This window comes from Arsenophonus sp. PmNCSU2021_1 (genome assembly GCF_036919435.1).
GTDB classification, from domain to species: Bacteria; Pseudomonadota; Gammaproteobacteria; order Enterobacterales; family Enterobacteriaceae; genus Arsenophonus; species Arsenophonus nilaparvatae.
Genome location: NZ_JAZHPL010000006.1, coordinates 629600 through 687270 on the forward strand (window position 1 = coordinate 629600; position 57671 = coordinate 687270).

The window sequence follows — 57671 nt, forward strand, 5'->3', positions numbered from 1 at the left end:
GTTTAAATACTTTTCTTAGTCGGGAGATTGCTTTTAGACATAGTAACAGACCAAGAAAAAAGACTAAGCCATAGCTTATTTTTTCTAACCAGAAGCGACTTAGATGTAAGTGTCGGCTAGATAGCTGGAATAAGCCAAGAACAATGGATGTTAAAACAATAGCAATAGAGCCCTGTAATAATGATGCTAATAGCGTTAGGGTAAGGCTTTTTTTTAGTCTTGAAGAGTGGGTGGCAATATAGGTGGTAATAATGATTTTGCCATGCCCTGGTCCCAAGGCATGTAATAAAACCATAAAAAAAGCTAAAGCCAACGAGTAATAATCCTGCTTCAGTTGGTGAGCTCGCCACTCGCATCAGGAGAGAAGAAAGATGTTGATTAAGTTCTCGTTGCCAAGTTACCGCTAGTTGTAAACCAAAATGCCAATATTTGAACAAATAAAATGACAATATGCCAAAAAAAGAACTAAATAATCCGATTACTAGATAGTACTTTTTATTAAGTAAATTGATTGCTGGCTTGCTGGGCATTATTGACATGTTATGTTTACCTTTTGCGCAAATTGTTGGCCGAGACTAAGGTCTTCTTGCGGTCTTTCTGCTTTATCAAGAGAGAGGGCATAATCGATTATCGATGCGCTGGGCTTAGGTGCTATAAGCTGAATTTGGCATTGGATTGAGGTATTAGTTGATGAAATTTTTGCTTTGTTGCTATAGGTCATATCAACATAATAACTTGGGTCATAAGTCATTATGGTTAATGTCTTACCAGTTAGAGTTTCTGGCTTAGCTAATTTTAGAGTAAAAGAGAGCACGGCTTGTTTCCCTTTGCGCGATAGGTGATAGTCTTTTGGGTAAAAGGAAAATTTTATTAATTTATTTTTATAATATAGGGAGGTAAAATAGCGTTGTTTAATAACATTAGCCATTACTTCAGCACTTAATTGTTTCCACACTTCATCACTTTCTTTTGCTTGTTGTGCATCATAGAGTAAATCTGCTGATGGCATGGCATCCATAACCCAAGTCATTTTCATGGCAATGAGATTACCATCTTTTATTTGTAATTCATTTTGCATATCAATAAAACTGTGGGGATGAGCAAAAACGGTTATTGAATAGCATAATGTTAACGCCATTAATAGATTTTGTAGCAAAATTTTCACTATAGCTATTGATTTGTAAGGTTGCATTTGAGTCATCAAATAGGATATTTTGATTAACCGAAAATAGCATATCTATGCTATCAATTTTCTTTGATAATTAAATGTTACTTTGCTATTTAATCGGTTAAAAGGTTTATTACTTATATTTACTCAGATTTTTTGCAATCTTGGCTCATATTTCATTGATAATAAATTTATTGTTATGTAAACCCTCCATTTTTGTTATAAATAGATTAATCAATCGCTTTATTCGATCAATTATTATCGATTGATAGTTTTTGTAAATCATAAATGTTTGTATCGATCGTTTTAAACGATTGGAAGTCATTTGAATTAATAGGTTAAAAATAAAAGAACAAGGAAGAAGCTTAACAATACATGGATGTATTTATAAAACTAAAATTAGTATCTACAAAGTGAAGTGATAGAGATATTTACCTGTTTAGGGCTATTTTTAATTCAAATTGGTGACTACCTAATTAGTCACCTTTGTATAGCTGAAGCTTATTTTGAACAAGTAGCTAATTTAAAAAATTTTTAGTTGTTTGCCGGTACTTCAGATGAATGATGAGTTGATATTTTCCATTCTTTTCCATCCCAGACGTAGGTAAATGTATAACGAGCTGAAACAGTGGATTTATCTTTAAAAGTAAAAGTACCGATATCGATTGCCTTATTACAACCAATACGAATAGTTCGACCATCAATTTTTCCTACAGGCTTTTTGGCTAAAAAGTGTTTGAAATAGTCGGTACGCTCAGCATCCGTTAAACGAACTTGACTTGATATAGTTGGAATAGTACTGCATCAGCGAGATAGTTTGCCGAAACCTTTTTCGCATCGCCACTTTTTAATGAATCATTCCAGCGCTCAAATAAACCAGCAATTTGTTGTTGATCTACCTTTACACATTTGGGAGCTGTCTCTAGAGCGAATGTATAACTAGAAAGTAAAGTTAGTGGAATAATTAAAAAACTCAGTTTTCTCATAAATGTCTCGCTATTAAGTATTATTTTTTTATGATGTTTTAGAATGATTATTATTTCATATGGAAATAATTTTTCCTATATTTAGTAACCTATTTCAGTAATAGCCAGAACCGGTAAAAAAATTAAAATTTCCACTGAAACTTTTTTCATGCTGGTGTTTAAAAATTTCATTTTATAAATCAATTTCATATAGTTAACTGGAATTGTTTTTTGCCGATGTTGATTAAGGCACAATTAAAGATTAGGTTAATCAATAGGATTAGTACAATGGTTACTTTAACTAATAGCGGTTTTTATTGTTAGTCACCCAACGTTTGGGTTATCAATCTTTATTAGTTTAAACCGGTGGAATTCGTGGTTAGTAATCCGTATCTGACAGTTAATAATATAGATGAACTGGAACGAGCGTTTGCTACGCCGTCTATCAATTAACCTAGCCAATGCTTATCACAAACAATAAAGCCAGATGGTTTGAAACTATCTGGCTTTTTTATTAGATTAACTTTTGATTAGAGTTTGATGATAGCAATAATAGCAATCACACTAATAATGGCAGCCGCACCATAAAAAATCCATTTACCGGCTGGAATCGCTATTTTTAGATCATGCATGCCATGATGAAGTCGATGCAGTCCACACCAGATAGGTAAAATGATCATTAATAGCAAAAAAATACGGCCAATAAAGCTTTGGCAAAATGTCAGAATGCGTTCATAACTTAACATTTCTGGTGCTAAACCTAGAGGAATAAAAATTGCTAGCAAAAGAATAATAACCGGAGAGATAATTGCACTCCACATACCACCAGCACCAAATAATCCCCAAAAAATAGGTTCATCAGAACGTTTAGGAGGTTGATTCATCATTGTTCTCCTTAAATTATATTAGCGCTATAGCTAAGATAATGATTGTTGCTAGAAAAGTAATACCCCAAAGTAATTTTATAATGCTTTCTTGGGCTATTTTTTTATTTTTTATCACGATATTAACAGCTTTAGGCGCCAGTTCGAACCAGGTTTTTGTATGGAATAAAGTTGCTATTAAAGTGAAAATATTAATTAATAAAACGATTGGATTATGCAGAAAGGTAACATAATTAAACCAGCTTTCAGGCCCTGCTGTTAACGAAAATAGGCCATAAAGCACGACTAAACTAAACCAAATTTGAGGGATGGCGGTTGCTTCCCGAATAACATAAAAACGATAAAATCCAATCTGTTGCCACCAATTTGATGACATTTCGCGTACATAAGGCTTACGTTTTGTCGTCATTTTTTTCTTCCTTATCTTGGTTTCAACATAGCAATAATAAAATCTTCTACGCTTGCGGCTTTTCCTTGCTGAATAGCAGCGGCAGGATCGACATGTTTAGGACATACTTCAGAGCAGTAACCGACAAATGTACAGCTCCATACACCATTATCGCTATTTAATAATGGCATGCGCTCTTTTTTGCCTTTATCGCGGCTATCAAGGTTATAACGTTCTGCCAGTGTGATTGCAGCAGGGCCAATAAATTCTGGATTAAGGCCAAATTGAGGGCAAGCTGCATAACACAGGCCACAATTAATACAGCCAGAGAATTGATGATATTTAGCCATTTGACTAGGGGTTTGTTTATTGGGACCATCACTAACTTTACGATTATTACCAATAATATAGGGTTTAATAGCTTCAAGACTCTCAATAAAATGGGTCATATCTACCACTAAATCTCTTTCGATAGGAAAATTGCCTAATGCTTCTACTTTTAAGCCATCGGTATAGTCCCGTAAAAAAGTCTTGCAGGCTAATTTAGGCATCTGGTTAACCATCATACCGCAAGAGCCACATATTGCCATACGACAAGACCAACGGTATGAGAGCTCAGGTGCTAAGTGGTTTTTAACATAACCGAGAGCATCTAGTAAATAGGTCTGTTCATCATAAGGTACTTCATAAGTAACAGAATAGGGGACATCGTCAGTTTCAGGATTATAGCGCATGATCTCCATTTTCAGTTTTTTCATCTTAGCCATTCACCTGCTCCTTCTTTGCTCGCTCTTGTGCTGTTGCTTCACCACCATAAACTCGCTTAGCTGGCGCTAATTTGGTAATTTTCACATCGCGATAAGCAATATTTGGGGCGCCTTGTGAGTTATAATAGGCAAGAGAATGTTTTAGAAACACGAGTTTCGCAATCTCCAAAAAAGAAGTATAAATTTAAAAACAAGAAAAAATCAGGGTGTTCATATTTTGTCGGGTTATCCATGTATTAAAGATATCTATAAAACATTCTTACAAGTAAGCAGTTTAAGATACTCTGGTTTAGCGTTATCAGAAGTAAGCCCATCGCCTTTATCTCATGACACTGTTAGCCGATGGCTAAAAAGTAGATGTTTTAGACCTAAAGACCTATGGCGATTAGTTGAACCTTCTATAGACAAAAAAAGCCCTTGCGTACTAATTGCCGATGATACATTGATTGCCAAAACACGTAGTAAAAAAATAGAGATGGTCCATTATCAATATTCAGGTAATGAACATGAGGTTATTGCTGGCATAGGTTTAGTTAATTTGCTTTGGCATGATCTGACGAAGGTTGAATCAATTCCTATCAATTATCGTATTTAACCTGAGTTCGGGATAAGCATTATCAATTATACTTGAAGATACGTACCTGCAACAGGTATCTTTGGTTTAGATGGCATTAAACAATATGCAACCAGTCCGCCTAATAAATTCACTACAAAGTTAGCCGGAGAGCGATGTCGCGTATGCTCTATTTGACAAAGATTTTTTAACTCATCAAATACCGTTTCAATGACAGAACGATGACGCAAGATGGCTTTGTCGAAACAAGTCTGTTTAATAGGCTTCATTTTCTTCTTGATATTCGTTATAAGGCTAATTCCCATCGTTTTGAGTTGCTGTTTCAGTGAAGCCGATAAATACCCTTTATCTGCGTACAAACAACCAGAAAGATCCTTTGTCAGCTCAGGCAATGGTTTCCGATCATCGGTGTTTCCTGGTGTGAGTCGAAAACTGAGTATTTCCCCCAAATGATTGATAATTACATGAAGCTTGAAACCAAAGAACCAACCTGTTGAATTTTTTCCCCGTTCAGCTATCCCATTGAAGACTTTATGTCTGCGGATCCGTAAGTTATCACACACCGCTATCGGAGTAGAATCGGCAACCGATAGCCCCGTGCATTTTCCCTTAATTGACTCAAACAGTGCCGTTAACGCTAAGGCACTACGCGGAAGTAACTCTACACAGCGTGAATAGGATGGCAAGTTAGGAAATTCCTTCCGGAGATATAAGCGGACATAATAGAGATAAAATACCTTGAATTGCCTGAATCGGAGTTGATGAAACAACACAACCAGTGTCATCATTTCCGCCAACGAAAGCTGAGTAGACCGTCTACGACGCTTAGTACCGTTAGTCAGCAAATATTCATGCATTTTTGGCTCGAAGTCTTTGCAAAAATCATCCATCAGGCAATAAAGTTCAGTAAGATTTTCCATAATTGTTTAACAATGCTCTACTCTTTAACCAGACTGTTAGAGTATTTTAACAAAACAGGCTCATTCAACTATTTGAATATCAAGACTTTCTCTTTATTTCTTATCCCGAACTCAGGTTATTTATAATAAAGATTCTGATGGAAAAACAAAAAACACGCACTTTTCCGAAATGCTCACTCTTGCTAAAAAAAGAGGGATCATGCCAGAAGCCGTAGTGATGGATGCTTGGTATTCTAGCCTGGATAACCTGAAATCAATTCGCTCTCATGGTTGGATCTGGGTAACCAGGCTGAGGAAAAATAGGATTGTTAACCATAACAAACAACTGAACAAGTTAGACATCTCAGAAGAAGGAACGTCAATACACTTGCGAGGATATGGTTGGGTAACCGTTTTCAAATTTACAGCCAAAAACGGCCGTATTGATTACATAGTAACAAACAAAGAGAATCCCACCCGTCAATACCTCAAATCTATCATGGATGCCCGTTGGTCTGTTGAAGTTTATCATCGAGAAGTTAAACAAAACTGTGGTATTGAACGCTGTCAGGCTCGCACGAGCCGAGCGCAAAGAAATCATATTTTTCTCGCTATTTCTGCGTGGTTTGAACAACATAAACGTCGTATATCTGAAAAAATAACCCTTTATCAACAAAATTGGGACGTAATCAAAAGTGCTATTACTGAGCAAATCCGTGTTTTATTAGCTTACCCAAATTAGTTTTGTGCGAAACTCGTGAGAAAATTAACATCATCACGGACAGTACAACCCTCATCCAGACGCTGATGAGCACCACGCGATTCTTTGCGATAGAAAGCAGAATGAGCCATACATTCCGCTACATCTAGACTAAAGCCTAATTCGATAGTGTAGAGCAGTTGAGTATTAAAGACGCTGCTATGGTCTGAATTTCAATATGTCACGAGTTTCGCACCAATAAAAAAACGCGCTATTTTTAAGTTTAATTCAGCATGATATATAAATAGACAAAACCTTATAAATTAAATACAAATTATTGTAATTTAATAAAATTTATGTGTTTTAGTAACTTGCAGATTAACCATTGCTTTTAAGCCATTTCTAGAACTTTATATGCCTGTGCGAAACTCGTGTATGTTTAAAGCGTTCTTTAAGTTGAGCTAGTTTATCCATGGTTTTTTGCATTAATTCAGGTGTACGATAGATGCCACAACCTTCCTCCATTGCTATCCCCATTTCATCACGGATGTTAGCCCAATTCTCTTTACCTTTTTGGTTGATCAGTTTGGTTAAATTGGTTTCAACTTCACGCGCTTTTAATTCAATGGCGTTATTATTGGCTGGAGAGACTTCAGTGGCATATTTAGCCGCTTCAATGCCAGCTAATCGCCCAAAAACGACTAATTCTGCTAAAGAGTTAGAACCCAGGCGGTTTGCACCATGTAAGCCAACTGACGAACATTCGCCTACAGCAAACAGACCTTTAATTGATGTTTCACATTTCTGATCCGTTTCAATTCCCCCCATTGTATAATATGCGGTTGGGCGAACAGGGATAGGATCAGTAACGGGATCGACGCCGACATAAGCTTTGGCTAATTCACAAATAAAGGGTAGGCGTTCATGTAGTTTCTCAGCGCCCAAATGGCGTAAGTCAAGATGCACGACATCACCGCGTGATGACTTTATTGTGCGACCTGCACGCCACTCATGCCAAAAAGCTTGAGAAACCTTGTCTCGAGGGCCTAATTCCATATATTTATTTTCTGGTTTACCTAGAGGGGTTTCAGGCCCTAAACCATAATCTTGTAGATAACGATAGCCATCTTTGTTGATGAGGATCCCGCCTTCACCTCTACAACCTTCAGTCATAAGTATTCCAGAACCTGGCAAGCCAGTCGGATGGTATTGGACAAATTCCATATCACGTAATGGAATGCCATGCCGTAATGCAATACCCATACCGTCACCGGTAACAATTCCGCCGTTAGTATTATAAAGGTAAACACGGCCGGCTCCACCGGTGGCCATAATAACGGCTTTTGCGTTAATTTGAATATGAGTGCCCTCCATCATATGGATAGCGACTAGGCTATGTACTCTTCCTTCATCAACCAGAATGTCTAACACAAAATGTTCATCAAATCGCTGGATTTGTGGGTATTTGAGAGAGGTTTGAAATAGAGTATGCAACATATGGAAGCCTGTTTTATCAGCAGCAAACCAAGTGCGCTCGATTTTCATTCCTCCAAAGCGACGGACATTCACTGTACCATCTTTTTTACGACTCCATGGGCATCCCCATAATTCCAGTTGTGTCATTTCGGTTGGACAATGTTTCACAAAATATTCAACCACATCTTGTTCACATAACCAATCTCTCCCTGAAACCGTATCATTAAAGTGATAATCATAGGTATCATGGGATTGAGCAATTGCAGCTGCGCCACCTGCTGCAGGGACAGTATGACTGCGCATGGGATAGACTTTTGAAACCAAAGCAATTTTTAGATTGGGATTAGCTTCAGTAGCAGCAATTGCTGCCCTCAAACCAGCTCCACCAGCGCCTATTATGACTAAATCAGCATTAAAGGTTTGTACACTATGCTTCTCCATTACTAATTGAAAATAAACTTCATGTTGTTATGGCATTGTTATTTAATTATGATTAATAACACGAGTTTCGCACCAATAAAAAAACGCTCTATTTTTAAGTTTAATTCAGCATAATATGTAAATAGATAAAACCTTATAAATTAAATATAACTTATTGTAAATTAAGTGAATTTATGCATTTCAGTAACTTGCAGATTAATCATTACTTTTAAGCCATTTCTAGAATTTTATAAGCCTGTGCGAAACTCGTGAATAATTAACAATAAATTATTATTTAGCAATTTATAACAAATTGTTACCGACAGAGATTTGATTCAGGTACAAGTTTTCTAGGATTTTGCTTATAAAAAGTGAGAGTTAATAGACTTGTTTAAAAATTAGCTATTTTTGATCATAAAATGGGTATAATTAAGTTTATATGTTATCTTATTGACTTAGTGGATTTTGGGTTGGTTTTTATTTTTATTGTATTGATAATGATTTTTAAATAAATCTCAAACAATTACCAGCAGCAAATTTTTGTTGCCAATTTAATAAATAATATGATTTTTATTTAATAAAAATAGCGTAATTATATGCTTATTTATTGATATATAACATTATTTTATTTTGGTGTTTTTTTATATCAATAAAAATATATTCATTGATAATATTTTTATGAGCAATAAGGTAATTTTAGTCATATTTATAATAATTTTATAAGAATAAAAATATTATAAATAAATGCAATTTTAATAAATAAAAATTTACATTAATCCATTAAAATGATTATTTTTATTAATTTTATAGCTGAAAATAACTTCCAAATGTTTTTAACATATTGATATTATTTGAATTTATTTTTTATGGTTTGATGATTTTGAGTTGAAATATTTTCTTTATTCAGCTAAATTGGAGATCATATAGAAAGTAGTTATATCAACTTATAACTAACGTTAATTATTTATTTCAACTAATTAATATTTTCAAGTTCTCTTACTATTTAACTAAGGGTTAGTTTATTTTTGTTAAAAAACAGAGTGATGAGATTAACGATATGAAAAATTTGTTTATTTGTTTATTTGTTTACAGGCGAGTAAACTAGCGCGCTTTATTCTTTTTTGGAGTTTTTACAATGAGTGAGATAGTGAATTGGCAACCGAGCGCGTCTATCAATAACTTACTGAAAAGAGCCAAAATTATTGCTGAAATCAGACGTTTTTTCATCGATCGAGGAGTAGTGGAAGTAGAGACGCCTATATTAAGCAAATTCACGGTAACAGATATTCATCTCTCACCGTTTGAAACCCAATTTGTTGCTCCGGTAATTGCTGACAGCACCAAATTGTATATGATAACCAGTCCTGAATATCATATGAAACGCTTGCTAGCGGCCGGCAGTGGGCCTATATATCAGATGATTAAAGCTTTTCGTAATGAAGAAGAGGGACGTTATCATAATCCAGAATTTACTATGCTTGAATGGTATCGGCCTCATTATGACATGTACCGACTTATTGATGAAGTAGATGATTTGTTGCAACAAATTTTGGACTGCCAACCCACTGAGCGGATATCATATCAACAGGCCTTTCAGCGTTATCTAAACATTGATCCATTAGCACTGGAGTCAGAAAAAAAACAATTACGTGATGCAGCAGTGAAGTTGGGTTTAAATAATGCCGAAACAGAAGAAGACAAAGATGTGTTATTACAATTTTTGTTTACTATGGGAGTTGAACCAAATTTAGGTAAAGATAAGCCTACCGTTATCTATCATTTTCCTGCTTCACAGGCAGCATTAGCTGAAATTAGTAAAGAAGACCACCGAGTTGCTGAGCGCTTTGAAGTTTATTTTAAGGGTATTGAGTTGGCCAATGGTTTTCGTGAGTTGACTGATGCACAAGAACAGCGAGAACGTTTTGAGCATGATAATCAGATGCGCGAAAAAATGGGTTTACCAGAACAGCCTATTGATGAATGTCTGCTTGCTGCGCTAGATAAAGTCATACCTGATTGTTCAGGTGTTGCTTTAGGTATTGATCGCTTAGTCATGTTGGCGCTGAATGCAGAAAAAATCAGTGATGTTATCTCTTTTTCTATAGAGCGAGCTTAATTATCAGTAAACTAATAGTAATCAGCGGTAAATTATTACCGCTGAATTTATTGCTGGCTATTATTGATGTTGATGCTGTTTTTGCAAGAATTTTACCCCGAGATCAGGGAAATCGGTAAAGGCACCATCGACGTTAGCTTTGTTATAAATAATATCAAACAGCTGTTGACCGTTTTTCACGTAATTTGGTAGCTTATCAATCCGAATGGTATAAGGATGAACGACTAACTTATTTTTGTGCGCATCTTTAACCATAGCAGTAAGTTTTATTTTACCAGGTTTGGAGCTTTCATTAATAAGCATGTGGTAATCTGGGCCAATGCTATCAGCATACTTAGCGACTTCTTTCATTGCTCCCGGCTTAAACATCCAATCATAGCTATAATTTGTCCATGTACCGTTAGGCTGCTCTTCATAAGTTTCATGCCAGTCCGTGTAAGCAATTAATTGAACCAGTTTTAAATCCATGCCTAATTTAGGTAAAAGTTCATTTTTAATGCGTTTTAATTCATTAGCATCAAAGCACTGAAGATACACATTGTCGCTTTTCTTGCTGTAGCCATATTGCTTCAGAACTTCTAACACTCTGGTCGAAATATCCTTTCCTTCTTGTTTGTGAAACCAAGGTGCTTTAATTTCCGGGTAAATGCCGATATTTTTACCAGTAGATTTATTCAAACCTTGGACAAATTCAATTTCTTCTTGAAAAGTATGAATATGGAAGCTGGATTTTCCCATCGGGAAACGATTAGGATAGGTTTGAACTTTTTTACCATCTTTAATTTCAAAGGCTTCAGTAAATTTGAGTGATCGAATTTCGGGTAAGGTAAAATCAATGGCATAAAAGCGACCATCTTTGCGAGCACGACCAGGGAAGCGATCCGCAACGTCTGTAACGCTATCTAGGTAATGATCATGTAATACAATCAGTTCATTATCTTTTGTCATTACCAGATCTTGTTCAAGGAAATCGGCACCTTGCGCATAAGCCATTGCTTTGGCGGGTAATGTATGTTCTGGTAGATAACCACTTGCCCCGCGGTGAGCAATAACCACTTTTGCGTTAGATTGAGCCATTGCTGACATTGACATAACTAATAACATACTAGCAACCAAGCTATTTAATTTTATATTCATTAGTATAATTCTCTTTATTATGAGCGGGGAAATCAGTGATAAAATGAGTTCCCCTTTTTGCCAAGCTTATTAATTAAAGATAACTGATTTATGACATAAATTAGCTATGTTGTTCTGCCATTTCGCGTTTATGCTTGCTTTCACTCAGCATCACGATAAATAATAAAATAACAGAAAGTAAACTACCGCCAATCATTACCATAAAGCCGCCATTCCAGCCAAAATAGTCAACGGTATAACCCACGATAGCACTTGCTGCTACCGAGCCACCAAGGTAGCCAAATAAACCGGTAAAACCAGCAGCAGTACCTGCGGCTTTTTTGGGTGCTAATTCAAGCGCATGTAAACCGATCAACATAACAGGGCCATAAATTAAGAAGCCAATAATTAGCATGCAAGCCATATCAATATGAGGATTACCTGGCGGATTGAGCCAGAAGGCAACAGTTGCAATGGTGACTAATGCCATGAAAAATACGCCGGTGGCGCCACGGTTTCCTTTGAAAACTTTATCTGACATCCAACCGCAAAGTAGCGTGCCTGGAATACCTGCATATTCATATAAGAAATAAGCCCATGAGGATTTATCCATAGCAAAGTGTTTAACTTCACGTAAGTAAGTTGGTGACCAATCGAGTACACCATAACGTAATAAGTATACGAAAACGTTAGCAAAAGCGATCATCCAAAGTAGCTTATTAGGCAAAATATATTGCATAAAAATCTGCTTTGCAGTCAGCTCTTTTTCGTCTTTATCAGTATAATCAGGTGGGTAGTCATTTTTATATTCTTCAATCGGTGGTAAACCACAAGATTGTGGCGTATCACGCATTAAAGCAAAGGCAATCATAGCAACAAAAATGGCAGCAAAAGCGGGCATATATAGTGCTGCTTTCCAGTCGTGGAACCATGCCATGCCTAATATAAATAACAACGGCGGGATGCCACCACCAACATTATGCGCGCAGTTCCAAATTGAAACGATACCACCCCGTTCTTTTTGTGACCACCAGTGAACCATTGTTCGGCCACAAGGAGGCCATCCCATACCTTGAAACCAACCGCATAGGAAGAGCAGCACAAACATAATCATAATGCTTGAGGTAGCCCAAGGCACAAAGCCCATAATTAGCATTACTGAGGCGGATAAAATTAGCCCGGCAGGTAAAAATACTCTCGGATTTGAACGATCAGAGACTGAGCCCATGATAAATTTTGAGATACCATATGCAATTGAGATTCCTGATAAAGCAAAACCAAGTTCACCTTTAGAAAACCCCTGCTCAATTAAATAGGGCATCGCTAATGCAAAATTCTTTCTAACGAGATAGTAAGCGGCATAACCCAAAAAGATACCGAAGAAAATTTGCCACCGTAGGCGACGATAAAGCGGATCAATTTGATCTGCCGGAACTCTTTTATTATGTGGTGCTGGCTTAAAAATACTTAACATAATTCTCCTCCGATAGCATTTAAATTTTTGCTATCAAGTAATAAGCAATTGCTAAAACGAAAATGTGAGACGTTATTATTAGGTCTTCTTTCTTAATCGCGTGCTAAGATAACTCATGTTAATGCATATGTCTGCATACGAATGCGAAAATGTTATAAATTTGTGAGTAAACAGACAAAATATATATCGGCGATAGAAATAATTTTTTAATTATTTAAGTATAATTGTGAGCTTTGTCATAAATTTGTTAGTTCTGTTACAAAAAGTCACCATGAATGCTCGTTTTTGTTTCTTAATAAAGATTATTGATTAAGAGTGGCTTATATTGTGTTCGATGACTACTTATTAAGTCGCTATCAGACATTGGATTAAGGTCAACAATTCACCTATAACCGAATTATTACTGGGCATTCTGTTGGTTACAAGGTATTCCACTGAGTGGATATCGCCACTTTCCACTCAATAGATAGTTTTGTCGCTAAACAGATATTCAATTAGGCAAATTTTGTCTTGATTCAACTTAATTATTATCTGCAGCTAGATAACCATTCTTTTGGTGTTGGCCTTGGAAAAAGTAACTTAGAATGAAGTTCAACATCAATCCATAAGCAGGGAGGAAAAATAACATACAAATAAATAACTTAAAGCTATAATCGACTAAAGCAATTTCTACCCAATTGGCCGCCATAAAAGGATCAGTGCTGTGATAAAATGCAATGAAAAAGAAAGCAATCGTATCCAGTAGATTACCGAAAAACATTGCCGCAGTCGGTGCAATCCACCAACGACAATAATTACGTAATTTATTGAACACGAAAATATCCATAATCTGACCTAAAGCGTAAGCCATAAAGCTTGCTAGCGCAATACGGGCAACAAATAGATTAAATTCATTTAGTGTGATAAACCCTTGCCATTGTCCTTGGTAAAAAAGCGCCGAAAGAATGTAGGAGACAGAAAGAGCCGGCAGCATAGTTGCAGCAATAATCCGTCGAGCGAGAGGAGCACCATAAATACGTACAGTTAGATCCGTTGTCAAAAAAATAAAAGGGAAAGTGAATGCTCCCCATGTGGTATGAAAGCTAAAAATGGTAATTGGCAGTTGTACCAGATAATTACTGGAGGTAATAATCAATATATGAAAAAAGGAAAGCCAAATGAGTGCTTTGATACGCTGTTGTGGCGTCAATTCGAACATATTATACCTTTTTGGTTAAATGGGGTGAGGGAACCCATGATAATTTAATTTACTCGGTGCATCATACGCCTGAGATAAGATAAAAGCAAAATGAATAATAAAGTTTTCTTATCTATTTTATTTAATAAATGGCGGGTGAATTTATTTAATTTGTAATATAATTCCAACCTATTGAATAGGCTTTAAAACTAAATACCAATGCCAGATATTTTTACTAACCCTAACCGAACCCTTGATACACAAGGATTACGTTGTCCTCAGCCAATGATGATGATAAGAAAAATGGTTCGTCAGATGGTTGAAGGTGAAACGTTATTAATTATTGCGGATGATCCGGCTACAATCCGTGATATTCCTGCTTTTTGCCGTTTTATGGAACATCAATTGCTTGCTGAAGAGATTCAGCAACCTCCCTACCGTTATTTGATCCGCAAGAAAGTTAATTAATACTAAAAGCGAAACGGTGTTAAACAAAAAGTATATTGAAAAAAGAGAGATTATTGAATCATGTCTCTCTTTTTTCAAATATATAAATAATATTTAACAAAGTGTTTATTCTGGCTGGCGATCCTTCAATAAACGGAGCGCATTTGCGGTCACTAATGCAGTGGCACCGGAATCTGCTAAAATAGCCATCCATAAGCCGGTTATGCCTAATAAACTGGTCACCAGGAAGATAGCTTTTAGTCCTAAAGCGATAGTAATGTTTTGACGAATATTGGCTCTGGTTGCTCGTGATAACATAATGATCTCGGCTAATCCAGTTAGCCGGTTATGAGTCAATGCCGCATCAGCGGTTTCAAGAGCGACATCCGTTCCATTACCCATGGCGATGCCAACATTTGCGGCCTTCATTGCGGGAGCATCATTAATACCATCGCCAACCATCAGTGTATGGTTGGTTTTACTGAGTGCTATAATGGCATTGACTTTGTCTTCAGGTAACAGCCCTGCCCGATAATCTAAACCAACTTTTTGCGCAATTGATTCAGCTGCCAGTGGGTTATCACCCGTTAACATGACGGTTTTAATACCCAGTTTTTGCAGTTTATTAACCGCATCAATGGCATCTGAGCGTAATGTATCTTGCATAGCAATAATGCCAAGTAACTTGTTATCGACTAGTACCACAACAACAGTTTTACCTTGATTTTCAAGTGTTTTTACAGTTTGCTGCCATTGTATGGTTAATATATCGTCAGAGATTTTATTCGGTGCTGACACCAGAATATATTTATCTGCCAAATAACCTTCCACCCCAATACCAGCCAATGCTTTATGATTCTGGGCGGGTTCAACATTTATTTCTAGCGCTTGAGCCTTAGCCAAAATCGCTTTTGCTAAAGGATGGTGTGATCCGCTTTCGACTGAAGCGGTAAATTGCAATAGTTTTTCCTCGGTCACTGTTTCAGCGGTTATGATGTCAGTAACTTGTGGTTTCCCTTCGGTAAGCGTACCTGTTTTATCCAAGGTAACTTGGGTGACAGAACTTAATTGCTCTAAGGCTGCGCCACCTTTAATCAAGGCTCCTCGACGGGTTGCTGCTGCCAGAGCAGAAGTAATTGCCGCTGGAGTAGAGATCACTAAAGCGCAAGGACAGCCTATTAACAGCAAGGTTAGACCACGATAGATCCATATGTCCCATGATTGAGCAAAAAATAGTGGTGGAATAATAATAACCAATGTTGCGACTAACATAATAAGGGGCGTGTAAATTTGGCTAAAACGATCAATAAATCGTTCAATTGGGGCGCGGCGCTCTTCAGCTTCTTCAATTAATATCATTATGCGATCGATCGCATTTTGCCCTTGTTCAGATATTACTTTCATTTGTATAGCGCGATCGATAGAAAGTGCGCCAGCTGATACTTTTTCCCCCGTTTTTCGTTCAATAGGCATTGATTCACCGGTTAATGCACTTTCATCAAAACTGGCAAATTCATTCACTAATTCAGCATCAGTGGGTAAACGGCCACCAGGAAGGATTTCGATGATGTCGCCTGGTTGCAGTGTCGAGACAGGGATAGTGGTTTTTACACCATTTTTAATGAGTACCGCTTGTTCAGGAATAAGTGCCATTAAACTACTGATGCCTCGGCGTGCGCGTCCAGCGGCATATGACTCTAATCTTTCTCCTATCATAAACAACAACAGTACCATCGCGGCTTCTTCGCTGGCATTAATGAATAATGCACCTATTGCCGCAACACTCATCAATGTTTCTATTGCAAAAAAGGTACCTGAGCGTATCAGTTGTATTGCTCTAACTGTAATCGGGTAGAGTCCATATAATGTTGTTAAAATAAAAGCAATTTGTCCTACTTTTACATCAATGAAGGAAATTCCCCAACTGATTAACATAAAAAATATTAAAATAATGATAGGTTTAGATTCACTAAATGGATTATTTTGCTTCTTTTTTGTGGCTGATTCGGCGGCATTGAGGTTATATAATTTGAAGCCCGCTTGTTGCACAGCTTTGATTACATCATCACGAACATCATCATCAGCATTGACAATTAATTTTTCGGTTGTAAACAGTACCTTTACTTGTTTGACATGCTTTACCTTGCTAACGGCTATTTCAATTTTACGCGCGCAGCTTGCGCAGTCCATACCGCTTACAATCCAATGAAAGCGGTGGTTTCCTCTTGAAATGACGGCATTACTTTCCTCGGGCATAAGTGAATGTTCACTTACGCAATTATATTGATTGGTATCACTGCATGCCTGCTGATCAATAAGTTTAGTGTTACTCTTCGCAGGATGATGTTCATCATCAGCGCTATTTTTTGCTGATAGCGATACGGTTTTTTTGCTATGTTTGTGACCACTAACTTTCTTTTTATCGCTGCTGTGGCTATTGGTTGTGCAACATTTTGCAGTATGCTTATGTTGTTGATGGGTATGCGCACACATAGTATCCCCTTTTTAATTCACTCACTTAAAATTTCGTTTCTGTGATTTACTTTACACTTTAGAGTTAACTCTAAAGTCAAACATAAAAGAGGGGATTTTTTGACAAAAAATGCTATTTAGCTGAAAAATGGTTATCAATCCAACTTATAAGTAAAGCGAACGTACAATGAAAAATTGACCAATAAAATAGCAAGCGGTAATTGTTGCTTTAGAAGCTTTAAATGGGTAACGAAAGTTGGCGATAAGCCAAATACTGTTGGCAATAAAAAGTAAAAATGCACCTATCATAATGGAAAAATTATGTTCTCTTGCTAGACCGAAATATTGTTCACCCGCTATCCAAGCCATAATGAATGACATTGTTAGTAGAAAAATGGCCGGTGCGCGTAGTGAACCAAGAGGTGCCCAGATTATAATTAATACCATGACACTAAGGATTAGTAGGATAGTCAGTAATGGCAAGTAGAAAGTGAAATTCATCTGCATAGCAAAACTGATGGTATAAAGTAGGTAGCTTAGAGACAACAAGAAAATAGTCGGCAATAAACGTTCCTTGGAAAGCATTTGCCAGCTGTCAGCAATTAGCATCACCAACAGACCCGCCATGATCAGATAGCCGGCAGCATCAGTAAAATCGGCACTCCAGGCCCAAAACACTAACAATAATAGCGTAACTGGGCGAAACAGCCAGCATTGCCATTGTGGACCGCGATAGGCAGCATCAATATAAAGCCAACCAGAAAATAACACAGCAAGAAATGGCCAACTGATCATGGTTTCCCCACTAACTAAAAAGGTTAATTAGAAATTATTGATCCTATTAGAGGATAGACAATAATAGTTACTAAATATATGAATAATGAAAGCTTGGAAAATATTGTGAATAAATCGGTTATATTCGTTATTACTATTATTATCATTATTATGTTAGCGACGAAACGTTTTTTTGATCAACGTCGACAAGATGTCATTAATGATAATTCTCCGATTATCAGTTATCAAGTTGAGGTCATTGATAAGAAAGATTATCCCTATCCTAACATGCGTTCTCGTCAACGAGAGGTTGTTACTCCGGAAACTTTTCGTTATGAAATTTATTTTCAGCGGCTATCGGCTAGTGAGGTAATAAAGATTTTCCTAAAAAAGGAGAAGGAATATAATGCGATTAAAAAAGGGGATAGAGGTACGCTTTATATGCAGGGAACAAGGTTTGTTCGCTTTCAAAGCAAAGCCAATGCAAAATAGCTAAATTTATCAGCCAATAATGCATTGCCTTTGTAATTACTTGCGATTTTTTTTATAGTTACACGAGTTTCGCACCAATAAAAAAACGCTCTATTTTTAAGTTTAATTCAGCATAATATATAAATAGAAAAAATCTCATAAATTAAAAATAACTTATTGTAATTTAAGTAAATTTATACGTCTTAGCAAGTTACAGATTAATTATTGTTCTGAAGCCATTTCTAGAATTTTATATGCCCGTGCGAAACTCGTGAGTTAGTCAGTTTTTTGTCTTTTCTGCCAGGCTAAAAGTTCAAAAACGTCAAATAGAAAGATTTTTATTTGCAGCCAACGAGGATGTTTTTCTGTTTTTGCAAAAGCGGCGTGTAAAAAAATGGCTTGCATGGCATGCATGAAAATCATAAATATCATTGCTACATCTATAAAATATTTTAATGGTTTTGGAAATGGATGGATTAAATTAAACATCATGAATCCCCAAACAAAAACCATTAATAATTTTCCAGCATTTATTAACATGATATTTTCCAACTAATTATTGATTACGAATATAAAGACAGTAAGCGACTTGCCCAGTAACTTTTTTACGATGAAGCTGCCAATTTTTAGGTAACGAGGCTAAATTAGCTTCTGCTTCTGCCTCAACATAGATCCAACAATTTTCGCTTAACCAACCATTTTGTTCTAGTAGCAACGCTGTTTGTTGCAATAGATCTTTACGAAAAGGCGGATCAAGAAAAATGACATCATAGGCTGTGCCGTTCTGTGCCAGATAGTTCAATGTATTGCTATTAATCACTTGTACATTTTTTGCCTCTAATTTAGCTAGATTGGCCACAAGTTGTGTTGCGACGGAGCGCTCTAATTCAATTAGGGTAGCTGAAGCGGCATAGCGAGAAAGTGCTTCAATAGCTAAAGCGCCACTACCAGCAAAACAATCAAGGCAGCGAGCCTCCTGAATAACAGGCATTAACCAATTAAATAAAGTTTCTCTGATCCTATCTGTTGTGGGGCGTAAGCCCTCACTATCAAAGACAGGTAGTTTACGACCTCGCCATTTACCACCAATAATACGAATTTGGCCACGTGATGCAGATTGTATTTTTCTTGCCATAATTTACATAGTTTAGTCATTACAGTTTGTTAATATAGATGATAATAATACCAATGTTTATCGACAGCATGTACAACATGAAAATTATCGCTAATTTAACATGAAATGGGTGTCAGATATGTGTTGCAATCAAATCAAGTGATACACTGCCATCCTATTTTTATTATTTACATTGGTAACACCATATTTTTACCGCTAGGAGTGTAATGGCAGATGGCTAAAAAGAGAAAAAAAAGTTTTTTTCCCTGGCTAGGGTTAGGATCTGAAAATGAAGTGCAAAAAAGAGAGACAGAGCAACAATCCGAACCGAAAGTAGAAGACAGTTCTGAAGGGGTGACGGATGTAATAGCAACATCACAGCAGTCTGCAAAAGTAGAAAAGGTGCAACCTCAAGTAGCGGAAGAAAAAAACGATCAATGCCAAACAGCAGACATGAAAGCCGCAAAAATTGTTACACCTAGTCAGCAGATAACTACTTTGCAAGACATAGATGAACAGAAAAAAGTACCGCCGATACAACAGCCAAAAAAACCGGCAAAAGAGAATTTCTTTGCACGGTTAAGACAAGGTTTATTAAAAACGCGGCAGAATATGGGAGTCGGTTTTGTTAGTTTTTTTCGTGGTAAAAAAATTGATGATGAGCTATTTGATGAGTTAGAAGAACAACTTTTAGTTGCTGATGTGGGGCTAGAAACAACACGAAAGATTATAGATAGCCTAACTACCCATGCTAATCGTAAAGAGTTGAATGATGCTGCGATGCTTTATAGCAAATTACGCGAAGAGATGGCCAATATCTTATTTGATGTTGATAAGCCATTGGTTATAGAAAATAAGCTACCTTATGTAATATTGATGGTTGGGGTTAATGGGGTCGGTAAAACCACAACAATTGGTAAGTTAGCCCGCCAATATCAGGCAGAAGGTAAATCAGTAATGCTAGCGGCTGGCGATACATTTAGGGCAGCAGCGGTTGAACAATTACAAGTTTGGGGAGAGCGTAACAATATCCCGGTTGTTGCTCAGCATACTGGCGCAGATCCTGCTTCAGTGATATTTGATGCCATTCAGTCGGCGAAAGCGAAGGGAGTCGACATATTGATTGCTGATACTGCCGGACGATTGCAAAACAAAGCGCATTTGATGGAAGAGTTGAAAAAAATTGTCCGAGTTATGCAAAAACTTGATCAACAAGTGCCTCATGAAGTGATGCTAACATTAGATGCAAGTACTGGTCAAAATGCAATTAATCAGGCTAAAATTTTTCATGAGGCAGTGGGGTTAACTGGCATTATTTTAACTAAACTTGATGGTACAGCTAAAGGTGGCGTGATTTTTGCTATTGCCGATCAGTTTAAGATCCCGATTCGCTATATAGGGATTGGTGAAGGCATTGATGATCTCCGGCCATTTGTAGCTAATGATTTCATCGAGGCGCTTTTTGTCCGAGAGGATTAATATCAATGATTCGCTTTGAACATGTTAGTAAAGCTTATCGTGGTGGCAAGCAAGCACTTCAGGGCGTTGATTTTCATCTTCATCCTGGAGAAATGGCATTTCTTACTGGCCATTCGGGGGCGGGGAAAAGTACCTTATTAAAGTTAATATGTGGTATTGAACGCCCCAGTACTGGCCATATTTGGTTTGGTGGTCATCACATTAGTCGCTTAAAAAAACGGGAAGTCCCTTTTTTACGTCGGCAGATAGGTATGATCTTTCAAGATCATCATTTGTTGTTTGATAGAAACGTATATGACAATGTCTCTATGCCGCTGATTATTGCCGGTGCCAGCTCTGAGGATATTCGTCGTCGGGTTTCTGCTGCTTTAGATAAGGTGGGTTTACTTAATAGAGCGAAAAGTTATCCAATTCAATTATCAGGTGGTGAACAGCAGCGGGTAGGTATAGCTCGCGCAATTGTTAATAAGCCTAGTGTATTGCTAGCAGATGAGCCAACGGGTAATTTGGATGATGAATTATCTGAAGGTATTATGCGATTGTTTGAAGAATTCAATCGAGTTGGGGTAACAGTTTTGGTAGCCACTCATGATCTTGAGCTTATTGAGCGTCGTCATTATTCTATTTTGACATTAAGCGAGGGAAGAATGGTAGGAGGTCAGAATGGCTAAAAAACCTATCCATAAAATAGCCAAAGCCAAGGCATTGAAAGGAGGGTGGCGAGAGCAATGGCGCTATGCTTGGTTAAATACATTAGCTGATATGTTACGCCAGCCTTTAGCCACGCTTTTAACGGTGGCTGTTATTGCTATCTCGATAACGCTGCCCAGTCTTTGTTATATTGTTTGGAAAAATGTTTCACAAGCCGCGCAACAATGGTATCCCGCACCTCAATTAACCATTTATTTGGATAAATCATTAGATGAAAAAGGCGCTGAACAGACAGTCGCTGGACTTAAGCAATTAGATGGTGTTAAGAGTGTTAATTACCTGTCGCGCGAAGAAGCCATGATTGAGTTTCGCAATTGGTCAGGATTCGGCACAGCGTTAGATCTGTTGGAAGAAAACCCTTTACCAGCAGTAGCCATTATCACGCCTAAAATTGATTTTCAAAATTCACAATCATTGATAAACCTGCGTAATAAAGTAGGTCAATTAGCTGGAATTGAAGATGTTCGCATGGATGATAGTTGGTTTACCCGTTTAGCAGCATTAACTGGGCTGATTGGACAAATTGCCATGGTGATTGGTATTTTAATGGTTATGGCGGTATTTTTGGTGATAGGCAATAGTATAAGACTAAATATTTTTGCCCGTAGGGATACGATTAATGTCATGAAGTTGATTGGGGCGACAGATGGTTTTATTATGCGTCCTTTTTTAAATAGTGGTATTATACTGGGATTCTTTGGTGCTTTACTCTCATTAATACTTTCTGCATTATTGGTATGGCAACTGACCGGTATCGTTACACAGGTAGCGGGTGTATTTGGTACTACATTTCATATTCAAGGTTTTTTATGGGATGAGGTGCTATTAGTTATACTGATTGCCGCAATGATTGGCTGGTTAGCGGCCTGGTTGGCTACAGCTCAACACTTAAGACGTTTCACGCCAGAATGATCATTATCAGCAGGAAAAGTGACACGGGTGATCAATATTGAACTTTTATGCTGACATTTTGTCGAAGTTAAAAGTTCAATGTAATTAAATCAAGGCAATTTTCTTCGATACTAAGCAGTGGTAAACTACTCGATATCAGATTAATCGCTGAGCAATGGAATCTGCTCAAATATAAATTTTTTATTTAGAACTAACTCTTAGTTTGTTGAATTCAAAGAGGATATCAATGACCAAAGATATGCAATCATTAGCATTAATTCCACAAGGTAGCATTGAAGCTTATGTGCGATCAGCTAATGCTTATCCGATGCTAACCGCAGAGGAAGAACAAGAATATGCAAAACGGCTGCATTATCATGGTGATTTAAATGCGGCTAAACAGCTTATACTCTCTCATTTACGTTTTGTTATTCATATCGCGCGTAATTATTCAGGTTATGGATTGCCACAAGCGGATCTGATCCAAGAAGGTAATATCGGTCTAATGAAAGCTGTGCGTCGTTTTAATCCTGAAGTTGGCGTACGTTTAGTTTCATTTGCTGTTCATTGGATAAAAGCTGAAATTCATGAATATGTATTGCGTAATTGGCGGATAGTTAAAGTTGCCACCACTAAAGCTCAACGTAAGCTTTTTTTCAATTTGCGTAAGAATAAGAAACGTATCGGCTGGTTTAATCAAAATGAAGTCGATATGGTTGCCAAGGAGCTAGGTGTAACCAGCAAGGATGTTCGTGAGATGGAATCGCGAATGGCTGCACAAGACATGGCATTCGACATGAATGACGATGATGATAATGGTGAAAATACCACTATTGCCCCGGTTTTATATCTACAGGATAAATCTTCTGATTTTGCCGATAGCATTGAGGAAGATAATTGGGAAAACCATGCTACTGATAAATTAACGCAGGCATTATCCACCTTAGATGAGCGCAGCCAGGATATTATTCGTGCGCGTTGGCTTGATGAAGAAAGCAAGACTACTTTACAGGATTTAGCCGATAAATATAGTGTATCGGCTGAACGTGTTCGTCAATTAGAAAAAAAGGCCATGAAAAAACTTCGGTTAGTAATGGAAGCTTAAAATAAGCCACATCGCGTGATGTAAAAATCTAGCTGAAACTTTTGTTATGTAGCCAATTTAAAGTTTGGCAATTAACTATATGAAAAGTTGTTGAAAGATAGAAAGGTAATAGTAAATTTATTTTGATTGTTACCTGTTAAAATAAAAAGGCATTTACCTGTGAGGTAAGCGCCTTTTTACATGTATCTAGTAGCTTGTCTATTACTTCCCTACAATATTACCTAATATTTTATCTGTCAGTGACATTTTGCGTGTGTTTATATTTAATATACACCTATCCTATTCTGATAGACTCGATCGTTAATTTTTATTCTGCATCAATTGTAATATACGACCAAAGCTAACCGAACGGGTACCAATTTTTTGCATTCCATCTTCGGGAAGATAACTAAATTTTACGTAGAGTAAATCACCACTGGATTTTTCTTTACTTTTAAACGAATTGGTAACACGATAAAGTTCTTTAAGATCCGCAGGAATACCAGCTGCGTCCGTAATAACTGTTCCGGTAGGTACAAATTTAAGCACCTGCTCAAGTGTTTTAACTAAAAAATCCTGTATCGGAAAGAGTCCATTAAAACGTTTATGTGGTACGTACTTTGTGATGCCCATATATATTTCAGGGGTTTCCTGTAGATGGTTTTCGATACCGCGGGTTTGATTTTTTCCCAAATATTCGAAAATCTCCACTGGTGATCCGATGAGTACTAGCGGCTTAACGCCTGCACCTTTTTCTGAAAAAAGAAACTCGTTATTGCTATTTTTAACTGCTTTTTGCAAGGTTCCTCGATCCTGAATAACGGAGAAAAATTTTCCTTCTTTAACAACCGGTGCTGGTTCACGCCACATATTTATATCATTGGCTTGTGCACCACCGGCAATCACTGTAGCAGCCAGCATCATTACAGCAGTCATTTTATCTTTCATAAAAAACGTCCTTGTTGTTTACCGCAGCCTCTGTATAACAATACTATCACCAATACAAACAGAATATAAACAGCAATGTTGACTGCAAAATAATTAAATATCAGGATAAAATTTTACACCAGAATGATGAATTCGTTACGGAGGCTATGCTGTCATGATTTACTGACAAGTGGAAAAGAAATCATAAATTTTAAAAAACACCAAAAATTGCAATCATTTAGGATTTTTTTCATTATCATCGAGAATCAATAATTTTATTTTTCACGAGTTTCGCACCAATAAAAAAACGCTCTATTTTTAAGTTTAATTCAGCATAATATATAAATAGAAAAAATCTCATAAATTAAAAATAACTTATTGTAATTTAAGTAAATTTATACGTCTTAGCAAGTTACAGATTAATTATTGTTCTGAAGCCATTTCTAGAATTTTATATGCCGGTGCGAAACTCGTGTTTTTGTTTAATTCAATTTGAGTTCTTGTTTGATCCAATATTAACCTGATAGCACGCTAGTTTCTTGAAAATGGTGCTGGTAAAATGTTATCAATATGTTAAGGAATCTTGCGTATGCAGAGATGGAACAGTTATTTAAAAATCGATGTTGACGAAAAACCACATTAATAGTCATGTAGTTGAAAATAGCTTTCGATAAATTTTTTGGCATAACGGAAACGATTATGGATCGTTGAATCAACATTACCCATTGCCGCATTATATATTTATGTAGTTAACTATTTACTCCCATATGAAACAAAATTACGCTTTAATATCATTGTGTCACCGATCATGCAAAACTGATCCACTAACGATCATCTAAAACTGATCCACTTGGTATTATTCGTACATTTTTGTACGGGTAATTTATGTTAACCAAGGAGATATTTGTGGATATTCATGTTCGCTTTACACAAGGACAAAGCCTTCGAAAAATTGCCCGTGAATTAGGCATTTCCCGTAACACCGTAAAACATCATTTACAACAACAGGCAATGCCAACTTATGCTAAAAGAAGTCAACAACCGAGTAAACTGGCACCCTTTAAACCTTATTTGCTTCAGCGAATTGAATTGGCTAAACCTGATTGGATCCCTGCAACAGTGTTATTTGATGAGGTAGCTGAAAGAGGTTATCAAGGCGGTATTGCTCAGTTACGCCGATTTGTTTGTCAATTTAAACCAAGCATTGTTCCCGAAGCTGTCGTCCGTTTTGAAACACAGCCAGGTCAACAAATGCAAATCGACTTCACCAGCATCCGGCGAGGTAAAAAATCCCTAAAAGCGTTTGTTGCAACACTAGGCTATTCGCGTGCTAGTTATGTAAAGTTCTTTGATAATGAACGAGCAGGATCGTGGCAACAAGGTTTAAGAGAAGCTTTCGACTATTTTGGTGGTGTACCACAGGAAGTATTGTGTGATAACGCAAAATCCCTCATCATCGAACGGGATGCTTATGCAGAAGGTGAACATAAATTGCATGTCGAAATGCTTCAAATGTCGAAAGATTACGGTTTTAAATTGAAGGCTTGCAAGCCCTACAGGGCAAAAACGAAAGGGAAAGTAGAGCGCTTTAACCACTATTTAAAAAACAGTTTTATCGTGCCATTAAATACCGACCTTCGTGCTCATAATCTTGAACTAGATATCGAGATAGCCAACGCAAAAGTGGGTCCATGGTTACAACGCGTTGCCCATCAGCGGATTCATGGAACAACGTTAGAAAAGCCAGCAGACAGATTAGCTAAGGAAGTTAAGTATCTTCTTCCCTTACCAGCAAGGGTTTGCCAATCTATCCCGCAGACTAATACGCTTAATATTCGTATCGTACCGCCCCTTGAATCTGTCAATTTGCAACACTCAATCAGCGTATATGAAGCATTGCTGGGAGGTGAACATGTTATTGCATGAACAAATTGAACACCTGTGTGAGTCATTGAAATTAAATTCTGTTCCCAGTCATTGGTCATCACTTGCAGAACAATGCATTGCCCAAGACAAAAGCTACGGAGAGTTTTTACTGTCCCTATTAAAATGTGAGCAACAACAACGAGATGAACGAACTCGTAATCTCTTGAGTCGGATGGCAGGATTCCCAGTACACAAAGAACTTAATACGTTCGATTTTAAGTTTGCAACGAGTGTTCCTAAACAACAAATACAGGAATTAAGCGCATTAACATTTATTGAACGTAATGAAAATGTCGTATTGCTTGGCCCAAGTGGTGTAGGTAAAACGCATTTAGCTATTGGATTAGGATTAAAAGCAGTACAGGCTAGGAAGAAAACTCGCTTTACAACAGCGGCTGAACTGATGTTGCAACTCTCAACTGCCAAACGACAAAATAAGCTCAAACAATATCTATCACGTTCGGTGATGGTCCCGAAGTTGTTGATCATAGATGAGATTGGATACTTGCCGTTTGGGCGAGAGGAAGCAACCCTATTTTTTAATGTGATTGCCAAGCGTTATGAGCATGGTAGTGTCATATTGACGAGTAACTTATCATTTGGGCAATGGCCTGGTACTTTTGCTGATGACGCAACATTAACCGCCGCTATGCTTGATCGTTTACTTCATCATTCGCATGTACTGCAATTAAGCGGTGAAAGCTATCGATTGAAAGATAAGCGGCGATCAGGAGCAATAACCGAGTAAAACAGTGGATCAATTTTGATTGATCGTATTTAGATAAAAAGTGGATCAGTTTTCGGTGATCGTTGACAATTGTACCTGGATGAATATTCAAGCTGGGATTATTTAATAAATTATTTTCAGTTAATGCTGGATATTCTCTTTGAATGGTTTTTAGGAGGTTGGTATTAATCTGGCTAATACCTAAATCAAAGAGGTTATCTGGATAATGAATGGTTATAGTGAAGATGGAATGCACATGGCTCTGATATTAGCAAATTTATGCTAAATTCGGTAGAACTTCAAACTGAGCTGTTAGATTTGATTGCCTGTGTCAGTAGCAATCGATTCGGAGAGCTGATTTCAACGTTGAGTAATTGGATTTTGCCGGTTTTCATTTAGAGCTGCCATTAGCTACCGCCTCATCATGTTTTCGTCTTATCTTCTATTTATATATTTGTTCAGTGAGTAGGGTATAAGTAATAACAAAAAAGCACTTATATAAAATATAAAAGTGCTTTTTTAATTAGTATGTTAACCACTTATGGCTAGTTCATACCATATTTTTTCAATTTCTTACGTAGAGTTCCACGGTTGATGCTTAACATTAACGCAGCACGGGTCTGATTTCCACGGGTATATTGCATTACCATATCTAATAATGGTTTTTCCACCTCAGCCAATACTAATTCATATAAGTCATTAACATCCTGGTTATTAAGTTGGGCAAAATAGTTTTTCAGTGCTTGTTTAACTGAATCACGTAGTGGCTTTTGAGTTATTTGATCTTGTGAATTTACAGTAGCAACGGTTAGTACGTCAGAATTTCCGCGTTGTTCGAACATAGTTCTGTCAGCTCTTTTCTTTGATTTACGCAAAATTTTTCGAAATATGCCTCCAACACTTCCAGCTGTTCGCTGGCATCCTCTATGGTGTTGAATGTGCGCCGAAACTGGTCATCAGGTGCATGTTCTCTTAAGTACCAAGAGACATGCTTGCGTGCGATGCGGATTCCTTTGCTTAGACCGTAAAAGTCATGCAGCTCCTTAACATGCGCTTGCATTAAGCACTGCACCTCAGCAATAGGCATAGGTGGCAGTAACTCACCTGTTTCCAGGTAATGCTGGATTTCCCGAAAGATCCAGGGTCTTCCCTGAGCAGCTCTACCAATCATTAAGGCATCAGCCCCAGTGTAGTCAAGCACTGCTCTGGCTTTAAGCGGGTCAGTAATATCGCCATTAGCGATAATAGGAATAGTAACATTTTGCTTAGCTGCTCGAATGCTGTCATATTCAGCTACACCATTAAATAAGCAAGAACGAGTTCTGCCATGAATAGTTACAGCTTGAATACCACAATTTTCGGCCAGTTGAGCTATTTTTATACAGTTCCGTTCTTCAGGTGACCAACCAGTGCGAACCTTTAATGTAACAGGAACATCAACCGCATTCACAACAGCTAATAGAATTTTCTCAATCAGCTCTGGATAGCGCAATAATGCTGAACCTGCTAACTTACGGTTCACTTTCTTGGCAGGGCAACCCATATTGATATCAGATGATCTGAGCACCATTTGCAACATTAATTCGTGCAGCTGCTGCCATTTCATCGGGATCACTACCTGCAATTTGCACAGAACGAATGCCTAATTCATCACTATGGATCATTCTCAATCTGGATTTGTCTGTTTTCCAAACCTGAGGATTGGAAGAAAGCATTTCCGACACTGTCATATCAGCACCCATTGAGTAACACAGTGACCGAAAAGGCCTATCGGTGATACCCGCCATTGGTGCTGCAATGAGACAGTTTTTTATCTGATATTGACCAATATACATAGGCGATAAAAGAACACCATCCTGTGACTGCAAGGGCGCGTATATTACTCATTTTTTACGAGATATGAAAGGACAAACTTTGAGCAAATTGATATTTCTTTGAAAAATTTTATATTGATTTTTTTTGATTACAAATAATATTCATAAAAATCAATATAATGAAAATTTCTGATTTGTTTTCAAATTTTGTTATTCTTTATCGTAAATTCCTTGTTAGGTTAGATTATCTCTGTTGATTGTATAAAAATCAACCTTGATCACTATTTTTATGATGGTTATTGGAAAGATATTATTTTGTATAAACAATAAAAGTAATTAGTTTGATAATTTTGTGATTTTTTATAGCAGCAGATTTTTAGCAAAATTTTTATTGTCGGGTTAGCGCATTAGCATGCGCTAACCTCGCTTATGGCTAATCCGCTTTTTTTATTCCGGTTATTCGGCACCATCCTTCTTTTTCTATTATCGGCTCAATATTAAATTGTTGTTGGTAAGCGGTTATAACTGCTTCCGCCTGACTGGCTAATATTCCAGACAGTCCAAAGTAAGCCATTTGGATTAGTTAATCCACCGATTGCACCAGCTAATTCGCGTAAGGGGCCAGCTAAGATATTAGCAATAACAATATCCGCTTTTAGATCTTCAGGCTGATCTTTCGCCAAATACAGAACTAATTTATCGGCGACTCTATTTTGTTCGGCGTTGTTATGGCTAGCTTGGATGGCTTGAGGATCGATATCAATACCAATCGCTTTTTTGGCGCCTAGTTTAAACGCGGCAATGGCCAATATGCCTGAGCCACAACCAAAATCGATAACTATCTTATCTTTCAAATTTAAGCCATCTAACCACTCTAAACAGAGTGATGTAGTAGGATGGGTGCCGGTACCAAACGCTAAACCAGGATCCAAAATGACATTAACCGCATTGTGATCAGGCGTATCACGCCAGCTAGGGCAAATCCATAGTTTATGTCCAAAACGCATAGGATGGAAATTATCCATCCATTCACGTTCCCAATCTTTGTCTTCTATTTGTTCAATTTTATGAACAAAATTTTTACCCAATAAGGAGTAATTTTCAAGTTGGCTAATAACCTGCTCCATATCGCTTTCAGCATCAAATAGACCAATAACATCCGTATCTCCCCAAAGGCGAGTTTCACCCGGTAAGGGTTCAAAAACAGGGTTGTCGTAGCTATCCTGAAAGGTGACAGAAACCGCTCCGGTTTTCGTTAATATATCACTTAAGGCTTCTGCCTGCTCGGCGGTCGAATTCAGACGTATTTGTATCCAAGGCATAAATATTATCTTGAAATCGTAGGTTATTAGCTCGTTTTTATCGATGTAGATAATGATTTTTTCTCACCAACAACATTACCGATTAAAAAAGCAATCAAACTCAATAATAGAGCGGGTACGATGGGGTGAAAATTTAAAAATTTAACATCAAAGGCGGTCAATAATGTGTAAGAAAGGGCTCCGAGGATCATTGAACTTAATGCACCAAAACGGTTTGCTCTTTGCCAATATAGTCCGAGTGTTAATGGCCAAAGAAAAACCGCTTGTAATCCACCAAAAGCCAGTAAATTTAACCAAATAATCATTTGTGGTGGATGCCAGGCGGCTAATAGTAATAAAGCACCCAGAATGAGGGTAGAAGCACTTGAGATCCAGGTTAATTTTTTCTCTTTTTTTATCTCCTCTGGTGCAATATTTAAATATAGATCTTTTATAATAGTTGCTGAAGATTGGAGTAATTGTGAATTAATTGTTGACATAATGGCAGCCATTGGGGCGGCTAAGAAAATTCCTGCGGCGAATGGAGGTAAAACCGTGATCATTAATGTTGGGATGACCTGATCTGGGATCGTTAAATCCGGTAAAATAGCTCGACCTAATGCACCTGCTAAATGCATTCCCAACATTAAAATAGCCATCACAATGGTACCGATGATGATCCCTCGGTGCATCGCTTGGCTATTTTTATAAGAAATGCAGCGGACAGCAGTGTGTGGTAAGCCAATAACGCCAAAACAAACTAATATCCAGAAGGAAAACATAAAGGGCATACTAAAGATGTTATCGGCACCTTGTGGTGTGATTAGTTTTGGATCAATCGTTTTTAGTGTCTCTGTTGCCGCCGCCAGACTGCCTGCCTTGTGAATAGTCGCAACCAGCAGAATAATGGTTCCTACTAACATAACAAAGCCTTGTAAGGTGTCATTAAGGACACTGGCTCTAAAACCACCAAACGCAGTATAAAGCGCAATAGTGATGCCAAATATTAATAATCCTATTTCATAGGGGATATTTGCCGCAGTTTCAAGTAGACGAGCTCCGCCGATAAATTGAACTGTCATAGCACCAAAGAAAGCGATGAGTAAACTAATGCTAGCAATCCATACCAGTAAACGGCTTTGAAAACGAGCATACAGCATGTCATTAAGTGTCACCGCATTATAGCGACGAGCCAAAATGGCAAACTTTTTACCTAGTACACCAAGCGACAACCAAATAGTCGGAACTTGAATTAAGGCAAGTAGCACCCAGCCAAGGCCATATTTATAGGCTGCTCCAGGACCACCTATGAAAGAGCTAGCACTGATGTAGGTAGCAGTGATGGTCATTGCCAAAACAACCCCACCCATAGAGCGATTACCTAGAAAATATTCATGTAAAAATTCGCCTTTTTGACGTCGATGATAAGCATAAATAGACAGTAAACAAACCAATAATAAATAACCAATAAGTGGTAATAGAATTTCAATTTGCATCTTTATCTTCCAATGACATTTGTTTAAAAATGAATTTAACCATTAAGACACAAAGTAAAATAAAAATCAGAGGTAAATATAAACATGAAAGTTCAAACCATAATGGCATCCCTGTTATTCCCATTTCCTCACCGGGGAGGTAGGCAGTCATAATCCAACTACATAAATAAGCAACAGTAAGAAAAACTGACCAACGAGCTTCTTTGTTGGATTGAAGAAAACGTTTGTCCATTGGTTCTCCTGGTAGTAAAAATTTAATCTGAGGGTTTGTATATTACACGAGTTTCGCACAGGCATATAAAGTTCTAGAAATGGCTTAAAAGCAATGGTTAATCTGCAAGTTACTAAAACACATAAATTTTATTAAATTACAATAATTTGTATTTAATTTATAAGGTTTTGTCTATTTATATCACGAGTTTCGCACAGGCATATAAAGTTCTAGAAATGGCTTAAAAGCAATGGTTAATCTGCAAGTTACTAAAACACATAAATTTTATTAAATTACAATAATTTGTATTTAATTTATAAGGTTTTGTCTATTTATATATCATGCTGAATTAAACTTAAAAATAGCGCGTTTTTTTATTGGTGCGAAACTCGTGTATTAGTTAAAGATTATCTTCAGAAAAAGTATCAAAAATTAGGGTACATTCCGTACCCTATTGTGATGAAAGGTGAATAGAAAAGTTTATTCCTGTGAAGCGAGTTTTTTTTCCAGGTAATGGATATTGGTACCACCTTTGAAAAAATTGCTGTCATCCATAATTTTTTGTTGTAATTCTATGTTAGTTTTAATGCCATCAATAATTAATTCAGATAAGGCATTTTTCATCCGAAGGATAGCAATTTCCCGGGTTTCACCATATGTGATCAGCTTACCAATCATAGAGTCATAGTAGGGTGGAACGGTGTAACCTGCATAAATGTGTGATTCCCAACGTATACCAAAACCACCAGGAATATGGAGGCGAGTAATTTTACCCGGACTTGGCAAGAAGGTATTTGCATCTTCTGCATTAATTCGGCACTCTATTGCATGCCCATGAATTTTAACATCTTTTTGTTTGATAGATAGGGGCAAGCCAGAAGCGATCCTTAACTGTTCTTTAATCAGATCAACCCCAGTGATCATTTCCGTCACAGGATGCTCAACTTGAATACGCGTATTCATTTCAATAAAGTAGAATTCGCCATTTTCATAAAGGAATTCAAAAGTACCGGCACCGCGATAATCGATATCAAGACAAGCTTTTGCACAGCGCTCACCAATGCTTTTACGCATATCAACTTTTATACCTGGTGCAGGCGCTTCTTCAACCACTTTTTGATGGCGACGTTGCATTGAGCAATCACGTTCGGCTAAATAAATCGCATTGCCTTGACCGTCAGCAAGTACTTGAATCTCAATATGGCGTGGATTTTCCAGGAACTTCTCCATATAAATCATACTATTATTAAAGGCAGCTTTGGCTTCAGCGCGAGTTAGGGTAATGGCTTGTTCTAGCTCATTTTCGTTACGAACAACGCGCATACCGCGGCCACCACCGCCACCAGATGCTTTAATAATAACTGGGTAGCCAATTCGATTAGCAATTGTTTTATTGGTTTTTATCTCATTTCCTAAAGGCCCGTCTGAGCCAGGAACACAAGGAACACCGGCTTTTTTCATCGCCTCAATGGCAGAAACTTTATCACCCATGAGTCGAATAGTTTCTGGTTTGGGACCAATGAATATAAAACCAGAACGTTCCACTTTTTCGGCAAAGTCGGCATTTTCAGATAGAAAACCATAACCAGGGTGAATGGCTTCTGCAGCAGTAATTTCTGCTGCCGAGATGATTGCTGGAATATTAAGATAACTTTCAGCTGAAGCGGCAGGCCCGATACAGACAGTTTCATCAGCAAGTAATACATGTTTTAAGTCACGATCGGCGGCAGAATGCACGGCGACGGTTTTTATTTTTAGTTCTTTACAGGCACGTAAAATGCGTAAAGCAATTTCGCCACGGTTGGCGATAACAATTTTTTTAAGCATAGGATGCCTCGTTATTCGATGATAACCAATGGCTCGTCAAATTCAACCGCTTCTCCATTTTCCAGCAGAATTGCTTTAACTACACCTGCTTTGTCTGCTTCGATCTGATTCATCATTTTCATCGCTTCGACAATACATAGAGGATCCCCTAGCTTAACCGTTTGGCCGACTTCAACAAATGGTTTTGCTTCTGGACTTGGCGCTCGATAGAAGGTACCTACCATTGGCGAGCGAACAGTATAACCACTGATCTCTGCTTTTTTCTCATTTGTTGTTTCAGGTAAAATTTGAGAAGGTGCAATGGCGTTTGCTAAAGCCGGTTGATGCGTGGTTGGCGCTGCCATATACTGTTGTAAATTCGGTAAATTCTGCACGATTGTACGGCTAATACGCACTGATTCTTCACCTTCCGAAATTTCTAGTTCAGAAATGCCAGATTCTTCAACAAGCTCAATCAATTTTTTAATTTTACGAATATCCATAAATTAATTCCGTATTTTTATTCTTTACATTTATTAGGTTGGGATTCATCAATGGTTGCTAATTCTTCAATATTTAATAAGAATTTAACCGCAGCTTCTAATGCAAAAATATAACCATCAGCACGGAAACCACAGATGACACCGTTTGCAATATCGGAGAGATAGGAGTGATGCCTGAATGGCTCACGTGCATAAATATTAGTAAGGTGGATCTCATAAAAAGGAATAGCAACGCTTAATATTGCATCGCGTAAAGCCACACTAGTATGCGTTAATGCTGCCGGATTAATCAATATAAAGTCGATTTTTCCTTGAGCTTGATGGATTTCATTAATAAGCTCATGTTCCGCATTAGATTGAAAATGACTTAATTTAACTCCTAATTGTTTTGCTTTTTGGTTCGTTTGGTTAACAATATCCTGAAGTGTAAGAGCACCATAGAATAGTGGTTCTCTCGTCCCCAGCATATTTAAATTTGGGCCATTTAGCAGCAAAATGTGGTAATCTTTTGCCATTTTGCGGGTATCTCCGACTGATAATTAGACAACATAACTTGATGCTAATAGTTTGTCATCTTTTTCTCATAATGAAAACGTTTATTTTGACGACAGAGAGCGATATTACAAACATTTCATAGCAATTAGCAGCAAAATTTTAGTCTAATCAGCAAGGTTGGCTCGAAAAATTTAACGTATTTTTACCAGTGTCCGGCCAGTGATTTGGTTATTGATTAATTTATCGGCATAATCAATCACTTTTTCTAACGGGATCTCTGTGGTTGTTAATTGATAAAAACTATCGGGTAATAAATTGGCTAACCGTTGCCATATCTGTGGGCGTTTGATCGTTGGAACCATCACCGAGTCTATCCCTTGTAGTCGTACATTACGCAGAATAAAAGGCATCACTGTTGTCGATAACATAATATCAGCGGCCAGACCACATGCTGCTATTGTACCTGAATAGCACATTTGTGAAATAACGGTTGCTAATATATTGCCGCCAACGGTATCAATAGCTCCTGCCCAACGTTGCTTTTCTAAAGGGTGAGGTATGGTAGTAAACTCTTTACGTAGCAGCACTTGTTTAGCGCCAAGTGCTTTTAAGTAATCGATATTACTCTCCCGACCAGTTACTGCTGTGACGGAATAACCAAGTTTATCCAGCAGTTGAATTGCGGTACTACCTACACCACCACTGGCTCCTGTCACAACAATGTTGCCTTTATCAATGGTTACGCCGTTTTCTTCCAACGCCATTATACAGAGCATAGCGGTAAAACCAGCGGTGCCGATTATCATCGCTTGTCGCATAGTCATTTTGTCAGGAATAGCTGTTAACCATTTGGCTGGTACCCGCGCTTGTTCTGCTAATCCCGCCCAATGGTTTTCACCAACACCCCAACCGGTCAGTAAAACTTGTTGGCCGACTTGAAATTTTGCATCTGTTGAAGACTTAATGATACCAGCAAAATCGATGCCTAGTACCATCGGGAATTGGCGGATAATTTTTCCTTTACCAGTAATAGCTAAAGCATCTTTGTAGTTTAGTGTAGACCAATAAATATCTACGGTAACGTCATCAGAGGGTAAAAGTGTGTCATCGATCGATTTTATACTGGCTTTTAATGCTTGATTTTCTTGTTCTAATAGCAAGGCTTGCATAATTTGTGGCCTTTATGTTTGTATAAGGATGCTGCAGTATAAAGTTATTTTCGTTATTTCGGCGGGCATAAAGTCTCAATAATAAATAAATTGTAAATATGTTTTTTTACTAGCGTCAATAGGGGGTTATCAGGCAGAATACTAGTTTATTTTAGTAGTAAAAAAAATTTTTTTTCTATGAATAATAACGTGCAGAATTAATACTTACATTTAAATTATTTTTTATTGCTACTTTAATAACGTATTAACATGGCAGGCTTTTATACTTTAATATAATATTAAAAAGCGAATTGACCTTGCTTTGAAGCATATGTCAACTAATAATTATGTAGCGTCATATAAACTTAATACAGCGGTATATTTTAATCTAAAATAGTTAATTTTCTTGTTAGAAAGTTTTATATTAAATGAATTAAGTGATTTTTATGAGGGTATTGTTTACTTTATACTGTAATTGATTATAGAGAATAAGTAGTAGTGGTTTTTTGTATTGTAAAAAAATTAGCCACTTTTTATTGAAGCGATTTAATTAACTCCTTGTCGTCGCTTCATGTGGTTGGTAAAGTAGACGGATTTTCATTCGTTTCCAGCTTGCAGGATTATCCTTTCGTTATGTTTAAAAAAATTCGTGGCATGTTTTCCAACGACTTGTCTATTGATTTGGGTACCGCCAATACTCTCATCTATGTCAAAGGACAAGGTATTGTGTTAGACGAACCGTCAGTTGTCGCTATTCGTCAAGATCGCGCAGGCTCACCTAAGAGCGTTGCTGCTGTAGGTCATGAAGCAAAACAGATGCTAGGCCGGACGCCAGGTAATATCGCGGCTATTCGTCCAATGAAAGATGGCGTGATTGCTGATTTTTATGTTACTGAAAAAATGTTACAGTATTTTATCAAACAAGTTCATAGCAATAGCTTTATGCGTCCAAGTCCACGCGTCTTAGTTTGTGTACCTGTTGATGCGACCCAGGTAGAACGTCGTGCAATCCGAGAGTCGGCGCTTAGTGCTGGCGCTCGTGAGGTTTTCTTAATTGAAGAACCCATGTCGGCTGCAATTGGTGCTGGTTTGCCTGTTTCCGAAGCAACGGGTTCAATGGTGGTTGATATTGGTGGTGGAACGACAGAAGTTGCTGTTATTTCATTAAATGGTGTTGTTTATTCGTCATCGGTACGTATCGGCGGTGACCGGTTTGATGAAGCGATCATTAATTATGTTCGTCGCAATTATGGTTCATTAATCGGTGAAGCTACTGCTGAGCGGATTAAACATGAAATCGGTTCGGCCTATCCTACAGATCAAGTTTACGAAATTGAAGTGCGCGGGCGTAATTTGGCTGAAGGCGTACCACGTGGTTTTACACTTAATTCTAATGAGATACTTGAGGCATTACAGGAGCCTTTAACCGGTATTGTTAGTGCCGTTATGTTGGCCTTGGAACAATGTCCACCAGAATTAGCTTCTGATATCTCTGAACGAGGTATGGTGTTAACTGGTGGTGGCGCGTTGTTGCGTAATTTGGATCGTCTATTAATGGAAGAAACAGGCATTCCCGTTATTGTTGCTGAAGATCCGCTAACTTGTGTTGCACGTGGTGGTGGTAAGGCATTGGAAATGATCGACATGCATGGTGGTGATCTGTTTAGTGATGACTAGACGTTAACCAATAGAAGGAGGAACTTAAGGATGGCGCTCCTCCTTACTTTATGTATAGCGATGTTAATGTTTAACGTTTATTTATTTTTTATCAAAATAACTCATGAAGCCGATCTTTAGTCGAGGGCCATCCCTACAATTACGTATTATTATTGCGATCGTTGTTGCAATCGTGCTGGTTGCTTTTGATCGTCAATTTGATACTTTTAATAAAATACGTAGTTATTTAGATACGGCTGTTAGCCCTTTTTATTTTTTGGCAAATGGTCCGCGAGAACTGCTTGATAATATTTCAGATGCATTGGCGAGAAGAGATCAACTTCTTTTTGAAAATAAAGCATTGAAGAAAGAGATTTTATTAAAAAAAGCAGATAATTTATTACTTGGGCGACTTAAACAGGAAAACGCTAGATTACGTGAGCTATTGGGTTCACCTCTACGTCAGGATGAACACATGATGGTTACTCAAGTGCTTTCAGGTGCTAATACACCTTATCGAGATCAAATTGTGATTGATAAAGGTTTACATGATGGTGTTTATGAAGGCCAGCCTGTTATTAGTGATAAAGGTGTTGTTGGACAGGTTATCGCAGTGAGCCAGTTTAATAGTCGTGTTTTACTGGTTTGCGACACAACGCATGCATTACCTATACAAGTATTACGTAATGATATTCGGGTTATTGCAGTGGGTACAGGATGTAGTGATGATCTTCAACTTGAACCTTTACCAGATAATATTGATATACGTATTGGTGATGTAATAGTTACTTCTGGTTTAGGCGGGCGTTTTCCTGAAGGTTACCCAGTTGCGACTGTTTCTTCCGTAAGACATGATACCCAGCGCGCTTATACGATTATCCATGCTCGGCCTACCGCAGATTTACAAAGACTACGCTATCTTTTATTGCTATGGGGAAACTCTAGCGATCCTTCTCATCCTTTACCTCCATCAGAAGTATATCGCGCAGCAAATGAACGTTTAATGAAGATTCTGCCCCAGGTGTTTCCTGGCCCAAACGAGCTTCAAGGGCCACAGCTACCGTCAACAGAAATGAAAAAAAATGTCGAGCAACCTCCTTTGGTCGCTCAGTAGGAATTGCTACCGTGAAATCAAGGCAACTAAAGGAAACTAAAGGAAACATAAAATGGATCAATACCGTGGAAATGGGCGGTGGATCATTTGGCTGTCCTTTTTAATTGCAATAATCCTAGAGCAAGTGCCCTGGCCTGAGCAGTTTATTTATTATCGCCCCACATGGTTAGCATTAATTTTAATTTATTGGGTTATGGCTTTGCCGCATCGAGTTAGTGTAGGCACAGGATTTTTTTTGGGGATCTTTATGGATCTGATCCAAGGTTCAGCTCTTGGTGTACATGCATTAGCTTATAGTATGATTTGTTATTTGGTATCGTATAAACATCAGCTTCTTCGTAATATGGCACTGTGGCAACAATCCCTTGTTATTGCTGGATTATCAGTGGTTATGAATTTTACGATCTTCTGGGCGGAGTTTCTTTCCTCTCTAGTATTATTTCATCCCGAAGTATTCTGGAATTGTTTGATTAATGCCATCTTGTGGCCTTGGATGTTTTTATTATTGCGCAAAGTTCGACGTCAGTTTTTAGTTCGTTAAAAATGGGCAGCCAAGTGTCTATTTTTTCTATGGTAAATAGAATTTATTTCGCGTCAGCTTCGCCAAGAAGGCGTAAGTTAATTGAGCAGCTAGGATGGTTATTTGACATTATTCTCCCTGATATATCTGAATTATGTTACGAAGGAGAGACAGCCTGTGAGTATGTTATTCGCTTAGCATGTGAAAAATCTCAGGCGGGTGTTGATATGGCAGAAAAACCCTACCCAGTGTTAGGTGCGGATACTATTGTCGTAAGTGACGGAAATATTTTGGGTAAGCCTAAAGATGAAAACCATGCTGCGCATATATTAAGACAACTTTCAGGTAAAACACACCAGGTGATGACTGCAATCGTGTTCTCAGATAAGCGAAATACATTGTATGATTTAATTGTCACCAAAGTGACATTGCGGCAATTAACAAATAAAGAAATCGATCAATATATCTTGTCGGGTGAGCCGATGGACAAGGCAGGAGCTTATGCTATCCAGGGTAAAGGTGGCTGTTTTGTTAAGCGGATTGTCGGAAGTTATCACGTTGTAGTAGGGTTACCGTTAGTTGAAACAGATGAATTATTGACTAAGTTTCTGGCGTTAAATAATAGGAATGAGAGCTATGGTAGCTGAACTATTAGTCAATGTAACCCCCTCTGAAACACGGGTGGCTTATATTGATGGTGGCGTGTTACAAGAAATTCATATTGAGCGTGAAGCTAAAAGAGGCATTGTAGGTAATATTTACAAAGGTCGTGTGAGTCGAGTTTTGCCCGGTATGCAGGCGGCCTTTGTTGATATTGGCTTGGAAAAGTCCGCTTTTCTTCATGCCTCAGATATTATGCCTCATACCGAATACATTGCCGGCGACGAACAAAAAAACTTTCATGTACGTGATATCGGCGAATTGGTTCGGCAAGGGCAAGATATTATGGTACAGGTGGTTAAAGATCCGCTAGGAACAAAAGGTGCTCGTTTAACAACGGATATCACATTACCATCCCGTTATCTGGTTTTTATGCCGGGCGCTTCTCATGTCGGCGTTTCCCAACGCATTGAAGGTGAAGAAGAACGAGAACGTTTGAAAAATATTGTTGAGCTATTTTGTGATGAGCATGGTGGCTTCATTATTCGTACTGCGGCAGAAGGGATCGGTGATGATGAACTGGCTCAAGATGCCGCTTTCTTGAAGCGTTTATGGGCTAAAATTGTTGAGCGTAAAAAACGTCATAAGTCCCGTATGCAGATTTATGGTGAACTGGCTTTGGCACATCGTATCATTCGTGATTTTGCCGGTGCTTCATTAGATCGGATCCGTGTTGATTCAAACCTGACTTTTATTTCATTAAAAGATTTTATTGATGAATATGTGCCTGAAATGACAGTAAAACTTGAACTGTATCAAGGACCATTACCAATATTAGATCTGTATGATGTTGAGAAAGAGATCCAACGTGCTTTAGAACGTAAAGTTGAATTAAAATCAGGTGGTTACCTAATTATTGATCAAACTGAAGCAATGACCACTATTGATATTAATACTGGTGCTTTTGTTGGTCACCGTAATCTGGAAGAGACCATTTTTAATACCAATATTGAAGCGTCACAAGCTATAGCGAGGCAGTTAAGGTTACGCAACCTAGGCGGTATTATTATTATCGATTTTATTGATATGCTTGATCCTGAGCATCGTCGTCGTGTTTTGGCATCGTTGGAACAATCATTATTAAAAGATCGGGTTAAAACCACCATTAATGGTTTTTCTCAACTAGGATTGGTCGAGATGACACGCAAAAGAACACGTGAGAGCCTTGAACATGTTCTATGTGATGAATGCCCGACTTGCCAGGGTAGAGGAACAGTAAAATCGGTAGAAACAGTCTGTTATGAAATTTTACGTGAAATTGTTCGTATAAATCGTACTATCGATGCCAATCGTTTCTTAGTCTATGCTTCAGCGGCAGTTGTTGAAGCATTAAATGGTGATGAATCTCATATATTGGCCGAAGTAGAAATTTTTGTTGGCAAATCTGTCAAAGTCCAAATTGAGTCACTGTATAGTCAGGAACAGTTTGATGTCGTTATGATGTAGTTATGATAGTGGTTAGATTGCCATTGTAGTAACTTCTTTTGGAAGGAGAGATGGGTGAAACGACTACCTAAGGTATTGGTAGCCATAAGCGCAATAATAGTACTTATTATGGCATTGGCCATTATTGGACTACGTCTTTTTCTTCCACAAATTAATGAATATCGCAATCAACTTGAAGGACAGCTGCAATCATTAACAGGAATACCGTTTAAAATTGGTCATATTGAAGGTGAATGGGTCTCTTTTGGACCAGTATTAACGTTTTCTGATGTCAGTGTCAGCAAGAAAAAAGTGAATATTCAGGTAAAGAAAATAAAATTTTCACTTGATATATGGCGTTCACTCTTTTCTTTACATCTCCGTTTTCGGGATATTATTTTCTATCAATTAAATGCAGATTGTTATAAACCACTTGAATTTGTCAGTGAAGGCGATTTTAGTCATTTTGATTTAGATGCTTTAGATGAATTGTTTTTACAGCAATTTGATTATTTTACCTTAAAAGAAAGCCGTATCACTTTTCTGACGCCGTCGGCAGAAAAAAAGACCTTAAAGATCCCTGAACTGACCTGGTTAAATCAAAATGAATATCATCGAGCACAAGGATTTATCAGCCTTGATAATTTTGAACAGCAGCAAGATCAGGATGCCATTCAAATTAAACTCAATCTTCGTAATAAAAATGGCGTGATTAATAGCGGCACGGTTTACTTACAGGCAAATAATGTAAATTTGCGCCCTTGGTTAAGTCGTTGGTTACGTGATAGTACTGGATTACAGAATGCAGTATTTAGTCTTTCTAGCTGGATTACTATCAAAGATAGTCATATCGAAGGTGGGCAATTACAGTTGCATCAAGGACAGGCAAATTGGCAGGTTGATGGACAAGAGCATCAGCTGGCTGTTGATGATTTATTGCTGACCCTGCATCGTCAAGAGAATGGTTGGTTATTTAATATTCCACAGCTACAACATTTAAAAACTGATCAACAACAATGGCTTGAAGGTCAAATTTCTCTACTCTATTTACCACAATCAAAAGCAGATGAAAATCATTGGCGTATACGGATTAATAATATTCAATTAGAGCGATTAAGAACTATTATCCCTATTTTCTCTTTTTTCACGCCTGAATTTATTAGTGATTGGCAAAAACGTCAGCCAAAAGGTCAACTCGTCGCACTGGCATTGGATATTACGCCGGGTAAGCCAGAGAAAGCACTAATTGATGCCACCTGGCAAGATATTAGCTGGATACGCTGGAAAGATTTACCTTCAGTTAGCCATTTTAGTGGTTCATTGCGAGGTAGTCAGCAAAGTGGAAGATTCTTATTTAACTTAAATAATAGTTTTATCGAATATGCACCAATGTTTAAAGTGCCATTGGAAATTTCTGCCGGACAGGGAACCATTTTTTGGTCGGAAGAAGGCCAATCACGCCAGATTTGGAGTGAGGATCTGATGCTGCAAGCAAAATCGCTATCGACAACCGGCGATTTTCGTTATCAGACAGCAAAAGATCAGCCACCTATATTAAGTATTTTGGCTGGCGCAAAATTGACCGATGCGGGTGATGCATGGCGTTATTTTCCCACCACGTTAATGGGTAAAGATTTATCTGATTATCTGACGAAAGCAATTATTAGCGGTTATGTTGATGCCGCCACGATAGTTTTTCACGGTGATCCGGCTAATTTTCCTTTTAAAAAGAATAATGGACAATTTCAAGTTGTTGTACCGCTACGAGATGCGACTTTTAAGTATCAACCTGATTGGCCGACAATTTTTGATTTGGATATCGATCTTAATTTTGAACGTAATGGACTTTGGATGTCGGCGCCTAGTGTAAAATTAGGTGATGCTAAAGCAGTAGATCTTAGCGCAGATATTGCCGATTATAGTCAATCTAAATTATTAATAAAATCTCATATTACCGGTGATGGAAAAGCGATCCGTAATTATTTTATCCATAGCCCGATGGAAGGTTCGATTGGCGAGGCATTAGATGCAGTGAAAATAGGCGGTAACGTTAGTGGCAAATTGATGCTTGATATTCCGTTAGAGAGAAATAGTGGTAGTGTGATTGCTAGTGGTCAAGTTGATCTTAAGAATAATGATGTCGATATCACAGCTATTGATAGTCAGCTGGAACAGCTAACGGGGCGTTTTTATTTTCGTAATGGTGATTTGAAAAGTGAAAAGTTGCAAGCTGAATGGTTTGGCCAACCGATAAATTTAACATTTAATACTATTAATGAACGACAGAATTACCAGATCAATGTAAATGTTGGCGGTAATTGGCAAGCTAAAAAAATCGCTATTTTACCTAAATCGATTACGCGTCAATTGGCAGGTAGCACAGCCTGGCAAGGACAGGTTAATATTCAATTGCCCAATCAACTAAAGCAAAATCCAACCTTATCCATTGCTCTGAATAGCAAATTAGATAAGCTTACTAGCAAATTTCCTGCTTTGGATAGCAAGCAAATAAGGCAATTAGGTGATATGCAAATTCGTGCTAGTGGTGATACCCGGCAATTACAAATTTATGGTGATGTTGGTAAGCAAGTTAGCTTTAATAGCCAATGGCAATTTACTGAAAAGCAAGTTCGTTTGCTAAAAGTAGCCATTCAGCCTTACACAGCTAAAGGTGTTGTTCTGCCCGACAGTCCATTAGTTATGATCAACTTACCTGAAATCAATGATCCGAAATGGCTTTCATTGTTGACTTCATTTTCTTCATTAAATTTAGCACCGCAAAGTTATGGTAAATCATTTGTAATACCCGATATCGCTATTGTTAACTTGCTAAAGATCACTTTTGCTAAACAGCAATGGAATAATATGGCATTTACCATTAATAAAACCGCTGAATTAACGACAATTGTTATAGATAGCGATAATTTGAAGGGTAGTTTAAGTATTCCGAAGCAGGGTGATTGGCAAGCTAAGATTAACTATCTTTATTTTAATCCAGAAACTTCATTCCAACAGCAGAATTATGTGGCAATAAATAACCTTGCGCAAAGATATGATATTTCAGCTTGGCCAAATATGAATATTTATTGCTCAGAATGTTGGCTTGCAGGCTATAAACTAGGTGAACTAAAAGCACAAGTCATACGCAATAGACAAACCCTCATTTTAAAAGAAGGATCGTTAATAAATAGCTCCACTGATTTGAAAATCTCTGTTATATGGCATGCAGATCAGCAAAACAGTACAACGATAAAAGGGATATTAAAAGGTAATCGATTTGATGATTTGGCTGCTTATTATGGCATACTAGTGCCGATTAAACAGTCACCTTTTAAAATTGATTTTGATTTAAATTGGGCCGCAGTACCATGGCAACCTGATGTTGCTAGTTTGAACGGTAATCTGAGTTTTAAATTAGCTAAGGGAGCAATTGCTCAGATGGGTGGTGGTGGAGCCGGTCAGTTGTTGCGTTTTATCAGTTTTGACGCACTTTTACGTAAATTGCAATTGGATTTTAGTGATACCTTTAGTGATGACTTTGCGTTTGATGCCATTCGGGGTAACGCCAATATAAAAAATGGCATCTTGAATACTGATAATTTTTATATTGATGGTTTAATGGCTGATATTACAATACATGGCAAAATTAATTTAGTTCGTCGTGATATGAATTTAGAAGCTATTATTACCCCTGAAATTTCAACCACGGTAAGTGTTGCAACGGCATTTGCCGTTAATCCACTTGCGGGTGCGGCAGTGTTTGCTGCAACTAGAGTATTGGGCCCATTATGGAGTAAAATATCGGTTATTCGTTATCGAATTACCGGTAGTCTGGAACAACCAAAAATTGATGAAACTTTACGTCAATTGAAGGAGAATCAACGGGATGACAAGTGACAATATTGCACTATTACAATTGTGTAGTGGTAAAAATACTAAACATAACCTTGCTCAGATAGAGCAGCAGATTAAACAATTGCCAAATAGTGTGAAATTGGTTTTAACACCGGAAAATGCACTGTTGTTTAGTGATAATATCAGTTACCGTAATTTTGCTGAATCACAGGGAGAAGGTCCTTTACAAGGTGCAATTGCTGAAATGGCTCGTCATTATCAAGTATGGATATTGGTGGGCTCTATGCCATTAATCAGCCGCGAAGATCCTGAGCTTATCACGAGTAGTAGTCTGTTATTTGATGATAGCGCTGCAATTCGTGCTCGCTATGACAAAATTCACATGTTTGATGTGAATATAATTGATGATGAACAAGGTATTTATAACGAATCGTCAATTTATCAACGTGGTGAACATATTACAGTAGTTGATACGCCAGTTGGCCGTTTAGGAATGACGATTTGTTATGATTTACGTTTTCCCTGCCTGTTTCAGGCATTAAGAAAGCAAGGGGCGGATCTCATTGCTGTGCCGGCTGCTTTTACACGTTTAACTGGTGAAGCTCACTGGGAACCACTGTTAAAAGCCCGCGCGATTGAAAATCAATGTATTATTTTGGCGCCGGCACAAATAGGCGTGCATGGTCAACGTCGTACTTGGGGTCACTCAATGGTGATTGATAGCTGGGGCAATATTTTGCAAGAAAATGCAGATGCAGTCAGTGCATTAACGCTTAATATTGATAAAGCTAAAGAAAGCCTGATTGGTGTCCGTGAACAGATGAAAGTCGTAAAGCATAATCGCTTCCGTACTAGTTTGATGCCATTAATTGGACACAAAACGAAATAGAAAGAGTAAATAAATATGAGTTTAACCTCTGTTAGTGAATATTTGCTGACATCAAACGATCTTAATCATCAACATCTGCAAGATGTTTTACAATCACTTGCCGAGCGATATTTAGATTATGCCGATCTCTATTTTCAATCGAGTTGTCATGAAGCATGGGGATTGGAAGACGGAATTATTAAAAGAGGATCCTTCAATATTGATCAGGGTGTAGGTATTCGCGCTATTCGTGATGATAAAACCGGATTTGCTTATGCCGATCAGATAACTTTACAGGCACTACAGCAAAGTGCTAATGCGGCTCGAAGCATTGTAAATCAGGCTGGGAAGGGCAAAGCATGTCTAATTAGTAAGGTTAATTTTAAACATTTATATTCTGCGATTGATCCTATACAAACAATGAGCCCGGAAGAGAAAATCGCATTGTTGCAGCGTGTTGATCAAGTTGCCCGAGCCGAAGATCCTCGTGTGCAAGAGGTCGATGTAACGCTATCTGGTGTTTATGAACATGTTCTGGTCGTAGCAACAGATGGCACGTTAGCGGCTGATATTCGTCCATTAGTACGCTTATCTGTCAGTGTGTTAGTGGAACATGACGGCAAGCGTGAGCGTGCTGGTAGTGGTGGTGGTGGGCGCTATGGTTACCAATATTTTCTTGAAACAGAGCAAGGTGAAGTTCGGGCGGAATATTATGCTCGAGAGGCTGTCCGCATAGCATTGGTTAATCTTACCGCAATTGCTGCACCGGCAGGCACAATGCCTGTGGTACTCGGTGCTGGTTGGCCAGGTGTTTTACTACACGAGGCAGTCGGCCACGGTCTTGAAGGTGATTTTAATCGGCGTGGCACATCTATTTTTAGTGGAAAAGTAGGTCAACAAGTTGCTTCACCACTTTGTACCGTGGTTGATGATGCCACTCTAGTCGGTCGTAGAGGATCTTTAGCCATCGATGATGAAGGTGTACCGGGACAATATAATGTCTTGATTGAAAATGGTATTTTAAAAGGTTATATGCAAGACAAAATGAATGCTCGTTTGATGGGGGTTGTGCCAACCGGTAATGGTCGGCGTGAATCTTATGCGCATTTGCCGATGCCTCGTATGACAAATACTTATATGTTAGCCGGACAATCAACCCCAGCAGAGATAATAGCCAGTGTTGATCGTGGTATTTATGCACCTAATTTTGCTGGTGGGCAAGTTGATATTACTTCGGGCAAATTTGTTTTTTCGACTGCGGAAGCCTATTTGATCGAAAAAGGGAAAATCACAAAGCCGATAAAAGGAGCAACATTAATTGGCTCCGGGCGAGAAGCAATGCAGCAGATTTCAATGGTTGGTAATGATCTCAAACTTGATAGCGGGATTGGTGTTTGCGGCAAAGAAGGGCAAAGTGTTCCTGTTGGTGTCGGCCAACCCACATTAAAGCTCGATAGTATGACGGTTGGTGGAACAGCATAATAAATTTTTGGATGATTGGATGAATAAAAAAATTGTTATCTTGCTAATATTAGCCATATTAATAGGGGCAGGCGTTTACTTTAAATGGCATAGTCGGCAGCAGGCAGACATAATAGGGCAAACAGTAGCGCCCACGGCTGTCCATAATATTGACAAGTTAACCGCACAGCAAAATGTGGTTAATTATCTAAGGCAATACCATCGATTACCAGACTTTTATATTACAAAAAGAAAAGCACGACAAAGTGGTTGGGATCCAAGGGCCGGTAATTTATGTCAAGTTATGCCGGGTAAAGCGATTGGTGACGATAGATACAACAACAGAGAAAAATTGCTACCTGCTGCTCCAGATCGCCAATGGTATGAAGCCGATATTAATTATCACTGTGGTCATCGAGCTAGTGATAGATTGCTTTATTCATCAGATGGATTGATTTATGTGACGTTAGATCATTATAAAACCTTTTCAAGAGTGAATTAAATGATGCATTGTGTTGAATTTGATTTTCGTGAAATAGACAATCTGAATGACTTTTATCAAAAAGCGATATTGGTTTTTGAATTACCAAAATGGTTTGGCCAAAATTTGGATGCACTTTGGGATATGTTGACTGGTGGAATTGCTTTACCGGTAGAGGTTATTTTTTCTCATATAAATGAATATCAGTTAACAGAATTTGCTGAGCTGATAACGGTTTTTAGAGAAGCTGAACAAACATTGGGAGGGCAATTCATATTTCATTGCCGAGCCTCCCAATCTAATCCAGCTTAGGCACTTTCAGATAGTGTTTTTAGGTATTGAAAGAGTTGGCGATAGGCTTTAGCCGGTTTATTTGCCTCTCTTTCTTTTTTACAGTTACGAATTAAGGTCCGTAGCTGTTGACGATCAGCTAAGGGAAATAAACGTATTACATCTTCAATTGCATTATCGCCATTCTCTAATAATTGATTACGTAAAGCTTCAAGTTTATGTAATATGGCAATTTGTTGATTGTGCCGATTTTTTAGCTTATCCAACGCGTCATAAATAGGTTGAGGATCTTGCGCTCTGAGTAATTTACCAATAAATTGTAGCTGGCGTCGTCGCCCTTCACGCTTAATTTTTTGCGCTAATTCAACAGCTGCTAGTAGTTCATCATTAAGGGGGATACGTTCTAGTTCATGTTTAATAAGTTCAACTAGTTCTGCTCCCAGCTTTTTTAGCGCTTCGGCATCACGCTTGATTTCGCTTTTGCTGACCCAGATGATTTCATCCTTATCGATATTATCGGCGTTATCATCGAACCAGTTATCGGGCTGTTTTGCCATCGCGGTTTTCCTCTTAGCAAGACGTCGGATTATTTTATTTCAGAATAATCTGTCGTCTGGTATGTTAACATCTTATCTCTATTGTAACTGGGAAAATAGATTTAATGCTACAGAGGATTTATTTTCTGCTGAAGATAGGTATTGGTTGAGTTGATTTTATTTTCTATTTTTGGATGATATCAATGAGTTTGACGGAACAGGTTTTATTACAACGTAAACAATTAGAAGAAACAGTTGCATATGCATTATCAATCGCCAAAAAGAGTTGTGATGCAGCTGAAGTGGCTATTAATAAATCAACAGGTATCAGTGTAAGTACACGTTTTGGTGAAACTGAAAATATTGAATTTAATAGTGATGGTGCTCTTGGCATCACGGTTTATCATAAACAACGTAAAGGTAGTGTATCGTCCACTAATTTACATCCAGCAGCGATTAAGCGTACTGTGCAAGCCGCTATTGATATTGCACAGTATACTTCGGAAGATCCTTTTGCTGGTTTAGCAGACGCTGACCTTTTGGCTTATCAATCACCTGATTTAAAACTCTTTTATCCCTTTGATATTGATGCTGAAAAAGCGATCCAATTGGCAGGTCAAGCGGAGATGTCGGCTTTAAATGCGGATAAAAGAATTAAAAATACTGAAGGTGGAAGTTTTAATAGTCATTATGGCATTAGAGTGTTTGGTAATACTCACGGAATGTTACAGAGCTATTGCTCCAGTCGGCACTCAATGTCAAGTTGTGTGATTGCTCAGGAGAATGATGGAATGGAGCGCGATTATGCTTATTCCATTGCCCGTCGATTAGAGGATTTGCAATCACCTCAATGGGTTGGACAGGAGGCTGCTCGCCGAACTGTCGCCAGGCTTTCACCGCGTAAATTATCAACTATGAAGACACCGGTCATTTTTGCTGCTGAGGTAGCAACCGGTTTATTTGGTCACCTGGTTGGTGCGATTAGTGGTACAAGTATTTATCGTAGATCCTCTTTTTTATTAGACAGCCTCGGTAAGCAAATTTTTCCTTCTTGGTTAACCATTCAGGAGAAGCCACATCTGATTAGCGGACTAGCGTCATCTCCCTTTGATAGTGAAGGTGTGAACACTAGTCAACGTAATATTATTGAGCAAGGGATATTACAAACTTGGTTATTGACCAGTTATTCAGCACGTAAGCTTGGCTTGCAGAGTACTGGTCATGCTGGTGGTATTTATAACTGGCATATTGCCGGCCAGGGGTTAGATTTTGCTGCTTTATTGCGAGAAATGGGGACGGGGTTAGTTGTTACTGAATTGATGGGGCAGGGAGTTAGCTCGGTAACGGGGGATTATTCTCGGGGAGCAGCCGGTTTTTGGGTTGAAAACGGCGTAATACAATATCCTGTCAGTGAAATTACTATTGCTGGCAATCTAAAACAGATGTGGGCTAATATCGTAACAATAGGCAACGATATTGAAACTCGCAGTAATATTCAATGTGGTTCGGTATTATTACCAGAAATGCATGTTGCTGGTCAGTAAATTTTGCTAATAATTGCTGTCGTTGAATGAGAAGATTTGGCCGGATTGAACGGTTAAAATGATAGGCATTTACAGCAAGAGCAGAAATTACCAGATGACGGAGAAGTTATCGATGGGGTTGATGCCAACTCAGTAGCACACGAGTTTCGCACAAAACTAATTTGGGTAAGCTAATAAAACACGGATTTGCTCAGTAATAGCACTTTTGATTACGTCCCAATTTTGTTGATAAAGGGTTATTTTTTCAGATATACGACGTTTATGTTGTTCAAACCACGCAGAAATAGCGAGAAAAATATGATTTCTTTGCGCTCGGCTCGTGCGAGCCTGACAGCGTTCAATACCACAGTTTTGTTTAACTTCTCGATGATAAACTTCAACAGACCAACGGGCATCCATGATAAATTTGACGTATTGACGGGTGGGATTCTCTTTGTTTGTTACTATGTAATCAATACGGCCGTTTTTGGCTGTAAATTTGAAAACGGTTACCCAACCATATCCTCGCAAGTGTATTGACGTTCCTTCTTCTGAGATGTCTAACTTGTTCAGTTGTTTGTTATGGTTAACAATCCTATTTTTCCTCAGCGTGGTTACCCAGATCCAACCATGAGAGCGAATTGATTTCAGGTTATCCAGGCTAGAATACCAAGCATCCATCACTACGGCTTCTGGCATGATCCCTCTTTTTTTAGCAAGAGTGAGCATTTCGGAAAAGTGCGTGTTTTTTATTTTTCCATCAGAATCTTTATCATAAATACGATAATTGATAGGAATTGATTCAACCTTCGTCAGATCATGCCAAAGCAAATTAACTAAACCTATGCCAGCAATAACCTCATGTTCATTACCTGAATATTGATAATGGACCATCTCTATTTTTTTACTACGTGTTTTGGCAATCAATGTATCATCGGCAATTAGTACGCAAGGGCTTTTTTTGTCTATAGAAGGTTCAACTAATCGCCATAGGTCTTTAGGTCTAAAACATCTACTTTTTAGCCATCGGCTAACAGTGTCATGAGATAAAGGCGATGGGCTTACTTCTGATAACGCTAAACCAGAGTATCTTAAACTGCTTACTTGTAAGAATGTTTTATAGATATCTTTAATACATGGATAACCCGACAAAATATGAACACCCTGATTTTTTCTTGTTTTTAAATTTATACTTCTTTTTTGGAGATTGCGAAACTCGTGTAGCATTTTAGTGTGGCAGAATGACTTTTACTCAATTTGCCACAGTATATTAAATGACATTGAAAGAATAATAGTGTTAGCAGATATCGCGTAATTTTGAGGTAGTTGATAGCGGTGAAAAGTGGCTGTCTAATAACGTTGATTTAATTAAACTTTTTGAAAGAGACTGGTTAATCGTCTTCAAGTTTATGATGAAAAAGTTGAATAATTGCTGCTAGTGCCTGCTCTTCATCTGGACCGGTTACTTCAATATCGATATAACTACCTTGTTCTGAGTCTAACATTAACATCGCTATAACACTATCTGCTTGAGCTTCTATATTATGGCAATTGCGCAATAGCACCGAAGATTCAAATTGTTGGATTAGTTCACAGAGCATCATTGCTGGCCTGGCATGCATACCCTGTTGATTTTTTATAATAATGCGGTGATAGACAGTCATGACTTTCTCTTTTCTAACGTCCGATGACGCGACTGAACATTTTTGCCTCTAGAACGAAAGTAATCAGCCAGTTGTTCGGCAACATAAACTGAACGGTGTTTACCTCCGGTACAACCGATAGCAATCGTCAAATAGCTACGGTTATTAGATTCTAACATGGGTAACCATAATTCAAGATAACTACGTGTTTGATAGATAAAGTTATGCACTTCTGTGTGTCGGTCAAGAAAGGCAGCAACAGGACGATCGAGACCTGTCATAGGACGTAATTTAGGATCCCAATGTGGGTTAGGTAAAAAACGGACATCAAACACATAATCTGCATCGATCGGAATACCATGTTTAAAGCCAAAGGATTCGAAAACCATGGTCAATTCACGTTCCCGTTTACCTAATAAGCGTGCTCTAAGCATTTCAGCCAGTTCATGTACTGACATTTCAGAGGTGTCGATAACTAAATCTGCGCGTGAGCGGAGTGGCTCTAATAGATCATTTTCTTCATCAATAGCATTTTCTAATGATAAATTTTTATTGGAGAGTGGATGTAAACGGCGTGTATCACTATATCTTCTGATCAGCGTATTACGATCTGCATCAAGAAAAAGTAATTGTGGGGAAAAACTAGCCGGTAGATTTTTTAACGCATTCTCGAAAATTGTTGGGTTGTCTGGCATATTACGAACATCGATACTCACGGCCGCAGAAGTTTGTCGTTCAGCAAGTGAATTTGCTAATTCTGGCAGTAAAATAACGGGCAGATTGTCAACACAATAAAAACCCATATCCTCCAGTGCCCGTAGAGCAACTGATTTACCTGAACCAGAACGGCCACTGACTATCATCAGCACCATGAGTCATACCCCTTAAGTTTCTTCACAATGAAAATCATTATTTGGCTTAGATTTTTAGAAACCAGTTATTCAGTAATGATTTTATAGAGTTCATCATTACTTTGCGCAGCGCGTAAACGACGACATAGGTTCTTATCAGCTAACCGTTTGGCAATTAAAGAGAGAGTATGTAAATGTGTTTTACATTGCTCTGAAGGAACTAATAATGCAAAAAGTAAATCGACTGACTGATTATCAATGGCATCAAAAGCAATAGGTTCATCTAAATGGAGAAAAACACCAACTGCGTCGGATGAATTGTTTTCATTTAATTTGCCATGTGGGATTGCAATACCTCCACCGATACCGGTTGTGCCGACTTTTTCACGGGTTAATAATGAGTCAAAAACGACACTTTCAGGTACATTCAGTGCAATTGCAGCAACTTCACTAATAATTTCTAGTGCTCGTTTTTTACTCGTACAATGTACATTATTTAGTGTACATGATGGTGTTAATACCGAGCTTAATGATAAATTTTTTTCACTGTTCATTGGATTTATTCACTTAGGGCAATTATACCAGATATCCATAATGAATATCTGGCATGAACGATACTAACATCGATAATCTACATTTAGTGTCATAGTGCCCTTGTTGTTTAATAACACAGATTAATGTTGTTTCAATTTTTCTTTGTATTTAGTAAGCTGGCGCGCCATTTTTTCTACCATGGCATCAATTGCCGCATACATATCATCTTCTTGAGCAGAAGCATGTAGTTCTGCTCCATTTACTTTCGCCGTTGCCTCAGCAATTTGATTAAATTTCTGTACTTTTAAAATTACATGAATAGCATTGATATGGTCAAAGTATTGTTCAAATTTTGAACACTTTTCTTCCACGGTTTGGCGTAATGCTTCAGTAATTTTAATATTTTGGCCAGTAATTTGGAATTCCATAGTATCTTCCTTCTCAGTTAATTCAAATCAGTTTTTTACGCTGATTCGAGGGTGGAATGGATAGAGACTCTCGATATTTAGCAACTGTACGACGAGCAATTTGAATACCCTGTTCTGCTAGTATGCTCGTTAATTTGTTATCACTCAAGGGTTTTGCAGGGTTCTCTGCCGCAATGAGTTTTTTTACTAGCGCGCGTATAGCGATAGAAGAGGCTTCTCCTCCGGTATCAGTGTTAACATGGCTAGAAAAAAAGTATTTCAGTTCAAAAATACCTCTTGGACTATGTAGATATTTTTGCGATGTGACACGGGAAATCGTCGATTCGTGCATATCAACCTGATAAGCAATATCCGCTAGTACCATAGGTTTCATATACTCTTCACCATATTCAAAAAACTGTTGTTGATTTTCAACAATACATTGGGCAACTTTTAATAAAGTTTCATTACGACTTTCTAAACTTTTTATTAACCATTTTGCATCTTGTAAGTTGTTACGGATGAATTGGTTATCTTCTTCATTATCAGAGTATTTACCTAGAGAAGCATAATGTTGATTGATTTTTAAGCGTGGAATGTTTTCAGTATTTAGAGCTACTTGCCAGTCATTATCTATTTTTCGCACCAGAGCATCGGGGACAATATATTGTGGTTCATTAGTTTGAATGATTTGCCCAGGTTTAGGATCTAATCGTTGGATCATAGCGATAACTTCTTTCAAGGCTGTTTCTTTTAATTTGGTTTTTCGGCTAAGTTGCCGAAAATCACGATTGCCAAGTAATTCTAAATGGTCGTTAATTATCAGTTTAGCTTCTTTTAGAAAAGGAGTCTCGCGAGGTAACGCTGATAACTGAATTAGTAAGCAGTCTTTTAAATTTTTGGCTGCGACGCCAATCGGATCGAAGTGCTGGATCCGTTTTAATACAATTTCAACTTCTTCCTGGGTAATATCTGCTAGGGCTAAACACGCGTAAATATCTTCAATAGTGGTGCTTAAATAGCCGGAATCGTCCACAGCATCAATAATGGCGGTGGCAATCGCGGCATCTATTTCAGTAAAAGGTGTTAATGATGCTTGCCAGGATAAATAATCTTGCAACGTTTGCAATGTTTCTCCTTGGTAGATAGGAAAATCATTGTCACTAAAATTATTGGTTAGAGTTGGATAGTTATCTGAGGGGTAAATTTCTTCCCAAGTAGTATCTAAAGGTAATTCGCTTGGCACATCATTTTGTTCGATGGCGTCAAAACTATCTAGTGCCGCTGGCTCGTTATCATTAATATCTGATGTTTCAATTTCCTGGTAGAGGTCATCTTGTTCAAGTAAAGGATTGCTTTCAAGAGCTTGCTGAATTTCGTGTTGAAGTTCTAATGTTGAAAGTTGCAACAAACGAATAGCTTGTTGTAGCTGTGGTGTCATCGCCAACTGCTGACTGAGTCGGAGTTGCAAACTCTGTTTCATAAAATTGGCTTAGCCTCTTGGGAATAACATAATAAAAAAATTTACCAACTTTAATTAGTCACGGTTAGAGGCGGAAACCTTCTCCCAAATAGACGCGTTTGACTTGTTCATTTTCTAAAATCGCTTTAGGAGTTCCATGCGCGATAAGATGACCTTGACTGACAATGTAAGCACGTTCACAGACATCTAATGTCTCTCTCACATTGTGATCGGTTATTAATACGCCTAAACCATAATCTCTCAAGTGTTGGATTATTTTTTTTATATCTAATACTGAAATCGGATCAACACCAGCAAAAGGTTCATCTAAAAGAATAAATTTAGGATCAGCCGCTAATGCCCGGGCTATTTCTACCCGGCGACGCTCCCCGCCAGAAAGTGATTGACCGAGATTATTTCGCAAATGAGTAATACTAAACTCTTCCATCAATTCTTCGGCACGTTGCTGTTTTTCTTCGAATGTTAAATCTTTACGAATTTCTAATACAGCCGTCAGATTATCGTAAACGTTTAGCCGGCGAAATATTGAGGCTTCTTGTGGTAAATAACCTATTCCCCTACGAGCCCGTTCGTGAAGCGGCAGCAAACTAATATCTTCATCGTCGATAGCAATTTTTCCAGTATCACGAGGAACGATACCAACTACCATATAAAAGGTTGTCGTTTTACCTGCACCGTTTGGCCCAAGTAAACCAACGATTTCACCTGAACTGACCTCCAGGCTAACGTCTTCAACAACCTTGCGGTTTTTGTATGTTTTTGCCAAATGTTTCGCAGTTAATTTCGCCATTTTTTATTATTTACTCTTACTATTATTTGTACTTTTTATCCCAGGGCCTTTTTCTTGTAATTGGGAAGGTAACAGTATGGTCGTTACTCGTTTCCCTTTATCACTAAATGCTTCCATTTGTTGGGTTGGGACTAAATAGGTAATTTTGTCACCTTTAATATTGCTATCTAGTTGTTCAAGGTAAGCATTACCCGTTAGGATGACCAGCTCTTTCTCCATTTCATAACGTATTTTGTCGCTGCGACCTTTGATCGGTTTACCATCATCTTGTAATTGATAGAAATTGGCTGGTGTACCATAGGCTTCGACAACCATCTTTTTGGCATCGCCGTTCGGACGGGTGACAACGACTTTATCAGCTCGAACATCTATAGAACCTTGTTTTATAACAACATTTTCTGTAAATGTGGTAATGTTTTTTTCTAAATCAAGTGACTGTTTAACTGAATCAATCTGAATGGGTTGTTGAGAATCACTTTTCAGCGCTATTGCTGGCAAGCTTAATATGAATATTGAACTAGTCAATGCTACATTAATGAAGATTTTTTTTGCCAATATCATTCAGTTGTTTCCTTCGGGAGCTGTTTGCTTATTGGGGATTTCATAATAGGTTTTAACATCTTCAATTAATTCAGCGGTATGCGTTCTCATATTACCGCGCATTTTCATACCCACTGATCGTAAACCGATACCAATTACCGTGACTTTATCATCAGATGAAACATCCTGGGTAATTAGGTTAACGATGGCATTTTCCGTCAAAATTTTTTGTAAATCTGAAGTTGGATTTAAGCTATTTACTTGAACATTACCATATAAATAAAGCATGTTGTCGTTGGTTAATTTGGCTTTATTGGAGCGTACGGCCCAAGTGGGGATACTTTTTGGGTCATAAGTTGTTAATACTGGATTAATAAACCAGCTGGTTTTATTACTCGAAAAGTGGTGCGTCTCATCCGTTATCAGCTTATAGGCCAATTTACCCATTGGATCATAGACATGGGTAATGGCATTACCAGTTTGATAATTTGGTTGGCTGTTATCAACCATAGCGGGTGCTTTTGATTGATTAAAATCAGCTAAGTTCCAGCCAATAAGCGCTAAAACAATTAGTGTTAATATAATGTTAAGCCAAAACTTAAATTTGCTCATCGTTGTTTCATTTTTGCCTATATTGATAAACCGTGGGCATTTTCTATCTTATCTTGAGCAAGCAGGATCAGATCACAAATTTCACGTATCGCACCTTTGCCGCCTGCTTGATATGTAACATAATGCGCTTTACTTAACAACATTGGATGCGCGTCAGCTACAGCAACCGAAAGTCCTATCTGCGACATGACAGGCCAGTCAATTAAATCATCACCAATATAAGCAATCTGTTGAGGTTGGAGTTTTAATCGGGTTATCAGATCATTATAAGCTAATTTTTTTTCACTTTGCCCTTGGTAAAGATAATTAATACCGAGTGTTTTGGCACGATCTTCCAATAATTTAGCTTTACGACCAGTAATAATGGCAACTTCAATTGCAGAGGTCAGTAAACAACGGATACCATAACCATCTTTTACATTGAATGCTTTTAGTTCTTCTCCATTATTTCCCATATAAATTAAGCCATCTGTCATGACACCATCAACATCACAAATTAG

52 protein-coding genes and 8 pseudogenes (2 of these 60 running past the window's edge) are annotated in these 57671 nt (G+C 37.9%); 22 read left to right on the forward strand and 38 right to left on the reverse strand.

Annotated features, from left to right (window positions below; genetic code table 11):
• The 7 genes and pseudogenes from V3224_RS16215 to V3224_RS16245 form a co-directional block, all read right to left on the reverse strand.
• Window positions 1-313, reverse strand: the 5' portion of a protein-coding gene (locus V3224_RS16215) for a nickel/cobalt transporter (protein ID WP_334471702.1). Its footprint begins 467 nt before the window's first position; the window shows 313 of its 780 coding nt (coding positions 1-313); the start codon lies at window positions 311-313; its stop codon lies off the left edge, out of view.
• Between the two features lie 216 nt (window positions 314-529).
• Window positions 530-1201, reverse strand: coding sequence for a DUF1007 family protein (locus tag V3224_RS16220; protein WP_442890546.1), 672 nt, complete (start codon window positions 1199-1201; stop codon window positions 530-532).
• A 501-nt stretch (window positions 1202-1702) separates the two neighbouring features.
• Window positions 1703-2154, reverse strand: a pseudogene (locus V3224_RS16225) (nuclear transport factor 2 family protein).
• Window positions 2155-2663: 509 nt separating this feature from the next.
• Window positions 2664-3020, reverse strand: a complete 357-nt coding sequence (gene frdD / locus V3224_RS16230) for a fumarate reductase subunit FrdD (protein ID WP_334471706.1) — start codon at window positions 3018-3020, stop codon at window positions 2664-2666.
• 13 nt (window positions 3021-3033) lie between these two features.
• Window positions 3034-3426 (reverse strand): fumarate reductase subunit FrdC, encoded by a 393-nt coding sequence (frdC, locus tag V3224_RS16235; RefSeq protein ID WP_334471708.1) that lies wholly within the window; start codon window positions 3424-3426, stop codon window positions 3034-3036.
• Between the two features lie 11 nt (window positions 3427-3437).
• Complete coding sequence (locus V3224_RS16240; RefSeq protein ID WP_334471711.1) at window positions 3438-4172, reverse strand: succinate dehydrogenase/fumarate reductase iron-sulfur subunit; 735 nt, start codon at window positions 4170-4172, stop codon at window positions 3438-3440.
• Window positions 4165-4320: pseudogene (locus V3224_RS16245) on the reverse strand (hypothetical protein); the annotation flags it as partial. The gene V3224_RS16240 and the pseudogene V3224_RS16245, both read right to left, overlap by 8 nt.
• A 69-nt stretch (window positions 4321-4389) precedes the next feature.
• Between V3224_RS16245 and V3224_RS16250 the strand changes: the two are divergent.
• Window positions 4390-4764: pseudogene (locus V3224_RS16250) on the forward strand (IS701 family transposase); the annotation flags it as partial.
• Window positions 4765-4793: 29 nt separating this feature from the next.
• Here V3224_RS16250 and V3224_RS16255 read toward each other — a convergent pair.
• On the reverse strand, window positions 4794-5666 hold the full coding sequence (locus V3224_RS16255; protein ID WP_334467716.1) for an IS982 family transposase: 873 nt from the start codon (window positions 5664-5666) through the stop codon (window positions 4794-4796).
• A 118-nt stretch (window positions 5667-5784) separates the two neighbouring features.
• On the opposite strand from V3224_RS16255, the pseudogene V3224_RS16260 reads away from it, so the two are divergent.
• Window positions 5785-6387: pseudogene (locus V3224_RS16260) on the forward strand (transposase); the annotation flags it as partial.
• Here V3224_RS16260 and V3224_RS16265 read toward each other — a convergent pair.
• A pseudogene (locus V3224_RS16265) lies at window positions 6384-6563 on the reverse strand (hypothetical protein); the annotation flags it as partial. The pseudogenes V3224_RS16260 and V3224_RS16265 overlap by 4 nt on opposite strands.
• Before the next feature lie 205 nt (window positions 6564-6768).
• A pseudogene (gene frdA, locus V3224_RS16270) lies at window positions 6769-8262 on the reverse strand (fumarate reductase (quinol) flavoprotein subunit); the annotation flags it as partial.
• Window positions 8263-9376: 1114 nt separating this feature from the next.
• On the opposite strand from frdA, the gene epmA reads away from it, so the two are divergent.
• The gene (gene epmA, locus V3224_RS16275) at window positions 9377-10357 is read left to right on the forward strand and encodes an elongation factor P--(R)-beta-lysine ligase (RefSeq protein ID WP_032115627.1); all 981 of its coding nucleotides are present in this window, start codon (window positions 9377-9379) and stop codon (window positions 10355-10357) included.
• A gap of 60 nt (window positions 10358-10417) precedes the next feature.
• Here the strand turns inward: epmA and glpQ are convergent, their stop codons facing one another.
• The 3 genes from glpQ to V3224_RS16290 all read right to left on the reverse strand — a co-directional run bounded on the left by glpQ (window position 10418) and on the right by V3224_RS16290 (window position 14145).
• On the reverse strand, window positions 10418-11494 hold the full coding sequence (glpQ, locus tag V3224_RS16280) for a glycerophosphodiester phosphodiesterase (protein WP_334471718.1): 1077 nt from the start codon (window positions 11492-11494) through the stop codon (window positions 10418-10420).
• A 100-nt stretch (window positions 11495-11594) separates the two neighbouring features.
• Window positions 11595-12947, reverse strand: a complete 1353-nt coding sequence (gene glpT, locus V3224_RS16285) for a glycerol-3-phosphate transporter (protein WP_032115629.1) — start codon at window positions 12945-12947, stop codon at window positions 11595-11597.
• Between the two features lie 520 nt (window positions 12948-13467).
• Window positions 13468-14145, reverse strand: coding sequence for a 7-cyano-7-deazaguanine/7-aminomethyl-7-deazaguanine transporter (locus tag V3224_RS16290; protein ID WP_334471720.1), 678 nt, complete (start codon window positions 14143-14145; stop codon window positions 13468-13470).
• Window positions 14146-14343: 198 nt separating this feature from the next.
• On the opposite strand from V3224_RS16290, the gene tusA reads away from it, so the two are divergent.
• Entirely contained in the window at window positions 14344-14592 is a 249-nt protein-coding gene (tusA, locus tag V3224_RS16295; RefSeq protein WP_334471722.1) for a sulfurtransferase TusA, read from the forward strand.
• Between the two features lie 105 nt (window positions 14593-14697).
• Here tusA and V3224_RS16300 read toward each other — a convergent pair whose 3' ends face one another.
• The gene (locus V3224_RS16300; RefSeq protein ID WP_334471724.1) at window positions 14698-17064 is read right to left on the reverse strand and encodes a zinc/cadmium/mercury/lead-transporting ATPase; all 2367 of its coding nucleotides are present in this window, start codon (window positions 17062-17064) and stop codon (window positions 14698-14700) included.
• Between the two features lie 144 nt (window positions 17065-17208).
• Window positions 17209-17838: a lysoplasmalogenase gene (locus tag V3224_RS16305; protein WP_290605844.1), complete on the reverse strand. Its 630-nt coding sequence runs from the start codon at window positions 17836-17838 to the stop codon at window positions 17209-17211.
• 78 nt (window positions 17839-17916) lie between these two features.
• Between V3224_RS16305 and V3224_RS16310 the strand changes: the two genes are divergently transcribed.
• The gene (locus V3224_RS16310; protein WP_334471727.1) at window positions 17917-18309 is read left to right on the forward strand and encodes a DUF2500 domain-containing protein; all 393 of its coding nucleotides are present in this window, start codon (window positions 17917-17919) and stop codon (window positions 18307-18309) included.
• 255 nt (window positions 18310-18564) lie between these two features.
• Here V3224_RS16310 and V3224_RS16315 read toward each other — a convergent pair whose 3' ends face one another.
• Window positions 18565-18828, reverse strand: a complete 264-nt coding sequence (locus V3224_RS16315; RefSeq protein WP_334471729.1) for a DUF1145 family protein — start codon at window positions 18826-18828, stop codon at window positions 18565-18567.
• 16 nt (window positions 18829-18844) lie between these two features.
• A complete protein-coding gene (gene rsmD, locus V3224_RS16320) occupies window positions 18845-19423 on the reverse strand; it encodes a 16S rRNA (guanine(966)-N(2))-methyltransferase (RefSeq protein ID WP_334471731.1) in 579 nt (192 codons plus the stop codon).
• Between the two features lie 213 nt (window positions 19424-19636).
• Here rsmD and ftsY point away from each other — a divergent pair, with 213 nt between their 5' ends.
• The 4 genes from ftsY to rpoH all read left to right on the forward strand — a co-directional run bounded on the left by ftsY (window position 19637) and on the right by rpoH (window position 23588).
• On the forward strand, window positions 19637-20881 hold the full coding sequence (ftsY, locus tag V3224_RS16325) for a signal recognition particle-docking protein FtsY (protein WP_334471733.1): 1245 nt from the start codon (window positions 19637-19639) through the stop codon (window positions 20879-20881).
• 5 nt (window positions 20882-20886) lie between these two features.
• Window positions 20887-21552, forward strand: a complete 666-nt coding sequence (ftsE, locus tag V3224_RS16330) for a cell division ATP-binding protein FtsE (protein ID WP_032115638.1) — start codon at window positions 20887-20889, stop codon at window positions 21550-21552.
• Entirely contained in the window at window positions 21545-22504 is a 960-nt protein-coding gene (ftsX, locus tag V3224_RS16335; protein ID WP_032115639.1) for a permease-like cell division protein FtsX, read from the forward strand. The genes ftsE and ftsX overlap by 8 nt, the downstream gene beginning before the upstream one ends.
• 226 nt (window positions 22505-22730) lie before the next feature.
• Window positions 22731-23588 carry an RNA polymerase sigma factor RpoH gene (gene rpoH / locus V3224_RS16340; RefSeq protein WP_334471737.1) on the forward strand — a complete coding sequence of 286 codons (858 nt, stop codon included), beginning with the start codon at window positions 22731-22733 and terminating at the stop codon, window positions 23586-23588.
• A 300-nt stretch (window positions 23589-23888) separates the two neighbouring features.
• Here rpoH and V3224_RS16345 read toward each other — a convergent pair whose 3' ends face one another.
• Window positions 23889-24515 carry a hypothetical protein gene (locus V3224_RS16345; RefSeq protein ID WP_334471739.1) on the reverse strand — a complete coding sequence of 209 codons (627 nt, stop codon included), beginning with the start codon at window positions 24513-24515 and terminating at the stop codon, window positions 23889-23891.
• Window positions 24516-25379: 864 nt separating this feature from the next.
• Between V3224_RS16345 and istA the strand changes: the two genes are divergently transcribed.
• The gene (gene istA / locus V3224_RS16350; protein ID WP_334469161.1) at window positions 25380-26420 is read left to right on the forward strand and encodes an IS21 family transposase; all 1041 of its coding nucleotides are present in this window, start codon (window positions 25380-25382) and stop codon (window positions 26418-26420) included.
• Window positions 26407-27168, forward strand: coding sequence for an IS21-like element helper ATPase IstB (istB, locus tag V3224_RS16355; protein WP_334468702.1), 762 nt, complete (start codon window positions 26407-26409; stop codon window positions 27166-27168). Before istA ends, istB begins: the two co-directional genes overlap by 14 nt.
• Before the next feature lie 524 nt (window positions 27169-27692).
• On the opposite strand, the gene fis is transcribed toward istB, so the two are convergent.
• The 9 genes and pseudogenes from fis to acuI form a co-directional block, all read right to left on the reverse strand.
• A complete protein-coding gene (gene fis, locus V3224_RS16360; RefSeq protein ID WP_032115641.1) occupies window positions 27693-27989 on the reverse strand; it encodes a DNA-binding transcriptional regulator Fis in 297 nt (98 codons plus the stop codon).
• A pseudogene (dusB, locus tag V3224_RS16365) lies at window positions 27956-28982 on the reverse strand (tRNA dihydrouridine synthase DusB). Before dusB ends, fis begins: the two are co-directional and overlap by 34 nt.
• A gap of 412 nt (window positions 28983-29394) precedes the next feature.
• Window positions 29395-30283, reverse strand: a pseudogene (gene prmA, locus V3224_RS16370) (50S ribosomal protein L11 methyltransferase).
• 26 nt (window positions 30284-30309) lie between these two features.
• On the reverse strand, window positions 30310-31758 hold the full coding sequence (panF, locus tag V3224_RS16375; RefSeq protein WP_334471741.1) for a sodium/pantothenate symporter: 1449 nt from the start codon (window positions 31756-31758) through the stop codon (window positions 30310-30312).
• Window positions 31748-31990, reverse strand: coding sequence for a YhdT family protein (locus V3224_RS16380; RefSeq protein WP_180816371.1), 243 nt, complete (start codon window positions 31988-31990; stop codon window positions 31748-31750). The genes panF and V3224_RS16380 overlap by 11 nt, the downstream gene beginning before the upstream one ends.
• 459 nt (window positions 31991-32449) lie before the next feature.
• Entirely contained in the window at window positions 32450-33796 is a 1347-nt protein-coding gene (gene accC, locus V3224_RS16385) for an acetyl-CoA carboxylase biotin carboxylase subunit (RefSeq protein WP_334471744.1), read from the reverse strand.
• A gap of 11 nt (window positions 33797-33807) precedes the next feature.
• On the reverse strand, window positions 33808-34278 hold the full coding sequence (accB, locus tag V3224_RS16390) for an acetyl-CoA carboxylase biotin carboxyl carrier protein (RefSeq protein WP_063654248.1): 471 nt from the start codon (window positions 34276-34278) through the stop codon (window positions 33808-33810).
• 17 nt (window positions 34279-34295) lie between these two features.
• On the reverse strand, window positions 34296-34793 hold the full coding sequence (gene aroQ, locus V3224_RS16395) for a type II 3-dehydroquinate dehydratase (RefSeq protein WP_334471749.1): 498 nt from the start codon (window positions 34791-34793) through the stop codon (window positions 34296-34298).
• Between the two features lie 171 nt (window positions 34794-34964).
• On the reverse strand, window positions 34965-35942 hold the full coding sequence (acuI, locus tag V3224_RS16400) for an acrylyl-CoA reductase (NADPH) (protein WP_334471751.1): 978 nt from the start codon (window positions 35940-35942) through the stop codon (window positions 34965-34967).
• A 612-nt stretch (window positions 35943-36554) separates the two neighbouring features.
• On the opposite strand from acuI, the gene mreB reads away from it, so the two are divergent.
• The 10 genes from mreB (at window position 36555) to V3224_RS16450 (ending at window position 48273) form a co-directional block, all read left to right on the forward strand.
• Window positions 36555-37598 (forward strand): rod shape-determining protein MreB, encoded by a 1044-nt coding sequence (mreB, locus tag V3224_RS16405; RefSeq protein WP_334472055.1) that lies wholly within the window; start codon window positions 36555-36557, stop codon window positions 37596-37598.
• 103 nt (window positions 37599-37701) lie between these two features.
• Complete coding sequence (gene mreC, locus V3224_RS16410) at window positions 37702-38691, forward strand: rod shape-determining protein MreC (RefSeq protein ID WP_334471753.1); 990 nt, start codon at window positions 37702-37704, stop codon at window positions 38689-38691.
• Window positions 38692-38743: 52 nt separating this feature from the next.
• Window positions 38744-39232, forward strand: coding sequence for a rod shape-determining protein MreD (gene mreD, locus V3224_RS16415; protein ID WP_032115649.1), 489 nt, complete (start codon window positions 38744-38746; stop codon window positions 39230-39232).
• A gap of 2 nt (window positions 39233-39234) precedes the next feature.
• Entirely contained in the window at window positions 39235-39858 is a 624-nt protein-coding gene (locus V3224_RS16420) for a Maf family protein (protein WP_334471755.1), read from the forward strand.
• Entirely contained in the window at window positions 39848-41317 is a 1470-nt protein-coding gene (gene rng / locus V3224_RS16425) for a ribonuclease G (RefSeq protein WP_334471757.1), read from the forward strand. Before V3224_RS16420 ends, rng begins: the two co-directional genes overlap by 11 nt.
• Before the next feature lie 54 nt (window positions 41318-41371).
• A complete protein-coding gene (yhdP, locus tag V3224_RS16430; RefSeq protein WP_334471759.1) occupies window positions 41372-45193 on the forward strand; it encodes an AsmA2 domain-containing protein YhdP in 3822 nt (1273 codons plus the stop codon).
• Entirely contained in the window at window positions 45183-46040 is an 858-nt protein-coding gene (gene nit1 / locus V3224_RS16435) for a deaminated glutathione amidase (RefSeq protein WP_334471761.1), read from the forward strand. The genes yhdP and nit1 overlap by 11 nt, the downstream gene beginning before the upstream one ends.
• Before the next feature lie 15 nt (window positions 46041-46055).
• On the forward strand, window positions 46056-47501 hold the full coding sequence (gene tldD, locus V3224_RS16440; protein ID WP_334471763.1) for a metalloprotease TldD: 1446 nt from the start codon (window positions 46056-46058) through the stop codon (window positions 47499-47501).
• 19 nt (window positions 47502-47520) lie between these two features.
• Window positions 47521-47982, forward strand: a complete 462-nt coding sequence (locus tag V3224_RS16445; protein WP_334471765.1) for a ribonuclease domain-containing protein — start codon at window positions 47521-47523, stop codon at window positions 47980-47982.
• Entirely contained in the window at window positions 47983-48273 is a 291-nt protein-coding gene (locus V3224_RS16450; RefSeq protein ID WP_238565690.1) for a barstar family protein, read from the forward strand.
• On the opposite strand, the gene yjgA is transcribed toward V3224_RS16450, so the two are convergent.
• On the reverse strand, window positions 48270-48809 hold the full coding sequence (yjgA, locus tag V3224_RS16455) for a ribosome biogenesis factor YjgA (RefSeq protein ID WP_334471769.1): 540 nt from the start codon (window positions 48807-48809) through the stop codon (window positions 48270-48272). The two genes, V3224_RS16450 and yjgA, sit on opposite strands and share 4 nt — an antisense overlap.
• 182 nt (window positions 48810-48991) lie before the next feature.
• On the opposite strand from yjgA, the gene pmbA reads away from it, so the two are divergent.
• Window positions 48992-50332: a metalloprotease PmbA gene (gene pmbA / locus V3224_RS16460; RefSeq protein WP_334471771.1), complete on the forward strand. Its 1341-nt coding sequence runs from the start codon at window positions 48992-48994 to the stop codon at window positions 50330-50332.
• 156 nt (window positions 50333-50488) lie between these two features.
• Here pmbA and V3224_RS16465 read toward each other — a convergent pair whose 3' ends face one another.
• The 10 genes from V3224_RS16465 to kdsC form a co-directional block, all read right to left on the reverse strand.
• Window positions 50489-51463: an IS701 family transposase gene (locus tag V3224_RS16465; RefSeq protein WP_334471773.1), complete on the reverse strand. Its 975-nt coding sequence runs from the start codon at window positions 51461-51463 to the stop codon at window positions 50489-50491.
• A gap of 239 nt (window positions 51464-51702) precedes the next feature.
• Entirely contained in the window at window positions 51703-51975 is a 273-nt protein-coding gene (gene npr, locus V3224_RS16470) for a PTS phosphocarrier protein NPr (RefSeq protein WP_032115658.1), read from the reverse strand.
• Complete coding sequence (rapZ, locus tag V3224_RS16475) at window positions 51972-52826, reverse strand: RNase adapter RapZ (RefSeq protein WP_180816359.1); 855 nt, start codon at window positions 52824-52826, stop codon at window positions 51972-51974. The genes npr and rapZ overlap by 4 nt, the downstream gene beginning before the upstream one ends.
• Window positions 52827-52891: 65 nt before the next feature.
• Entirely contained in the window at window positions 52892-53359 is a 468-nt protein-coding gene (ptsN, locus tag V3224_RS16480) for a PTS IIA-like nitrogen regulatory protein PtsN (RefSeq protein WP_334471791.1), read from the reverse strand.
• A gap of 120 nt (window positions 53360-53479) precedes the next feature.
• Window positions 53480-53767 (reverse strand): ribosome hibernation promoting factor, encoded by a 288-nt coding sequence (gene hpf, locus V3224_RS16485; RefSeq protein WP_334471792.1) that lies wholly within the window; start codon window positions 53765-53767, stop codon window positions 53480-53482.
• Between the two features lie 22 nt (window positions 53768-53789).
• Window positions 53790-55229, reverse strand: coding sequence for an RNA polymerase factor sigma-54 (gene rpoN / locus V3224_RS16490; protein WP_334471793.1), 1440 nt, complete (start codon window positions 55227-55229; stop codon window positions 53790-53792).
• Window positions 55230-55293: 64 nt separating this feature from the next.
• Window positions 55294-56019 (reverse strand): LPS export ABC transporter ATP-binding protein, encoded by a 726-nt coding sequence (lptB, locus tag V3224_RS16495; RefSeq protein WP_334471794.1) that lies wholly within the window; start codon window positions 56017-56019, stop codon window positions 55294-55296.
• Between the two features lie 6 nt (window positions 56020-56025).
• On the reverse strand, window positions 56026-56580 hold the full coding sequence (lptA, locus tag V3224_RS16500; protein WP_334471795.1) for a lipopolysaccharide ABC transporter substrate-binding protein LptA: 555 nt from the start codon (window positions 56578-56580) through the stop codon (window positions 56026-56028).
• Window positions 56581-57171, reverse strand: a complete 591-nt coding sequence (lptC, locus tag V3224_RS16505; protein WP_310509678.1) for an LPS export ABC transporter periplasmic protein LptC — start codon at window positions 57169-57171, stop codon at window positions 56581-56583.
• A gap of 17 nt (window positions 57172-57188) precedes the next feature.
• On the reverse strand, window positions 57189-57671 hold the 3' portion of the coding sequence (gene kdsC / locus V3224_RS16510) for a 3-deoxy-manno-octulosonate-8-phosphatase KdsC (protein WP_334471798.1). Its footprint extends 81 nt past the window's final position; only the last 483 of its 564 coding nucleotides appear in the window; its start codon lies off the right edge, out of view; the stop codon is at window positions 57189-57191.

Bases quoted from the DNA above. Each gene is read 5' to 3' on its own strand.
- mreD (WP_032115649.1), top strand. From the start codon at position 38,744: ATGGATCAATACCGTGGAAATGGGCGGTGGATCATTTGGCTGTCCTTT.
- rpoH (WP_334471737.1), top strand. From the start codon at position 22,731: ATGACCAAAGATATGCAATCATTAGCATTAATTCCACAAGGTAGCATT.
- rapZ (WP_180816359.1), bottom strand. From the start codon at position 52,826: ATGGTGCTGATGATAGTCAGTGGCCGTTCTGGTTCAGGTAAATCAGTT.
- yjgA (WP_334471769.1), bottom strand. From the start codon at position 48,809: ATGGCAAAACAGCCCGATAACTGGTTCGATGATAACGCCGATAATATC.
- accB (WP_063654248.1), bottom strand. From the start codon at position 34,278: ATGGATATTCGTAAAATTAAAAAATTGATTGAGCTTGTTGAAGAATCT.
- frdD (WP_334471706.1), bottom strand. From the start codon at position 3,020: ATGATGAATCAACCTCCTAAACGTTCTGATGAACCTATTTTTTGGGGA.
- accC (WP_334471744.1), bottom strand. From the start codon at position 33,796: ATGCTTAAAAAAATTGTTATCGCCAACCGTGGCGAAATTGCTTTACGC.
- glpT (WP_032115629.1), bottom strand. From the start codon at position 12,947: ATGTTAAGTATTTTTAAGCCAGCACCACATAATAAAAGAGTTCCGGCA.
- V3224_RS16420 (WP_334471755.1), top strand. From the start codon at position 39,235: ATGGGCAGCCAAGTGTCTATTTTTTCTATGGTAAATAGAATTTATTTC.
- V3224_RS16255 (WP_334467716.1), bottom strand. From the start codon at position 5,666: ATGGAAAATCTTACTGAACTTTATTGCCTGATGGATGATTTTTGCAAA.
- V3224_RS16220 (WP_442890546.1), bottom strand. From the start codon at position 1,201: ATGACTCAAATGCAACCTTACAAATCAATAGCTATAGTGAAAATTTTG.
- pmbA (WP_334471771.1), top strand. From the start codon at position 48,992: ATGAGTTTGACGGAACAGGTTTTATTACAACGTAAACAATTAGAAGAA.
- npr (WP_032115658.1), bottom strand. From the start codon at position 51,975: ATGACTGTCTATCACCGCATTATTATAAAAAATCAACAGGGTATGCAT.
- hpf (WP_334471792.1), bottom strand. From the start codon at position 53,767: ATGGAATTCCAAATTACTGGCCAAAATATTAAAATTACTGAAGCATTA.
- aroQ (WP_334471749.1), bottom strand. From the start codon at position 34,793: ATGGCAAAAGATTACCACATTTTGCTGCTAAATGGCCCAAATTTAAAT.
- lptC (WP_310509678.1), bottom strand. From the start codon at position 57,171: ATGAGCAAATTTAAGTTTTGGCTTAACATTATATTAACACTAATTGTT.
- rng (WP_334471757.1), top strand. From the start codon at position 39,848: ATGGTAGCTGAACTATTAGTCAATGTAACCCCCTCTGAAACACGGGTG.
- nit1 (WP_334471761.1), top strand. From the start codon at position 45,183: ATGACAAGTGACAATATTGCACTATTACAATTGTGTAGTGGTAAAAAT.
- ftsX (WP_032115639.1), top strand. From the start codon at position 21,545: ATGGCTAAAAAACCTATCCATAAAATAGCCAAAGCCAAGGCATTGAAA.
- mreB (WP_334472055.1), top strand. From the start codon at position 36,555: ATGTTTAAAAAAATTCGTGGCATGTTTTCCAACGACTTGTCTATTGAT.
- V3224_RS16305 (WP_290605844.1), bottom strand. From the start codon at position 17,838: ATGATCAGTTGGCCATTTCTTGCTGTGTTATTTTCTGGTTGGCTTTAT.
- rsmD (WP_334471731.1), bottom strand. From the start codon at position 19,423: ATGGCAAGAAAAATACAATCTGCATCACGTGGCCAAATTCGTATTATT.
- V3224_RS16310 (WP_334471727.1), top strand. From the start codon at position 17,917: ATGAATAATGAAAGCTTGGAAAATATTGTGAATAAATCGGTTATATTC.
- ptsN (WP_334471791.1), bottom strand. From the start codon at position 53,359: ATGAACAGTGAAAAAAATTTATCATTAAGCTCGGTATTAACACCATCA.
- tldD (WP_334471763.1), top strand. From the start codon at position 46,056: ATGAGTTTAACCTCTGTTAGTGAATATTTGCTGACATCAAACGATCTT.
- fis (WP_032115641.1), bottom strand. From the start codon at position 27,989: ATGTTCGAACAACGCGGAAATTCTGACGTACTAACCGTTGCTACTGTA.
- acuI (WP_334471751.1), bottom strand. From the start codon at position 35,942: ATGCAAGCCTTGCTATTAGAACAAGAAAATCAAGCATTAAAAGCCAGT.
- epmA (WP_032115627.1), top strand. From the start codon at position 9,377: ATGAGTGAGATAGTGAATTGGCAACCGAGCGCGTCTATCAATAACTTA.
- V3224_RS16450 (WP_238565690.1), top strand. From the start codon at position 47,983: ATGATGCATTGTGTTGAATTTGATTTTCGTGAAATAGACAATCTGAAT.
- ftsE (WP_032115638.1), top strand. From the start codon at position 20,887: ATGATTCGCTTTGAACATGTTAGTAAAGCTTATCGTGGTGGCAAGCAA.
- V3224_RS16315 (WP_334471729.1), bottom strand. From the start codon at position 18,828: ATGTTAATAAATGCTGGAAAATTATTAATGGTTTTTGTTTGGGGATTC.
- V3224_RS16345 (WP_334471739.1), bottom strand. From the start codon at position 24,515: ATGAAAGATAAAATGACTGCTGTAATGATGCTGGCTGCTACAGTGATT.
- V3224_RS16380 (WP_180816371.1), bottom strand. From the start codon at position 31,990: ATGGACAAACGTTTTCTTCAATCCAACAAAGAAGCTCGTTGGTCAGTT.
- rpoN (WP_334471793.1), bottom strand. From the start codon at position 55,229: ATGAAACAGAGTTTGCAACTCCGACTCAGTCAGCAGTTGGCGATGACA.
- V3224_RS16240 (WP_334471711.1), bottom strand. From the start codon at position 4,172: ATGGCTAAGATGAAAAAACTGAAAATGGAGATCATGCGCTATAATCCT.
- panF (WP_334471741.1), bottom strand. From the start codon at position 31,758: ATGCAAATTGAAATTCTATTACCACTTATTGGTTATTTATTATTGGTT.
- V3224_RS16445 (WP_334471765.1), top strand. From the start codon at position 47,521: ATGAATAAAAAAATTGTTATCTTGCTAATATTAGCCATATTAATAGGG.
- glpQ (WP_334471718.1), bottom strand. From the start codon at position 11,494: ATGAATATAAAATTAAATAGCTTGGTTGCTAGTATGTTATTAGTTATG.
- istA (WP_334469161.1), top strand. From the start codon at position 25,380: ATGTTAACCAAGGAGATATTTGTGGATATTCATGTTCGCTTTACACAA.
- V3224_RS16290 (WP_334471720.1), bottom strand. From the start codon at position 14,145: ATGTTCGAATTGACGCCACAACAGCGTATCAAAGCACTCATTTGGCTT.
- istB (WP_334468702.1), top strand. From the start codon at position 26,407: ATGTTATTGCATGAACAAATTGAACACCTGTGTGAGTCATTGAAATTA.
- frdC (WP_334471708.1), bottom strand. From the start codon at position 3,426: ATGACGACAAAACGTAAGCCTTATGTACGCGAAATGTCATCAAATTGG.
- tusA (WP_334471722.1), top strand. From the start codon at position 14,344: ATGCCAGATATTTTTACTAACCCTAACCGAACCCTTGATACACAAGGA.
- lptB (WP_334471794.1), bottom strand. From the start codon at position 56,019: ATGGCGAAATTAACTGCGAAACATTTGGCAAAAACATACAAAAACCGC.
- lptA (WP_334471795.1), bottom strand. From the start codon at position 56,580: ATGATATTGGCAAAAAAAATCTTCATTAATGTAGCATTGACTAGTTCA.
- V3224_RS16300 (WP_334471724.1), bottom strand. From the start codon at position 17,064: ATGTGTGCGCATACCCATCAACAACATAAGCATACTGCAAAATGTTGC.
- ftsY (WP_334471733.1), top strand. From the start codon at position 19,637: ATGGCTAAAAAGAGAAAAAAAAGTTTTTTTCCCTGGCTAGGGTTAGGA.
- mreC (WP_334471753.1), top strand. From the start codon at position 37,702: ATGAAGCCGATCTTTAGTCGAGGGCCATCCCTACAATTACGTATTATT.